The 55,867-nt window shown below is 65.7% G+C and carries 45 protein-coding genes and 2 pseudogenes; 31 read left to right on the forward strand and 16 right to left on the reverse strand.

Annotation, left to right across the window (positions count from 1 at the left end; all coding sequences use genetic code 11):
- The coding region (locus ON19_RS43285; protein ID WP_043690910.1) for an RsbRD N-terminal domain-containing protein at positions 1-181 on the reverse strand (181 nt) is incomplete at its 3' end.
- A gap of 528 nt (positions 182-709) precedes the next feature.
- Entirely contained in the window at positions 710-1,372 is a 663-nt protein-coding gene (locus tag ON19_RS13260) for a TetR/AcrR family transcriptional regulator (protein ID WP_043690963.1), read from the reverse strand.
- Positions 1,373-1,546: 174 nt separating this feature from the next.
- Here ON19_RS13260 and ON19_RS13265 point away from each other — a divergent pair, with 174 nt between their 5' ends.
- Complete coding sequence (locus tag ON19_RS13265; protein WP_043690965.1) at positions 1,547-2,944, forward strand: ABC1 kinase family protein; 1,398 nt, start codon at positions 1,547-1,549, stop codon at positions 2,942-2,944.
- Positions 2,945-3,083: 139 nt separating this feature from the next.
- On the opposite strand, the gene ON19_RS13270 is transcribed toward ON19_RS13265, so the two are convergent.
- Positions 3,084-3,983 (reverse strand): AfsR/SARP family transcriptional regulator, encoded by a 900-nt coding sequence (locus tag ON19_RS13270; protein WP_218006404.1) that lies wholly within the window; start codon positions 3,981-3,983, stop codon positions 3,084-3,086.
- Between the two features lie 236 nt (positions 3,984-4,219).
- Here ON19_RS13270 and ON19_RS13275 point away from each other — a divergent pair, with 236 nt between their 5' ends.
- The 9 genes from ON19_RS13275 to ON19_RS13315 are packed head-to-tail and all read left to right on the forward strand — an operon-like array spanning position 4,220 to position 16,432.
- Entirely contained in the window at positions 4,220-4,465 is a 246-nt protein-coding gene (locus tag ON19_RS13275) for an acyl carrier protein (protein ID WP_043690913.1), read from the forward strand.
- Between the two features lie 10 nt (positions 4,466-4,475).
- A complete protein-coding gene (locus ON19_RS13280) occupies positions 4,476-6,113 on the forward strand; it encodes an aminotransferase class I/II-fold pyridoxal phosphate-dependent enzyme (RefSeq protein WP_083899341.1) in 1,638 nt (545 codons plus the stop codon).
- On the forward strand, positions 6,110-7,651 hold the full coding sequence (locus ON19_RS13285; protein WP_051168825.1) for an amino acid adenylation domain-containing protein: 1,542 nt from the start codon (positions 6,110-6,112) through the stop codon (positions 7,649-7,651). The genes ON19_RS13280 and ON19_RS13285 overlap by 4 nt, the downstream gene beginning before the upstream one ends.
- A 17-nt stretch (positions 7,652-7,668) precedes the next feature.
- Positions 7,669-8,496: a thioesterase II family protein gene (locus tag ON19_RS13290; RefSeq protein ID WP_218006405.1), complete on the forward strand. Its 828-nt coding sequence runs from the start codon at positions 7,669-7,671 to the stop codon at positions 8,494-8,496.
- Positions 8,493-9,545 carry an SAM-dependent methyltransferase gene (locus ON19_RS13295; RefSeq protein ID WP_051168826.1) on the forward strand — a complete coding sequence of 351 codons (1,053 nt, stop codon included), beginning with the start codon at positions 8,493-8,495 and terminating at the stop codon, positions 9,543-9,545. The genes ON19_RS13290 and ON19_RS13295 overlap by 4 nt, the downstream gene beginning before the upstream one ends.
- Positions 9,542-12,205, forward strand: a complete 2,664-nt coding sequence (redH, locus tag ON19_RS13300) for an undecylprodigiosin ligase RedH (protein WP_043690919.1) — start codon at positions 9,542-9,544, stop codon at positions 12,203-12,205. The genes ON19_RS13295 and redH overlap by 4 nt, the downstream gene beginning before the upstream one ends.
- 7 nt (positions 12,206-12,212) lie before the next feature.
- Positions 12,213-14,933 carry a beta-ketoacyl [acyl carrier protein] synthase domain-containing protein gene (locus ON19_RS13305; RefSeq protein ID WP_051168827.1) on the forward strand — a complete coding sequence of 907 codons (2,721 nt, stop codon included), beginning with the start codon at positions 12,213-12,215 and terminating at the stop codon, positions 14,931-14,933.
- 5 nt (positions 14,934-14,938) lie between these two features.
- Entirely contained in the window at positions 14,939-16,099 is a 1,161-nt protein-coding gene (gene redW, locus ON19_RS13310) for an L-prolyl-[peptidyl-carrier protein] dehydrogenase (protein WP_043690923.1), read from the forward strand.
- A gap of 15 nt (positions 16,100-16,114) precedes the next feature.
- A complete protein-coding gene (locus ON19_RS13315; protein WP_043690925.1) occupies positions 16,115-16,432 on the forward strand; it encodes a RedY/HapK family protein in 318 nt (105 codons plus the stop codon).
- Positions 16,433-16,439: 7 nt separating this feature from the next.
- Here ON19_RS13315 and ON19_RS13320 read toward each other — a convergent pair whose 3' ends face one another.
- The 3 genes from ON19_RS13320 to ON19_RS13330 form a co-directional block, all read right to left on the reverse strand.
- Positions 16,440-18,629, reverse strand: coding sequence for an MMPL family transporter (locus ON19_RS13320; protein WP_083899343.1), 2,190 nt, complete (start codon positions 18,627-18,629; stop codon positions 16,440-16,442).
- A gap of 62 nt (positions 18,630-18,691) precedes the next feature.
- Positions 18,692-19,837, reverse strand: coding sequence for a hypothetical protein (locus tag ON19_RS13325; RefSeq protein ID WP_043690982.1), 1,146 nt, complete (start codon positions 19,835-19,837; stop codon positions 18,692-18,694).
- A 15-nt stretch (positions 19,838-19,852) separates the two neighbouring features.
- Positions 19,853-20,482 carry a 4'-phosphopantetheinyl transferase family protein gene (locus ON19_RS13330; protein ID WP_218006406.1) on the reverse strand — a complete coding sequence of 210 codons (630 nt, stop codon included), beginning with the start codon at positions 20,480-20,482 and terminating at the stop codon, positions 19,853-19,855.
- 340 nt (positions 20,483-20,822) lie between these two features.
- Between ON19_RS13330 and ON19_RS13335 the strand changes: the two genes are divergently transcribed.
- The 3 genes from ON19_RS13335 to ON19_RS13345 are packed head-to-tail and all read left to right on the forward strand — an operon-like array spanning position 20,823 to position 26,566.
- Complete coding sequence (locus ON19_RS13335) at positions 20,823-22,877, forward strand: AMP-binding protein (RefSeq protein WP_051168830.1); 2,055 nt, start codon at positions 20,823-20,825, stop codon at positions 22,875-22,877.
- 1 nt (position 22,878) lies between these two features.
- A complete protein-coding gene (locus ON19_RS13340; protein ID WP_043690931.1) occupies positions 22,879-23,919 on the forward strand; it encodes a 3-oxoacyl-[acyl-carrier-protein] synthase III C-terminal domain-containing protein in 1,041 nt (346 codons plus the stop codon).
- Positions 23,920-23,944: 25 nt separating this feature from the next.
- Positions 23,945-26,566 (forward strand): aminotransferase class III-fold pyridoxal phosphate-dependent enzyme, encoded by a 2,622-nt coding sequence (locus ON19_RS13345; protein ID WP_043690932.1) that lies wholly within the window; start codon positions 23,945-23,947, stop codon positions 26,564-26,566.
- A 52-nt stretch (positions 26,567-26,618) separates the two neighbouring features.
- Here ON19_RS13345 and ON19_RS13350 read toward each other — a convergent pair whose 3' ends face one another.
- Entirely contained in the window at positions 26,619-27,242 is a 624-nt protein-coding gene (locus tag ON19_RS13350; RefSeq protein WP_083899344.1) for a MarR family winged helix-turn-helix transcriptional regulator, read from the reverse strand.
- Between the two features lie 85 nt (positions 27,243-27,327).
- Positions 27,328-28,368: an AraC family transcriptional regulator gene (locus ON19_RS13355; protein WP_174377694.1), complete on the reverse strand. Its 1,041-nt coding sequence runs from the start codon at positions 28,366-28,368 to the stop codon at positions 27,328-27,330.
- A gap of 167 nt (positions 28,369-28,535) precedes the next feature.
- On the opposite strand from ON19_RS13355, the gene ON19_RS13360 reads away from it, so the two are divergent.
- From ON19_RS13360 to ON19_RS13410, 11 genes are all read left to right on the forward strand, one after another.
- The gene (locus ON19_RS13360) at positions 28,536-29,309 is read left to right on the forward strand and encodes an MlaE family ABC transporter permease (RefSeq protein WP_043690994.1); all 774 of its coding nucleotides are present in this window, start codon (positions 28,536-28,538) and stop codon (positions 29,307-29,309) included.
- 3 nt (positions 29,310-29,312) lie between these two features.
- Positions 29,313-30,179 (forward strand): MlaE family ABC transporter permease, encoded by an 867-nt coding sequence (locus ON19_RS13365; protein ID WP_051168832.1) that lies wholly within the window; start codon positions 29,313-29,315, stop codon positions 30,177-30,179.
- Between the two features lie 25 nt (positions 30,180-30,204).
- Positions 30,205-31,527: an MCE family protein gene (locus ON19_RS13370; protein WP_043690933.1), complete on the forward strand. Its 1,323-nt coding sequence runs from the start codon at positions 30,205-30,207 to the stop codon at positions 31,525-31,527.
- Positions 31,524-32,597, forward strand: a complete 1,074-nt coding sequence (locus ON19_RS13375; protein ID WP_043690935.1) for an MCE family protein — start codon at positions 31,524-31,526, stop codon at positions 32,595-32,597. The genes ON19_RS13370 and ON19_RS13375 overlap by 4 nt, the downstream gene beginning before the upstream one ends.
- The gene (locus tag ON19_RS13380) at positions 32,597-33,610 is read left to right on the forward strand and encodes an MCE family protein (protein ID WP_043690937.1); all 1,014 of its coding nucleotides are present in this window, start codon (positions 32,597-32,599) and stop codon (positions 33,608-33,610) included. The genes ON19_RS13375 and ON19_RS13380 overlap by 1 nt, the downstream gene beginning before the upstream one ends.
- Position 33,611: 1 nt before the next feature.
- Positions 33,612-34,841 carry an MCE family protein gene (locus tag ON19_RS13385; protein ID WP_043690938.1) on the forward strand — a complete coding sequence of 410 codons (1,230 nt, stop codon included), beginning with the start codon at positions 33,612-33,614 and terminating at the stop codon, positions 34,839-34,841.
- Positions 34,838-36,088, forward strand: a complete 1,251-nt coding sequence (locus ON19_RS13390) for an MCE family protein (protein ID WP_051168833.1) — start codon at positions 34,838-34,840, stop codon at positions 36,086-36,088. The genes ON19_RS13385 and ON19_RS13390 overlap by 4 nt, the downstream gene beginning before the upstream one ends.
- Positions 36,085-37,326: an MCE family protein gene (locus tag ON19_RS13395; protein ID WP_043690940.1), complete on the forward strand. Its 1,242-nt coding sequence runs from the start codon at positions 36,085-36,087 to the stop codon at positions 37,324-37,326. The genes ON19_RS13390 and ON19_RS13395 overlap by 4 nt, the downstream gene beginning before the upstream one ends.
- Positions 37,327-37,354: 28 nt before the next feature.
- Complete coding sequence (locus ON19_RS13400) at positions 37,355-37,984, forward strand: hypothetical protein (RefSeq protein ID WP_169334178.1); 630 nt, start codon at positions 37,355-37,357, stop codon at positions 37,982-37,984.
- A gap of 10 nt (positions 37,985-37,994) precedes the next feature.
- Positions 37,995-38,675 carry a hypothetical protein gene (locus ON19_RS13405; RefSeq protein WP_051168834.1) on the forward strand — a complete coding sequence of 227 codons (681 nt, stop codon included), beginning with the start codon at positions 37,995-37,997 and terminating at the stop codon, positions 38,673-38,675.
- A 212-nt stretch (positions 38,676-38,887) separates the two neighbouring features.
- Positions 38,888-39,127 (forward strand): hypothetical protein, encoded by a 240-nt coding sequence (locus tag ON19_RS13410; protein WP_051168835.1) that lies wholly within the window; start codon positions 38,888-38,890, stop codon positions 39,125-39,127.
- 3 nt (positions 39,128-39,130) lie between these two features.
- Here ON19_RS13410 and ON19_RS13415 read toward each other — a convergent pair whose 3' ends face one another.
- Positions 39,131-41,209 carry an AMP-binding protein gene (locus tag ON19_RS13415; RefSeq protein WP_043690942.1) on the reverse strand — a complete coding sequence of 693 codons (2,079 nt, stop codon included), beginning with the start codon at positions 41,207-41,209 and terminating at the stop codon, positions 39,131-39,133.
- 812 nt (positions 41,210-42,021) lie between these two features.
- Here ON19_RS13415 and ON19_RS13420 point away from each other — a divergent pair.
- From ON19_RS13420 to ON19_RS44960, 3 genes and pseudogenes are all read left to right on the forward strand, one after another.
- A complete protein-coding gene (locus ON19_RS13420) occupies positions 42,022-43,203 on the forward strand; it encodes a PucR family transcriptional regulator (protein ID WP_227954846.1) in 1,182 nt (393 codons plus the stop codon).
- Positions 43,200-43,400 (forward strand): hypothetical protein, encoded by a 201-nt coding sequence (locus tag ON19_RS44955; RefSeq protein WP_043690945.1) that lies wholly within the window; start codon positions 43,200-43,202, stop codon positions 43,398-43,400. Before ON19_RS13420 ends, ON19_RS44955 begins: the two co-directional genes overlap by 4 nt.
- Positions 43,401-43,476: 76 nt before the next feature.
- A pseudogene (locus tag ON19_RS44960) lies at positions 43,477-43,542 on the forward strand (hypothetical protein); the annotation flags it as partial.
- A gap of 86 nt (positions 43,543-43,628) precedes the next feature.
- Here ON19_RS44960 and ON19_RS13430 read toward each other — a convergent pair.
- Complete coding sequence (locus ON19_RS13430; protein ID WP_043691011.1) at positions 43,629-44,855, reverse strand: saccharopine dehydrogenase family protein; 1,227 nt, start codon at positions 44,853-44,855, stop codon at positions 43,629-43,631.
- On the opposite strand from ON19_RS13430, the gene ON19_RS13435 reads away from it, so the two are divergent.
- Positions 44,751-45,479 (forward strand): TetR/AcrR family transcriptional regulator, encoded by a 729-nt coding sequence (locus tag ON19_RS13435; RefSeq protein WP_227954845.1) that lies wholly within the window; start codon positions 44,751-44,753, stop codon positions 45,477-45,479. The genes ON19_RS13430 and ON19_RS13435 overlap by 105 nt on opposite strands.
- Positions 45,480-45,563: 84 nt before the next feature.
- Here the strand turns inward: ON19_RS13435 and ON19_RS40180 are convergent, their stop codons facing one another.
- Positions 45,564-46,379, reverse strand: a complete 816-nt coding sequence (locus ON19_RS40180; protein ID WP_218006407.1) for a response regulator — start codon at positions 46,377-46,379, stop codon at positions 45,564-45,566.
- A gap of 864 nt (positions 46,380-47,243) precedes the next feature.
- Between ON19_RS40180 and ON19_RS13445 the strand changes: the two genes are divergently transcribed.
- The 3 genes and pseudogenes from ON19_RS13445 to ON19_RS43710 all read left to right on the forward strand — a co-directional run.
- On the forward strand, positions 47,244-48,515 hold the full coding sequence (locus ON19_RS13445; protein ID WP_043690951.1) for a PucR family transcriptional regulator: 1,272 nt from the start codon (positions 47,244-47,246) through the stop codon (positions 48,513-48,515).
- A 210-nt stretch (positions 48,516-48,725) separates the two neighbouring features.
- A complete protein-coding gene (locus ON19_RS13450; protein ID WP_043690954.1) occupies positions 48,726-48,980 on the forward strand; it encodes a hypothetical protein in 255 nt (84 codons plus the stop codon).
- 898 nt (positions 48,981-49,878) lie between these two features.
- Positions 49,879-49,998, forward strand: a pseudogene (locus ON19_RS43710) (RNA polymerase subunit sigma-24); the annotation flags it as partial.
- Between the two features lie 195 nt (positions 49,999-50,193).
- Here the strand turns inward: ON19_RS43710 and ON19_RS13455 are convergent.
- Genes ON19_RS13455 through mvaD form a run of 5 tightly spaced genes read right to left on the reverse strand, consistent with a single transcriptional unit; the run spans position 50,194 to position 55,757 of the window.
- Positions 50,194-51,366, reverse strand: coding sequence for a hydroxymethylglutaryl-CoA synthase (locus tag ON19_RS13455; RefSeq protein ID WP_043690956.1), 1,173 nt, complete (start codon positions 51,364-51,366; stop codon positions 50,194-50,196).
- A complete protein-coding gene (locus tag ON19_RS13460; RefSeq protein ID WP_051168837.1) occupies positions 51,363-52,412 on the reverse strand; it encodes a hydroxymethylglutaryl-coenzyme A reductase family protein in 1,050 nt (349 codons plus the stop codon). The genes ON19_RS13455 and ON19_RS13460 overlap by 4 nt, the downstream gene beginning before the upstream one ends.
- Positions 52,413-52,417: 5 nt before the next feature.
- Entirely contained in the window at positions 52,418-53,506 is a 1,089-nt protein-coding gene (gene fni, locus ON19_RS13465) for a type 2 isopentenyl-diphosphate Delta-isomerase (RefSeq protein ID WP_043690958.1), read from the reverse strand.
- Positions 53,503-54,609 carry a phosphomevalonate kinase gene (locus tag ON19_RS13470; RefSeq protein ID WP_043690960.1) on the reverse strand — a complete coding sequence of 369 codons (1,107 nt, stop codon included), beginning with the start codon at positions 54,607-54,609 and terminating at the stop codon, positions 53,503-53,505. The genes fni and ON19_RS13470 overlap by 4 nt, the downstream gene beginning before the upstream one ends.
- The gene (gene mvaD, locus ON19_RS13475) at positions 54,606-55,757 is read right to left on the reverse strand and encodes a diphosphomevalonate decarboxylase (protein ID WP_083899347.1); all 1,152 of its coding nucleotides are present in this window, start codon (positions 55,755-55,757) and stop codon (positions 54,606-54,608) included. Before mvaD ends, ON19_RS13470 begins: the two co-directional genes overlap by 4 nt.
- Positions 55,758-55,867 lie beyond the last annotated feature (110 nt).

The following is a 55,867-nucleotide window of genomic DNA, read 5'->3' on the forward strand; positions in this document are numbered from 1 at the left end:
TTTCATGGATGGAATGCAGGATCGTGTCGATCGGCACGCCCTCCCGGGCCCAATCGGCCGCCGCTTCGGCCAGCCGGCCGGTCTTCGCCGGAATATCCTGCCCGTCCAGCATGCTGACCGACAGCTCGAGACAGACCCGGGTGGTGGCCGTGACATCACCGGCGATGATGTCACCGGGCATTGTGGCGCAGGTTGTCACGTTGTCGATGAAGTGCTCGACTAGCTGCCGAGACACCCCCTGCAGGTCCTGTGTGGGTAATGACATCGGTTTGCCCGAGACGGTCAACGCACTCCGGAGTGCCCCAGTGGTTGTCATCGTCGACTCCCTTCCGCCTAGTTGCTGCGGTTCTTCCGGCCGATGGTCCGGTCCGCAGCCGCGCGAGGCCGCGGATTCCCGCGAGGAACGCGATTGACCTGTGGCCTTGATCGGTCGGGATCCAACGATAAGGTGATTAAGGGCTCAGCTTCTACTCCTCATTGCCCGACCGCTCGATGTCGGTGAATCATGGCGGTGACTTGCGCCGAAAGCCGTTCGTAACAGCGTTCGAAGATATCCCCAATGGTTTTGCGAGACAGTCGCTCACTTTTTGCGGCCGCGCTCACGGGCCCGTTGATCAGTGCTGAATGCCCGATTCAGCCGATCGGCATGCGCTCCTGGGGTACTGGCAGGGCGCGCTGACACGGTCCTGACCGGTCCTGGCTGCGGGGCTCAGGGAGTGTCGGGGAGTTGAGCAGCCCGTACTTCGGCGTCGAGCCATGCGCCGATCATCTGTGCGGTCATCGCGATGGCCTCGCGGCGTTCGTGGTCGTCGACCTCCTGGGCCGTTGTGCGCAGTACCGCCGTGAAGCCGGTATTGATCAGCACGTATGCCATCACGTCATATTTGTGATCGTCTCCCGGGCCGAGGAGCTGGATCAACAGCACCTTGACCAGCGGACGCAGACGCGGTTCGAACTCGGGGATGCCGCTGTTGTAGAACTGAACTCCGCCGACCAGCGCGCGCACCAGATACGCGTTGGCGACCAACTCTTCGGTGAACAGTTCCAGCATCTCGCCGAGCACCTTCGGAGCCGAGGGGAGCAGCTGGGGGATCGGGCGCTGCGACAAGTCCGACACCCAGTGTGTAAAGCGCCGCTCCGCGTTTTCGAGAAGGCGCTCGAGCAGCTCATCGACGATCGCGGTCCGATCGGGGAAGTACCGATAGACCGTACCGATGCTCAACCCGGCCTCCGCCGCGATCCGGTTCGTCGAGGTTTCAGCGATTCCACACTCACCGAACAACCGCGCCGCGGTGTCGAGGATCTGCTCCTTCGTTTCCTTCGCGCGCTGCTGGGTCGGGCGACGGCGCTGTGGGGCGGCCTTCTGCGGCATCACACTTCCCTGTCCTTGGGTGAGAACTGAGCTTTGCTCATTTCACTGTAGTTGTCGAATGTCACTGCGGCTCGGGTAGTTTGTTAGGCCATTGAATTCACGGCCGACAGCGCGGGCACAGCTGACCGCAGCGGCGCGCGATATCAGGTCATGGGCGGGCTCACGGAGGTGTTGATGGCGGCTGGTCAGCTGCCCAGAGGTCGACTGGCGCGGGGCGGTCGGTTGGGCCGACTGGTCGCGGGGCAGGCTGTGCGTGGAGTCGGGTCTCGGTTGTCCATGATCGGTCGGCCTGACGAAGCCCGGCAGATACTTGCCGAGCGGTCCGCTCTGCAAGCCGCGCAGCAAATGGTCACAGTGCTCGGCGGCATGAAGGGCGCGGCGATGAAGCTGGGCCAGATGCTGTCGGTTCTCGATGTCGACCTCGTCCCCGAATCCCACCGTGAACTGTTTCGGGTGAAGCTCGCCGAACTTCGAGATCGCGCACCGGAGGTTCCGTTCAGGTCGATGCGGAAGGTCATCGAAGGTGATCTCGGGCCGATGTCGCGAGTGTTCGCCGATTTCGAGCAGACGCCGGTGGCCGCGGCCTCGATCGGCCAGGTGTATCGGGCGAAGTTGCATGACGGGCGCATGGTCGCGGTAAAGGTGAAATACCCCGGTGTGGATGAGGCCGTCGCGGCGGACATGCGTAACTTGCAGTTGTTCGCCAAGCTGTGCAGATCCGTGCTGCCGAGCGCGGGCGACGCCGCCGTGCTGGAGGAGATCGCACGCAACATCGGCGGTGAACTCGACTACCTGCGCGAAGCGCGGACTCAGCATGCAGTCGCGTCGCGCTTCCACGAACACCCCTTCATCACCGTCCCCGACAGTGTGGGAGAACACTGCACGCACCACGTTCTTGTCACAGAGTTCGTCGAAGGGAGGTCCTTCCAAGAGATTCAGGCTCTGCCCGGGGCCGACCGAGATCGGATCGGTGAGCTGATCTACCGCTTCTACATCAGTTCGCTGTTCTCCGACTACGAGTTCTGCGGTGACCCGCATCCCGGCAACATCCTTCTGGACAGGGACGGTCGCCTCGCCTTCGTGGATTTCGGGCTCTATTACCGGATGAATCCCGCGGACGCCGAGTTCGAGCGTGCGTCCCTGCTCGCCGCCGGGGAACACCGTGCCGGGGATCTGTACCAGGCGTGGGTCGGACGCGGCATCATCGACCCGGACGCGAGCGTCACGCCACAGGAATGCCTGGAATACGTGTGGGCCGCCTCGGGTTGGCAGTTGCTCGACGAGGAGATCACGATCACCCCGGAACTCGCTACCGCGGCAGTGGTGCTCGCCGTGGACCCGAGGGCGGACGAATTCCGGGGTATGCGGCATCAGCTGCTTCCGGCTGAGCACGTGTTCTCCAGGCGGGCGGAGTTGTTCACCTTCGCTGCACTCGGTCAGCTCGAGACGACCAACAATTGGCATCGCCTGGCCCGTGAGTGGCTCTACGGCGAGCCTCCAGCAACCGATATCGGGCGGGCGACGGCACGGTGGCGAGCCGGGCGGCTGTCGGGCCCACCTTCCCACCGCTGACCAGACCATCACCGCACTGCGAAGACGTTGCCCTGCCTCTCGACTCATATTCACCGATGTTCCTGGCGGGCAGTGAGCATTGGCCTGACTGCCGTGGTTGATCAGACGGACTGGCGCTGGACCGCTGACAGCGACCGTGTCAGGCTGTCAGGCGGTTCTTCGTCACCGGACGCGGGTCGACTTCCGCACGTCTCAGTACCGCCGCGGCCGAGTCGAGCGTGCTGTCCTGCGCTAGGATGCTCTCATAGAGGCGCGATAGCGCGCGGCCGGGTTCGACCCCGAGCTCAGTATCCAGGCGCTGTCTGGTCCGATGGAACAGATGCAGGGCCTCGGACTGGCGGCCGGTGCGGTAGAGCGCCAGCATCAGCAGTCCGCACAGGTGCTCGCGCGACGGGTCGGCCGCGACGAGCCGTTGCAGTTCGACGATGGCCTGGCGGTTGTTACCGAGCAACAGGTGTGCGCTGACCAGATCCTCCCAGGCCAGGATGCGCTGCTCCTCGAGGAAGGCGGCGGCGGATCGGCATCGTTCGCCGGCGTGGGTGTTCAGCAGTGCCGGCCCGCGCCACAGCCGCAGTCCCTGCTGCAGTGACTGCAGCGCGCGCACCGGATCGGCGGCCAGGTCGCTGAATCCACGCGTGGTGCAATCGAGGAATCGGTTGGCGTCCACGGCATCGCGTGGGATGTCGAGCACGTAGCCGTTCTGCACCGCGCGCAACTCGATCGGTTCCCCGCTCCCGTCCGTGCATTTCTCCATTGTCTTTCGGATGCGCGTCGCCTGCGCCTGAATTGCGTTTCGTGGATTCTTGAGCAGCTCGCCCGGCCACAATTCTTCGGTGAGCTCGTTGTAGTAGACGGTGTTCCCGGCCTTGAGGGCGAGAACGGCCAGCATCGCTCGGATCTTGCCGGCCCGCAATTCTGTGCGGCTGTCGGCGGCGACGATGGAAATGGACCCGAGTATATCGATGTGGACGGCGCCGGTGTGCCACACATCGTCCCGGGCGGTGGTGGCGGGTGCGTCCCAGGACAGGCTGAGCGCCATTGGCGAACCTCTCTTTACTCGACATTTCCCCTGGTGAGAAAGATTTTAATGACGGGTCACAACTATCACACAGAGGGCATTGTGGTTATTTGTCACCATTGTCGCAGCGTCGGAATGTGGTCACACGACACCGGGCGGTGTGTCAGTAGCCCGTCAGTGGTTTCGTCAGCGTCGTGGGTCAAGGTCGGATTGTTTATGGGACATCCGTAGCCGCTGACTGCGATATTGGAGTAGTTGTGACAGCACAAGGTTTCCTGCTGGAGTGCATCGCCGATTCGTGGCTGGATGGAAAAAGTGAAGGACTGTCCGCGGACACGCCGCTGCTGGAACTGAACATCATCTCTTCTGCCGAAGTATTCGATTTGGTGCATGCCATTCAGGCGGAATTCGGGATTGTCATTCCGCTCCAGGAGGTCAGGCCGGAGAATTTCCGGTCCGTTGCGGTCATCGCGGACCTGATCGAGCGCATTCGCGGGAAGTAGGGGACATTCGATGGCTGAAACGACAGCGGCGGTGGATTCGGTGTCCGAGGTGGTCATCGCGACGGCCATGCGGCATACGCATTACCGGCGCGACCAACTCGATCCAACGGCCGATCTCGAGGGCGAGCTGGGTATCGACTCGGTTGTGCTCATCGCGATCATCGGGGACGCGGCGAAGCAATTGGCCCTGCCCGCCAATCTCACCTCCGATATCTCGGTCACCACCCTGGGCGCGCTGATCGGGGAACTGGAAACCTACGCCGACTGTGCGGCCACCGACGCAGCGCCGCCGGAGCCCCGCACGTTCTCCGAGCCGGAGCCGGAGCCGGAGCCGGAGCCGGAGCCGGAGCTGGCGATCGGCGAGGTGGATCCGATCGGGCCTGCCGGAATCACGGCCTGGGATGGCCGCTCGATGCGCGACTTCCTGGTCAGCGACGAACGTGACCTGTTCGCCAAGGCCGCGGAGTTCGCCGCGCATCGCCGTGATCGCGAAGCCGAGCGCCTCTACTGGTATGGCATGCCGCTGCGGTCGCGGTGCACCAACCGGGCCCGGATCTACGACGAAATCTCCGGTCGAACTCGCGAATTCCTGATGTTCGGCTCGAACAACTATCTCGGCCTGGCCAACCATCCGCAGGTCATCGACGCGATCTGCGCCGCCACCCGGGAATTCGGTGCCACCAATACCGGATGCCGCATCATCGGCGGAACCAACCACCTGCACAAGGAACTCGAGCGCAGGCTCGCGGCCTTCAAAGGGCGCGGGGCCGCCATCGTGTACCCGGGCGGCTACGCCGCCAACCTGGGCGCGATCTCGGCGCTGGTGGGGGCCAAGGATGCGGTCATCGTGGACAAGCTCAATCACATGAGCATCGTCGACGGCTGGAAACTATCCAGCGGGCTGCGCCGGATCTACCGCCACAACGATATGGCACATCTCGAGAGCGTCCTGGATCGGTGCGCCGAGCAGGCCCGGGGGATGCTGATCGTCACCGACGGTGTATTCAGCATGCACGGCGATATCTGCGAGCTGCCGCAGATCGTCCGGTTGGCCCGATCCTACGGTGCGCGGGTGCTGGTCGACGACGCGCACGCCACCGGGGTCCTCGGCGCCCGGGGCACGGGCACCGCCGAGCACTTCGGCCTGAAGGGTGAGGTCGACCTGGAACTCGGCACGATGAGTAAGGCCCTGGCGGGAATGGGCGGCTTCGTCGTCGGCGACGAGGAGGTGATCGATTACCTGCGGTTCTACTCCAACTCGTATGTGTTCGCCGCGACCATCCCGGCCGGTGTCGCGGCGGGACTGATTGCCTCTATCGACGTGATGGAGCGCGAGCCCGAGCGAATCACCTTGCTGTGGAACAATATTCGTAGCCTTACCGGATACCTCACCGATGCCGGATTCGACCTGGAACGTACTCGGAGCGCGATCTTGCCGATCGTCGTTGGCGACGAGCGCCAGGCCATGGAGATGGGCCGTGCGGTCCGGGCGCGCGGATTATTCTGCCAGACAGTCGTTTTCCCCGGCGTCCCGCTCGGCGAGGCCCGGTTGCGGGTCAGCGTCACCTCCGAGCACACGCCGGAGGATCTGGACCTGGCGGCCCAGATCTTCATCGACGCGGGCCGGGAAACCGGGGTACTGCCGTGAGCGACCGCGTCATCTGCCTGCCGGATATCGATTCCGACGAGCACGCGGCTCGTCCGGCGCTGCTCGGGCGGACCACGCTCACCTACGGTGAGCTCGCCACCGCGGTGCACGCGGTAGCGCACCGGCTGCGCGAACTCGGTGCCGTGCGGGGTGATCGCGTGGTCATCTGGATGTACAAACGCCCGGAGTACGTCCAGACGATGCTGGGTGCGCTGCACCGCGGGTGTGCGTATGTCGCCGTCGACGGCGCGCACCCGGTGAGTCGGCTGACGACGATCGTTGAGGAGACCGAACCGATCCTGCTCGTCACTGACGAGCGGCACCTGCCCCAACTCGCGAGCCTAGAACTGCCGGACTCGGTCCGCACCGTGGTGGTCGTCGACCGAGTCGGCGACGCTGTCGCGACGGTGCGGACGGTCAGCTGGTCGAACTTCGTCGCCGGCGCCGAGGCGATCCGGGTGCCGCGCGCGGCGATCACGCCGTCCAGCCTGGCCGCGATTCTCTACACTTCCGGCTCCACAGGGACGCCGAAGGGCGTGCAGATCTCACATCGCAACCTTGGTGCGTTCATCGACTGGGCATGTGCCGAGCTGGCCGTGGGCGCCGCGGACGTTTTCGCCAACCATGCCTCGTTCAACTTCGACCTCAGTACATTCGACCTGTTCGTCGCCATATCGGTCGGCGCGGCGATGTGGATCATCGAGGACGAGCAAGCGCGTGATCCGGCGGCGCTGGCCGCCGGCATCCGCGAACACGGTGTCACCGTGTGGTATTCGGTGCCGTCGATCCTGACTCTACTGACCGCGTGCGGTGCGCTGATGCCCGAGACCGTCCGCGGCCTGCGCTATGTGCTCTTCGCCGGTGAGGTATATCCGAAACCTCGACTGGCCGAACTCGCGCTGCTGCTGCACGAGCACACACACCTCTACAACCTGTACGGCCCCACCGAGACCAACGTGTGCACCTATCACCGGGTGACCGCCCAGGATCTGGCCTGTGAGGAGCCGTTGCCGCTCGGGCTACCGGTCGGCGATGTCAAATTGCTGATCGTCGACGAGCACGGGCTGCTGATCGACGGGCCCGACGCATTCGGCGAGCTGGTGGTCGAAGGCGATTGCGTCACCCCAGGATATTGGCGGCGGGAGCGGGAACCTATGGCAGAGCAGCATCGGCAGCGCCGCCACCCGACCGGCGATCTCGTGAGTTGCGTCGACGGCAACATCATCTATCGCGGACGCAAGGACCGGATGGTGAAACTGTCCGGGTACCGCACCGAACTCGGCGAGATCGAATCGGTGATTGTGCGGCACTCCTCGATCGACGAGGCGGCGGTGATCGTCGCTGCGGAAGGCTCGGCCGCGCGGCTCGTGGTCTTCTACACGATCCGAGCCGGCGCGCCGGAGCCGACGCTCATCGACTTGAAACGTCATTGTGCCGAGCACTTGCCTCGATACATGGTTCCGCGCAAGGCAATCCGCGTACAGGCGTTGCCGCGCAATGCCAACGGCAAGATCGACTATCGGTGTCTCGCCGGGTGAGCAAGACCATGCCGACGGTGCCACTCGAACTCCGCACGCAACGGCCGGCGCTGGACCCGAGCGGTCTGTGGTTCTCCGGCGTCGACTCACGGCCGGCGGCTATCCGGCTGGTGTGCTTCGCCCACGCGGGCGGCGCACCGTCGGTTTTCCGGGAATGGTCGGATCATCTTGGTCCGGAAGTCCATGTCGTTCCGGTATTGCTGCCCGGGCGCGGACTCCGCTTGTGGGAGTCGGTCGCGACCGATATCCGGGCCTTGGCGCGCGAGGTCGCCACGGCGCTGATCGAGCAGGGCTTCCTCGACCGCTACGCGTTCTTCGGACACAGCCTGGGCGCTCTGCTGGCGTACGAGGTGGCTTGCGTGCTGCGCGAGCGAGGTGCGCCCGCGCCCGCGCACCTGTTTTTCTCCGGCAGCCGGGCCCCGCATCTATACGGGACTTCACTCGGCGCCGAACTGTCCGATGACGAGCTCCTGGCTTGGGTGCGCGAGCTGGGTGGACTACTCGGTTCCGGTGCGAGATCACAGTTCGATCGCCGACTTCCAACCCTGCGCGCGGACCTGCGTGCGTGCGAGACCTACCGGCCGCAACCCCGGCCGCCGCTGGATTGTCCGCTGACCGTGTACTCCGCTGAGGGCGATCTCATCGCCGACGAGGAGCAGACCGGCCAGTGGCGTCGGTACACCACGGGCTCGATGCGCCGTGGGCATTTCCTCGGCGGTCATTTCTATCTCGTCGGCCCGCATCGGTTCAGCCTGCTCCGCCGGCTGCGGGATGACCTCGCCTGCTACACCTCCACCCCCGGATCGACGGCCCCCACCGGCGATCGCCAAAGGATGCACCGATGAAATTCTCCACGCTGGCCAAAGCGAACGCCGCAGGCAGCCTGCCGCTGCTGTTGTCGCTGGCCAGGAGCTTTGCCACCCCGCTGTACAGAGCGAGCTTTCTGGTCGCGGCGCTGGACCAGGGTGTGCTGCAACAACTCGCCGGCGGCGCGCGCGATGCCGACGCCCTCGCCGACGCCGTCGGAATCATGGGTGACCGTCGGCTGTTGCGCGCCTGGCTGGATCTGGGCGTGCGGCTCGGCGAGCTCGGGATGTCCGACGGTCGCTATCGGTTGGCGAGCCGCCGGGCCAGAGCGCTGGCCCGGCCCCGCAACGACGCGGTCGCCGCGGCGCTGGAAGAGCTGGTGCGCTTCCATCTTCCGGTCCTGCTGAACGCACCCGGCATGGTGCGCAGCGGTGCCAGGCTGACGATGTCGGATCAGGACGGCTCGATCATCGCCCGTTCCAGCCGGATCGTGCAGCCGTTCCTCGAGGACGCGGTTGAAAGCGTGCTGCCCCGCACCGGTCCGGTAACCTTGTTGGAAATCGGTTGTGGCAGTGGGGTGTACGCGCGCCACGCCGCATCGTTCAATCCCGATCTGACCGCCGTCGCCATCGACTATCAGGCCGAGGTCGCCGCGGCAGCCGCCGCCAATCTGGCGCAGTGGGGATTGGCGGATCGCGTCGAGGTCAGGCGAGCCGATGTGCGGGAATTTGCCTGCTCGGAACTGTTCGACATCGTCACGATGCACAACAACATCTACTACTTCGCGGCGGACGAACGCGCCGAGCTGCTCGCGCGCGTGCGGTCGCTGCTGAAACCCGATGGGCGGCTTCTGCTCACCAGCGCGTGCAAGGGCGGAAATCTCAGCACCGAAGTGCTGGGTCTGTGGTTCGAGTTCGCCGACTTCGGCGGCCCGCTGCCCGATTCCGCCGAACTGGCCCAGCAGTTCGAGGATGCGGGCTTCGTCGATGTCAAGGTGCGCCGTCTGATTCCCGGTGAGCAGTTCTACTCGTTCGTCGGCCGCAACCCGTCCTCATCGAACACCGACGCCGAGGAGCTCCTGTCATGACTGCTACCCGCCAGACCGCGCATGACCTGATCGTCGTCCTCGGCGACCCGGTGGCCGCAGACCCGGATTCGCTGGGCGGCAAAGGAGCTCGCCTCGATGAAATGATGCGGGCCGGGCTGCCGGTACCGCCGGCCTTTTGCCTCACCACCGAATTGTTCGATCGTTTCCGGCGCGAGATCGGCCTCGATGCCCAAGCGCTGGCGGGCGAGCCCGGCGCCGTCAGAGCCCGGGTGCTGACCGCCGAGATTCCCGCGGATATCAGCGACGCCATCCTCGACGCCTATGCGGCACTCGGCGCGCGGCGGGTCGCGGTGCGATCCTCGGCCTGCCGCGAGGATTCGGCCGCTCAGTCCTTCGCCGGACAACATGACACCGTGCTGAATATCTCCAGCGCCGCAGGTGTTCTCGATGCTGTCAAGGCGTGCTGGGCCTCGCTGTGGTCGGACCGGGCGGCCGTCTACCGCGGCGCCGCCGATGCCGGATCAATCGCCGTGGTGATCCAGCAGATGGTCCAGGCAGAGGCTGCCGGTGTGCTGTTCACCCGGGACCCGATCAGCGGGCGAACCGACCGCTTCGTGGTGGACGCGGTCTGGGGGCTCGGCGAGGGACTCGTTTCGGGACGGGTAAGCGCCGACTCGTTCACGGTGGATCCGGCCGGGTCACGCGTGACCGAACAGAACGTCCGCTACAAGGTCGCCAAGACTGTGTCGGTGGCACCGGGCATCGTGGAGCTGGTAAAGGTGCCCGAGGAGCTGCGCGGCGTCGCTTGCCTGTCGCAGGAGCAACTGACCGGGCTCGCCGCGCTGGCGGTGCTCGTGCGCGAGCGGTACGGCGCCGAGCAGGACATCGAATGGGCGGTAGAGGGCGGTGCGCTGTATCTGCTGCAGACCCGTCCCATCACCGTGGCACCACCGCAGCCCATGCGCCGCAGCCCCTACAGGGATCACCAGTCCGAAACCGTGCAGCAGGGCACCCTGTGGTCGCGGATGGACATCGGTGAAATCTTCACCGGAGTCATGACACCGCTGGGCATTTCGTTCGCCGAGTACTACCAGTACAACGTGCACAGCGATTGTGTGCGGGCGACTGGTGTACGCGATACCGGCGACATCGCCGTGCAGATGGGATACCTCCAGGGTTATGTCTACCTGAACATCTCCTACACCAGCTACCTGCTCAGCCAGAGCCTTGGAACCAAGGACGAGAAGCGCATCACCGCACGCTTCGCTAGCGAGGACGTCGACCAGGCCGCCTATCGGAATCCCTTCGGCAGCTACCGGACCGGTGTCCCCACCGCCAAATCGACGGCGTTCTGGGGCAAGGCGACCGTGACCGAGCTGCGAGATATGCGCAAGCGCGCCCGCCGGATGGTTACTGCGCGGGTGCGCGAGTTCGATCGGGCCCGCGGCCTCGACCTGACCGCGCTCGACCGCCGCGCCCTGCACACCGAAATGCAGCACCGCCTGACCTTTTTCCACGATATGCATGTCGGCTACATGCCGTACTTCATCAACGCGTTCACGCTCTACGGTGCGCTCGAGATGATGTGCGGCACCTGGCTCGGCGCGGCGGGGGAGCGGTTGCAGAACCGCTTGAGGACAGACATGTCGAACCTGCGTACTGTCGCGTCCGCGCGCGAAGTGTGGGAGCTCGCCCAAATCGTGCGCCAACGCCCAAGGGTGCACCGGATCATGACGTCCGGTTCGGTCGCGGACGTCGTCGAACGCCTGCGCGCCGACCAGGTGGGCCGGGTGTTCTGGAAGGCGCATATGGAGCCGTTCCTGCGGGAGAACGGCGCGCGGGCGCAGCAGGAGATGGAGCTCACCCATCCGCGCTGGATCGATGACCTGACCTACGTGGTCAAAATGATTCGCCGCTACGCCGAGGATGGGTTCTGCTTCGACGACGCCATCGAATCCACCCCCGACCCCCGCGCCGACGAGATGGACGCGGCCATGAGACGGCTGCCGCGGATCAAACGCCGCGCGCTGAAATCCGTGATCTCGCTTTATGAGAAGTGCAGCTCCCTGCGCGAGATCGCCCGGATGTCGATGATCACGTCGGTGTGGCTGGTTCGCGAGGTCGTCTACGAAGTGGGCGTCCGGTTGGTCGCAGCGGGGGTGTTGCGCTCGCTCGACGAGGTCGCCTACCTCAACTTCAACGATGTCCTGCGCTACCTGGCCGGCGAGGACGATCCGCACGAGATCTTCCCCCGCACAGCGATCGACGAGGCCCGCCGCCTCTTTCAGAACTACGCCCGGTTGCCTGCGCCGCCAATGAGTTTCGTCGGTGAATGCGACCCCGGCCAGGCCGTGCGGCCTACCCAGGATGGCGTCGGCCTCGAAGGTCTCGGCACCAGCCCCGGCACCGCCATCGGGCGCGCCCGCGTCGTGGAGGACCTCGCCTGGCAGGCCGACGAATTACAGGTCGGCGAGATCCTGGTAACGCAGTACACCGACTCCTCGTGGACCCCGCTGTTCGCCATCGCGGGCGGCATCGTCACCGATGTCGGTTCGATGCTGTCGCACTCCGCGATCGTGTCGCGCGAATTCCGGCTGCCGTCGGTCGTCAACACCAAACATGCCACCGCCGTGATCAAAACCGGCGACCTGATCATGGTCGACGGCGACCGCGGTGTGGTCGAAATCGTCGAGGAGTGAGACGGCCATGCGGAACGAGCCCATAGCGATTGTCGCAATGGCGGGCCTCTACCCGGGGGCCCGGGGCATGGAGGCGCTCTGGCAGCTGCTCGTCACCGCCGAACCGGCGACAGCGCCTCCGGGTTTGGACGACCTGGACATCGACATCGCAGCATTCCGCATCCCGCCCGTCCAGCGCGGCTCGATGAGCAGGATGCAAATACTCATGGTGGAGGCGGCTGGGCAGTGCCTCGCCGATGCCGGATATCCGGACCGTCCGTTGCCGAGCGAACGCACTGACGTCGTGGTGGGCACATGTTTCGGGCTCGACCGCCAGTACAAGAACGCGCTGCGAATCGAAAGCGCCCGCTACGCCCGGGAACTAGAGCGGGCAGCGGCGGCTGACCACGACGATCGGGTTCGCCGCATCGCCGGTCGGTTCACCGGCGAGTTGAACACCCGCCTCGCACATCGCCTCGGCGCCTCGCGCCACGATCGGGTCGGCGAGATGGCGAGCACGATCCCGGCGCGCATCGCGGCGACCTTCCAGCTGCTCGGCCGCACGATCGCACTCGAATCCGCCGACGCGACCTCGTTCGTTGCACTGGACACCGCGATGACGAACCTGCGCGCGGGCGCCTCCGACGCGGTGCTGGTGGTGACGGGTCAGCGCAGGGAAGGCTCGCTGATCGAAGAAGCCCTGGCCGCAAAGGGTCTCACTACGAGCCAGGATGGGAGCTTCACGCTGTCCGACGGGGTCGGCGCGCTGCTGCTCAAACGGCAATCGACCGCCGTCGCCGATGGCGACCGCATCTACGCCTCGATTCTCGAGTGCGTCCTGCGCCATGAACCCCACCGTGGCGCATTCCGATACTCGACGACGGCGGATGAGCGGTACCTGCTTGCCCAGCAGTGCCATCTGGCCAGCTCGGTGGACCCGGCGGCGGTGCGTTATGTCGAAAACGTAGGACCGGGGATCGCGGCCGTCGGGGCGGCCGACGTCAAGGGGTTGGGTCAGTTGCTCGGTGACGCCGCGTCGGCTTCGGTGGTCTTCGGTAGTGCCATCGATCGGCTTGGCCACACCTTCGCGAATGCGGGACTTGCCGGTGTCACCAAAGCCGCGCTGGCGCTGCATCACCGCACAATGCCGCCTCAGCGCGCGGGGCTCGCAGACTCGCCGGGTGCGCAGTTCCGCATCGCCTCCAGCCACGAAAGCTGGCCTGCCGAGACGGAATCCGGGTCCAGGTACGCGGCCGTGTGTGGGTCCGCCTTGGGCGGCATGCTCAGCTATCTGCTGCTCGAAGGCCACCCAGCACCCAGATTCGTGACTGCTGCGCGCTCCCGCCCGGCAATGAGCGCCGAACCGATCGCGATCGTCGGGTTCGGCGGAGCTTTCGCCGGGTCCGCGGACGCGGCGAGCTTCTGGTCCAACAGCCGGTCCGGCCGCGGAGGAATCGGCCCGGTACCCGGAACCGTGCTCGATCGTGACCTCTATTTCGCGCCTGGCAAAATTACGCTCACGCACAGCTATTCCGAGATCGGCGCGGCCATGAGGATACCGGATCGGCCACCGGCCGCGCTGCGAATCCCCCCGCGCCGCTACGCGGCGATGGACCCCGCACATCGCATCGCCCTGTCGGTGGCCGGCGAAACGCTCACCCGGTACGGGCGGACGGCGGCGCTGCGCGATCGCACCGGTGTCGTGGCAATCGGGAGCACGCTGTGCCTGGCGACGGAGCGCAGGCGGGCCGGCGATCGGTCGTTCCACGAACTGGAGTCCGCTACCGCCGATGTCGAGGCCTTCGCAGATCTGCCCGCAGCCGCTCGCGCCCGGATTCTCGAGCGTGCCCGCCGCGGCTACGCCCCTGGTGCGGAGCCGCTCGTGCCCGCGGACCTGGACGGATGGCTCGCCAGCGGCGTGGCGGGTGTCATCGCGAGCGAGTACCAACTGCGCGCCGTCCCCATGGCCGTCGAGGCCGCCTGCGCGTCGGCGCTGGCGGCGCTCGACCTATCGGTCATTGCCCTGCGGACGGGCCGCGTCGATTTCGCCCTGGCGGGGGGTGTCGAATTGGCCTGCACAGCACGCGATCTGGTGCTCTGCTCGGCGCTCGGCCTGCTGTCGCCTACCAGGATCACGCCGTTCGACAGCGAGGCCGACGGGTTCAGCCCCGGCGACGGCTGTGCGCTGTTCCTACTCAAACGCCACTCCGACGCGCAGCGCGACGGTGACGAGATCTTCGGCCTGATCCGCGGCGTGGGCGCCGCCAACGACGCGAGATCGCTGATCGCGCCCTCTGTCGATGGCCAGATCAGAGCCATGCGTGCAGCTTTCGAGCAGGTGGACTACGAGCCTGCCGCAGTGGACTATCTCGAGGCGCACGGAACCGGAACCCGCGTGGGAGATCGGGTCGAAATCGCCGCCGCGGCAGCTGTTTACGCCGCACCGCAGCGTGCTCGCCCGCTTGTGATCGGCTCGGGGAAGGCATTGATCGGCCACACTTTCGCGGCAGCGGGCGGAGCTGGATTACTGCACGCGCTACAGGCCATGCGCGCGGGCGTGTTTCCGCACAACACACACCTGAACACGATCAACCCTGATTTGCCATTGCATGACATCCCCGCGGTGCTGCCTCGGGCGTCGGCTCCGTGGCAGGCGGAACCGGGCAGGCCACGCCGGGCGGGTGTGAGCTCCTTCGGCACCGGCGGCATCAACTATCACCTTCTCCTCCAAGAAGACGGGCAGGACTGAGCCAGATGAACTTCGATCTCCCCGCGGACACCGAGGCGATGTGCGCGGCGCTGACCGCCTTCGCCCGCCGCGAACTGGCCGGCGCCGGAACCTTCGCCCCACAGGACTTCCGGCGCCGATGGCAGCTCGCCGGCAAACAGGGGATCCTCGGCGCGACCGTGCCCGAGGAGCACGGTGGTAGCGGCCTGGACGCCGTGACGGCGGTCGCGCTGATGGAAGCCCTCGGGGTCGGCACCGCCGATACTGGATTCGGCTTCTCGGTGGCGGCACACCTGTTCGCCTGCCTGATGCCGATCGTCGAATTCGGCACGCCCGAGCAGCAGTCCCACTGGCTGCCGCGGTTGTGTTCCGGGGAACTGATCGCGGCCCACGCCATCACCGAACCCGAAGCCGGTTCCGATATCTTCGCCATGCGCACCACCGCCGAGCGGCGCGGTGAGGAGTATGTCCTGACCGGCGTCAAGGCATTCACTACGAACGCACCCGTCGCCGATGTGTTCATCGTGCAGGCCGTCACCACCCCCGGCGGCGGATACTTCGGATTGACCACCTTCATCATCGAAGCCGGGACGCCGGGACTGCACACGGGCCCGGCCTATGACAAGGTCGGCCTGCGCGGCTCGCCCACGGGGGAGGTGCACCTGGACCACGTCCAAGTGCCTCTGGATTGCGTGCTCGGCAGCCCAGGTGCGGGCGCCGCGGTGTTCTCCGATTCCATGCAGTGGGAGCGCACCTGCCTGTTCGGCGTCTATCTCGGCGCTATGCGGCGGGTCCTCGAAAGCACCATTGAATTTGCCGGTCAGCGTGTGCAATTCGGTGTGCCCATCGGCGAGTTCCAGGCGGTGAGCCATCGCATCGTCGACATGGTCATGCGGGTAGAGTCCGCGCGGTTGTTGCTGTTCAAGGCGGCCGCGGACCTGACCCGGGGCGGTAGCGGCGAGGTGTGGCCGGCGCTGGCGAAGATCGCGGTCAGCGAGGCGGCGGTGCAAGTCGGCCTGGACGCCATCGGGGTGCACGGCGGCCTCGGGATCACCGATGGCGCAGCCGAAACGCTGCTCCGCGACGCGCTGCCATCGCGAATCTTCTCTGGCACCAATGATATTCAGAAGAACAATATCGCGCGCGCACTGGGACTCGGACGGCGCGGGCCGGTCCGGCGGCGCTGAAAGGCGAGACCAGCCATGCAGGTCATCATTCATCTCATTCAGCTTCATCCCGGTGTCGACCCAGCTACCTTCGAATCATGGGTGCGAACAACCGATTACGCCACCTGTCCCCAACTGCCCAGTGTCCGTGCCTTCAGCGTGCAGCGCGCGGCCCAGTCCGCGGGCGAACCCTGGCACTATTTCGAGATCATCCAGGTGACCAGCCGCGCCGACTTCGAAGCCGATATGCGCACTCCGGCCTTCGCTGGCCTGGTGAGTGCCTTCGACACGATGGCGTCGGTGGTGCAGGAGTTCGCCGGGGTACGGCTGGACCCCGGCTACACGGCTACCTGATTCTTTCTCAGCGTTTTTCAACTCGCATCGACGGGGCATCCTGCGTCCGCTTCGCGACACGGGGGAGCACGCGGTCCAGACCGGCGGGCAGCCACCAGTTCCAGTCACCGAACAGCTTGATAAGCGCGGGCACCAGCACGAGGCGCACCAGGGTCGCATCTATGGTGATGGCGATGGCGAGCGAGAAACCGAACTGCTTCAGCTCCGGGACCGGGGCGATGAGAAAGCTACCGAAGACCGCGACCATGATCGCCGCCGCCGCGGTGATAGGGCGTGCGGTGTGCTCGATGCCGACGGCTATGGCCGAATCGGTGTCGTGACTGTCCTCCCAGGCTTCCTGAATGCGGCGGATGAGGAAGACCTCGTAGTCCATCGACAATCCGAACAGCAGCACGAACACCGTGATGGGAATGTAGACCTGCAAGAACCCGGGGCTGGTGAAACCGAGCAGTCCGGCGCCGTAGCCCCATTGGAAGACCGCGACGGTGAGCCCGGTGGCCGCGGCGGTCGCGAGCAGATTCATCAGGACAGCTTTCACGGGCACGGCGATGCTGCGGAAAATCACCAGCAGGAACAGCAGCGACATGCCGAGGACCAGCATGATGACCCAGGGCAGCTTCTGCGTGGTCTCGTCGGACAGATCGACGAAAGCCGCTGTCGCCCCGCCGACCAGAACCTGTGTATTCGGCATATCCTCGGCCAGGTCATCGCGAATGTGGCGGACCAGGGCGATAGCTTCGCCCGAGTCGATGGCTACCTTCGGCACCACGTTGAGCAGAATCCGGCCATCATTGGTCAGGGTTTCGATATCACCGACGCGGTGATCCCCGGACAAGGTGGTCGCGAGGAGATCGGCCTGCTGCCGGCCCGCGTTGTCCAGCGCGTCGTCGCCGGGCCCGGTGATGACAACCTGAACCGGGGACACCGCGCCGGGGGAGAACGAACGGTCGAGAACAAGCTGCGCCCGGGCCGTCGGCTGGTCGCCCATGGACGTGGTACCGAGATCGATGCCGTAGCGCAGGCTCCCGATCGGGAGCGCGGCGACCACCAGAACGGCCACCGCCGCCGTCGCGAACAGGACCGGACGACGCATCACCAGATGCGCCCAGCGTGCCCACAGACCATGCGCGGCAGCGGAGTCCCAGCGCACATCGGCGGGACGCCATTTCGGGGGCAACTGCCACTTGTTCACCCGAGGGCCGAGAACGGCCAAGACGGCGGGCAACAGCGTCAGCGCGGCGATCAGCGTGCAGATCACCGACACGAGGACGCCGGTGCCGACCTCCCGGAAGATCGGTGACTCCATGATGAAGAAAGAACACACCGAAATGCCCACCACTACACCGGAAAACGCGATGGTGCGTCCCGAGGTGGCGATAGCGACCCCGGTGGCCTCGGCGATCGCCGCCGGGTCGGGTTCGGTGATCGCGCGCCGGGCGAGCTCTTCGCGGAACCGGCTGACGATGAACATCGCGTAGTCGATGCCGATTCCGGTGCCGATCATCGTGACGATGGTGATCAGGAAGGCGTCGAAGGTCAGCCCGAAGCTGAGCAGGTAGAGCACACCGAAGGTGAGGGTGAGCCCGGCGATGGCGAGCAGCAGCGGCAATGCGGCGGCCAGCGCGGCGCCGAAGGCCAGCACCAGGATCACCAGCGCGAGTGGCAGGCCGATCGACTCGGCCTCGGTTGTCGCTGCGGTCTCTACCGCGGTGAGATCGTTCGTAATCGGCGAGAAACCGGTCACATTCGCCGTCACTCCCGCCCCGGCGGCCCCGGCGACTGCCCGCTGTAAGGCGGCCGCGCGCGCGGGCAGCGAGCTCGCGTCACCCTCCAAGCCGACCAGCGCCAAGGCCGCGTGCCCATCCTCGGATACCTGATTCTTCGCGATCGGATCGAACGGCCCGACCACGGTGACCACTCCGGTTTCGGCGCGGGCCGCCGCCAGCACACGATCGACGACGGCCCGCCGGCCGGCATCGGCGACAGCGCCGTCCGGACTGTCGAACACAATGACGTCCTGCTCGTTACCCAGGCCGGAGAAATGCCGTTGGACCAGTGTCGAGGCTCGCGTCGACGCCGCTTGGTCCACCCCGTAGTTCGGGGCCTTCAGCTGGCCGGTCACGAGCGGGAAAACTGCGCCGCACGCGATCATCAGTACGACCCAGGCCGTGATGACCAAGCGGCGGTGGCGTGCCATGAGGGCACCCCAGTGGTGGCGTCTCATCCTGTGTCTCTCGCTAGTCGGGATGCGCATGCTCGTCAGAGCGCACGCAACGATGCGGCCGGATCCCGGCGGGGTGCCCGGGGAAAACGTTGCGCTGAATAGCCCAGGCGCGCAACGAAAAACACCTGCCCGCTCAGCGCGAACTCCGTTTGGAACCGGGCGCGCAGGTCCTCGTGCTGGATGACAATGCTGATCGGGTGCAGCACCAGGCCCGCGTCGGTGGCCCGCAGCCATACATCGGTGAGCATCTCCCCGGCGGTGAGCAGCTCGTCATCGTCGGCGGTCGAATCCGGCAGGCTCAGCGCGACCACCGCCGGGGAACGTCGGACGACAGCGGCGAGCTGTCCGGCGAGAATCCGCGGGAACCCGGTCGCACTCAGCGCCCGCATGGTGACGGGGGCCAGCACGATGCGCCGCAGCAGAATCTGTGGGCGGGAGAGCGGGCCGAACAGGTGCGTGTAGGTGAAGCCGTCGCCGCGATCCCGTGCTTCGGTCTCGGTGCGGCGGATGAAGGAGTGTGTCTCCCGCCACGCCGCGGAGTGCGTGAAATCCCGGCCGGCGTGGCGAGCGACGAAGCGCACAAACCGGTTTCGATCGTCTTCGGACGTCAGATACCGGACATGAATTCGTTGCCTACCCTCCGCGTCGCAGCGGACCAGCATGTCCAGAACGTCCGCCGGGACTGGCTTGTCCAGGTACGGCCCCCGATCGGTCTGCCGCGCCACGGCGAGACGCCGTAACTGCGTGAGGGGTTCGGCCGTCTCGCCGGTGCGCTGGAGTCGGATCAGTCGCAGCGGACGCCAGTGGGCGGGGAGGCCGAACATGCCGAGGTCAGCGGCTGCCGAGGTCACGACAGCGCGCACCATCCAGCCCTGGGCGGCCAACGCCCGCTGCGCGAGTCCCCAGAACAGCCCGCAGCTGAGCTGCATTTCCGCGTGATGGGCGGGCAATGCCTCGAGCTCACGGGCACGATCGGCTGCGAGCAGCAGGAACTCGTCACCGGTGTCGGAGTCGGCGCACAATGCCGCGGCGCGACGGCGGGCCAGGTCGCTGACGACCTGTGCCAAACCCCACGGCTGGCTGTTGTGCGAGGATGGTGATCGTGCCGCGATGTCCGCAGCCGTCGCCAGCGCGGCGCTGAACGAGAGTTCCGCCTGCCGACGTGATCTCGGGATTGCCATGGTCACCTCCGTGCTCTACCAGATCAGGGCCAGGGAGTAGCCGGTGCGCTCGACCGCCCAGGCACGCTGCGGCCATCGGTCGGCGGCGGCCGCGGTCCGCAAGTGCGGGCCCGCGGCCCACTGGAATTCGCCGTCCGGGTGCCACCGGGTGAGCCGCACCTCGCGGGGATCCACGCGCAGGCCGAACCCGAAATACTTGAGTACCGCCTCCCGGCACGCCCACCGCAGCGGCGTCCCCATCGTGTCGAGCCGCGAGTGCCCGCCGCCGGTCTCCGCGGGGGTCGCGGTCCCAAGCCCGGCCACCAGCAGCGGCGAGAACACCCGGTTTCGCTCCAGGTCGATCCCGACCGGACCGGACATGCACGCCGCGATGGCGAGATCGCCGGAGTGCGAGATGCTGATCCCGACAGCGGCGTCCACCACCGGCATACCCGCGCGGGGCCCGGCGCCGATGGTCCGCACCACGATGTCATTGGTGGCGTCGAGGATGTCGAAGTGTCGCTGCCGGTACGCCTGGACGGCATGCTTGGCTGCCAGCCGTCCGGCCAGCCACTCGGCGCGCCGCTTGGGAGTCGGCAAGGCCGCCGCGTGGGCCGCCTCCGCGGCGGACATGTGCTGTGCCGTGGTCACCGAATTTGTCGACACGACGGCAATAGTCGGCCCTGCGGCCGTGTGTGAAATGTGCAGCGGCCGCGCAGGATCCAGTATGCAGTTCTCGCGTGGCGGCATTTCCGATATCTCCAGTATGTGAATGGTGTCATTCTCGATGCGGCCGTTGACGATTCCGCTGACCGATTGCTGACGTATTGTGCCGGGTCACCGCAGGTAGGCTCGATCCTCGTCAGGATTGCGGAAACTATTGACCTGCTGTTGATTCCGTGGGTAGCTTGGCCGGAGTTCGTCCGAATCGATTATCAAGTACGACCCCGATTCCGCGAGTGTTCGATTCGCCGAATGCATATCGGGTCGTTACGTAGGGGCTGGCATGAAGACCTCGTCCATGGATACTGTCGTCGCCGCGCGCAACTGGGTCGATCTCGTCGCCACGCGAGCTCGGCAATTCGGTGATCGCAGTGCATATATTTTCCTCGATGAGAACGGTCGGGAATCCGACGTTCTCACCTACCGCGAGCTGGATCGGCGCGCCCGGGCGATAGCGGACCGATTGGCCACCCGGCTCGACCGCGGCGACCGTGCGCTACTGCTGTACCCGGCCGGACTGGACTATGTCACCGCGTTCTTCGGATGCCTCTACGCCGGCGTGATCGCCGTGCCGCTGTACGAGCCGACGCGCAACCGGGCCGAACAGATCGACGCGGTCGCACGGGATTGCGCCGCCGCCGCTGTGTTGACCACGCACGACATCGTCCTGCATCCATCCGCGTACGGAACGCAGCACTCGTTCGCCGCCCTGCCGCGGGTCGCCACCGATGCGTTGGTGAGTATCGATGACCCGGAACCGGCGGCGACGACAGTCGACGGCTCCACCGTCGCCTACCTGCAATACACCTCTGGCTCCACGGCCACGCCCAAGGGCGTGATCATCGACCACGCCATGGCGCTGCACCAGAGCGCGGACATGGCCCACTGCTGGCAGGTCGTGCAGGACGACACCATCGTGTCGTGGCTGCCACACTTCCATGACTTCGGACAGGTCACCGGTATCCTGCTGCCTGTTTACGCCGGGTGCAGCGCTGTACTCATGGCACCGTCCACCTTCGTCAAGAACCCCGTCCGCTGGCTCGACGCCATTACCGCCTACCACGGAACCCATAGTGGCGCACCAAATTTCGCACTCGACCTGTGCGTGGACAAAACCACACCGCAGCAGCGCGCTGCACTGGACCTCAGCAGTTGGCGGGCGTTGAGCAATGGCGCCGAGACTGTGCGCCGGGCCTCGCTCGACCGCTTCGAGGCCACGTTCGCGCAGTGTGGGCTCAGCGCAACCGCGCTTACGCCCGGGTACGGCCTTGCCGAGGCCACCCTCAAAGTGACGTGCGCCGATGTGCGCGGCAGGCGCCTGGCGGTGCGATTCGATCGACAGGCACTCGGTCTCGGCAAGGCCGAACCGACCGCCGCCGCGGATGGCGTCGACTGTGTCGGCCTCGGCGTCACCGCCTTGTCCACCGAGCTCGCCATCGTCGACTCGGCAACCGCGTTTCCCCTGCCCGACGGCCGGGTCGGCGAGATCTGGGTTGCCGGGCCTGCCGTGTCGCCCGGCTACTGGCAGCGGCCGGAGGACACCGCACGGACCTTCGGCGCCCGGATCGAGGGCGACGACCGCGGCTGGCTGCGGACCGGCGATCTCGGGTTCGTGTACGCGGGCGAGATGTTCATCTGCGGCCGCGTGAAAAACATGATGATCGTCAACGGTGTCAACTACTACCTCGAAGACATCGAGGGCACGTTGGCCGACGGGCACGATGCACTGCGGGCGGGCAGTGTCCTGGCTTTCGGCATCGAGAGAGGGGGGCAGGAGGGCCTGGTTCTCGTGGCTGAGTACCGGCCGGAAAGCGGGACCGAGCCGGCGCCGCTGGCCGTCGCGATGGTGGAGCTCGTCGCCCGGCGGCACGGCGTCCATCCGGCGGCGGTCGTCCTGATCGCCCACGGCACGATACCGCGTACTACCAGCGGAAAACTGCGCCGCCAGGAGTGCCGCAACGACTTTCAAGCCGGCCGACTATCCGAGATACACCGCTGGGAAGGCGTGACCACCACAATGACGGAAACCACCACTGAGCACAGTGCCCCTGATTCATCCGGCGTGCGGAGCATGAGCGAGCTGATGCGGCTCGGTTTGATCGAGCAGGTGCGGACCTGGATGTCGGACCGCCCAGGCACCGACGGATCCGCCCTGGATCTGAGCCGATCGCTCATCGACCACGGCCTCGGCTCGATCGACCAGATCGATCTGCACGAAAGCCTCGAGACCTGGGCGGGTAAGCGGTTCCCCGCGGAACTGATCTGGGATTCGAGAACCGTCGAGGACATGGTGGAAGCTATTGCAGACGCCTTGAGCCCCGCGACCGCGAGGATGTGAGATGCGACTTCGTTCTGTAGCGGCCGGTCTGCCGTCGCGCACGGTGACCAACGCGGATATCCTTCGGATGATCGCCGAACACAGCTCGGGCGGCTTCGATGGCAACCTCGACGACACGTTGCGCGCGATTGATTCCATGCTGCGTTTCACCGGTTCGGACGAGCGGCGCTGGCTCGACGCCGGCGAGCGGCCGATCGAGTTGCTCCGAAACGCCACGAAAACCGCGCTGGACCAGGCGCAGGTGCGCGCCTCCGAGGTCGATCTGCTGATCTACACCGGTATCGGGCGCGGATTCATCGAACCCGGTGGTGCCTACCATTGCGCCACCGCACTCGGGTTCGGCGAACTGGACTGCTTCGACATCATCGACGCCTGCATGAGCTGGACGCGCGCCGTACAGGTGGCGGAATCGATGATGCGGACGGGTCGCTACCGCACCGCGGTGATCGTCAATGCGGAGTTCAGTCTACGGATGGGCGGGATGGTATTCCCCCACCTGTTCACCTTGCCCAACCGGGAAGCGCTCGCCTCGATCTTCCCGGCCTACACCCTCGGGGAGGCCGCGACGGCGACCGTACTGAGCGCGGAGGATGATCCGTGGGATTTCCGGTTCGTCTCCCGTCCGGATCTGGCACCGCTGTGCAATGTGACGTTGCCGGGCTATGAGGGTTTCTGCGAACCGTCGGACAAGCTGGCCGCCAACGGCGTCGGGTACTTCAGCTCGTTCGGGGCGGAGATGCACGAAGTCGGCGTGGCCGACACGCTGGATGTCTTCCAACGTCTCGCAGTGAATCCCGAGAAAGTCTCCGCACTGTTCACCCATGCCTCCAGTAAGCGCCAGTGGCAGCTGATGGCCGACAGCGTCGGGCTCGGCGAGGCGATCCATCACATCTTCCCCACGACCGGCAACATCGTGTCGGCGTCGGTGCCCGCCGCGATGGCCTCGGCGATCGCGGCCGGTGCACTGCAGCGGGGTGAGCGCGCGGTCGGTTGGGTCGGCAGTGCCGGAATGTCTTTCGGCGCATTCACTTTCGTCTATTGACGAGCATCGGAAACGGGGTAGTCACATGCTCACACATCTCGCCAAGGCCGTTGGCTGCGCGGCGCTCGGCGCTGCCGAGTACTCGATCGGTTCGATGCGTCTGCGTAAGCAGGACAACCGGGAGGAGCGGCGTGCCCGCGCGATCGTCGACTTTCTGCTGCGGATGGGGCCGATCTACATCAAGATCGGCCAGATCGCGGCGACCAGATCGGATCTGCTGCCCGAAGCCTGGGTGAACAACCTACGTGTGTTGCAGGACAACACCCCGCACATGAGCGAGGACCGGACCCGGCGGGCCATTGAGCGTGAGATCGGCGCCCCATTGGCATCGAGGTTTCGGTCGTTCGACCTGGTGCCGATCGCCAGTGCCTCGGTCGCCCAGGTACACATCGCCGAACTGATCGACGGCCGCAAGGTCGCGGTGAAGTTGGTCAAGGATTCGGTGCCCGCCCAGATCGAAAACAGCTTGAGGTCACTGAGGACCGCGGTGCGGGTGGCCCACGCCGTGGCGTGGCCGGTGCGGTACCTGGACCTGCCCACACGGTTCGACGAAGTCGCCAGGCTGCTGCGGCCACAGGCCGACATGACCCACGAAGCTACCCAACAGCGGCGCATCCACGCCAACTTCGCGGCGCACCCATTCGTGAAAGTACCCGCGGTGATCGACGAATTCATCACCGCGCGGATGCTGGTGATGGAGTACATGGCGGGCATTCCGGGCAAGGACGCCGCCACGGTGGGGGTCCCCCCCGAGCGCCTCGCGCAGCGGCTGCAGGACGCGATCTACACGATGCTGTATATGCACGGCATCTGCCACGGGGACCCGCATCCGGGCAACGTCATGTTCACCACCGACGGTGAAGTGATCCTGGTGGACTACGGCGTCACCGCCGAGCTCAGCGAGGACGAGAAGTGGGGTCTGTCCTCATTCTACTACGCGTGCAGCCGCAAAGAATGGGGCATTGCCGTCGAGCGGTTCACTCGGCACTTTGTGCTCGCCGCGCCGACCCTGGCCGAGCGCCGCGAAGCCTACGACGCGGAAATGGCGCAGGTATTGCGCCAGCATTTCGACATCTCCTACAACAGGTGGTCGACTGTTGCCTACTTCAACGACGTCAATGCGGTGCTGCGCCGCTATGATGCGCGGTACACCACCACGTTCACCAAGGTGGAGTTGGTCTTCCTGTCGGGTGAAGGTTTCGCGACCCAGATCGACCCCGACATCAATATCTGGTCGAATGCACGAAAATTCACCGATCGCTACGCGCCGTACATGAGCGCCGAGGTGGAGCAGCGGTTCGAAGCCGAATTCCAGGAGCAGATGCCCGGGTCGCTGGCCATGCGCGATCGCGCTCAAACGACGCTCGTTGCGCCAACGCACATCGACCGCTACTTCTTCCCCAGTAACTTTCCGGTGTTCGTCGAGGAAGCCGTCGGCGGCAGCGTGACCGATTGTGATGGAAACACTTTCATCGACCTGTCCGGCGGCTACGGGCCGCACTTGCTCGGGTATGCGCATCCGGCGATCAACGCCGCGATCGCGGGCGGTTTGGCCAAGGGGCTGGTGAACGGGATCGGCAACACACCGGAGTTGGAGCTGGCCGAGAAGCTGGTCGCCGCCTTTCCAGCCGCAGAGAAGGCAGTGCTGTGCAATTCAGGTACCGAATCGGTGCTGTTCGCCATTCGGATGGCGCGCGGATATCGGCGGCGGACCTTGGTGGCGAAGTTCGAGGGGCACTACCACGGCTTTTCCGACCAGGCGATGGTGAGTTCGTGGTTCCGGTTCGCCGGCACCAAGGAACGTCCCGAACCGGTGGCCGGCTCGCTCGGCACCGATCCGGCCGCGGTCGCGGGCACCCTCGTGATGCAGTACGGCGATATCGCCGGTCTGGCCCGGCTGCGCGAACACGCCGACGAGCTGGCATGCGTTGTCCTGGAACCTATGCCGACCTCGGTGGTCACACTGAACGTGGACTTCCTGCGCGAACTGCGCGGCCTGTGCACCGAACTCGATATCCCGTTGATCTTCGATGAGGTGGTTTCCGGTTTCCGGGTCGCTTACGGCGGCGCGCAGGTGCTCGCCGACGTGCCCCCCGATCTCACCTGCCTCGGCAAAGTGATCGGCGGCGGGCTGCCGTGCGGGGCGGTGATCGGCAAGGGATATCTGATCGATATGGCCAAGAGTTCGCAGGATCCGTTCTACGACTACGAGAACAAGGTATTCGCAGGTGGCACGCTGAGCGGCAATTCGCTCACCTGCACAGCGGGTCTCGCGGTGTTGGACCACCTCGACAGCCACCCCGAGATCTATCCCCAGCTCGAAGCCAATACTCAGCATCTCGCGCAGCTGATGCGAGAGGCGACGCAGTCTCGGGGGATCGCCTGCCGGATCAATGCTCAGCACTCGATCTTCTCGCTGAATTTCAGCCACCGCGCCGCAGGGCTGTATCGGGAACGGATGGCGGGCAGCAACTTCAAAGCTACAATCGCGCTGGCGTATTACATGCGCAAGCACTACGTCTACCTGCCCGAAATGCACAGCTTCTTGATCAGCGCTGCGCACGGTGTCGAGGACCTCGACCAGATCGCGCACGCCTTCGAGAAGAGCCTCGACGAAATGCTGGCCGACCAGTTGTTCGTCACCTAGGAGTGATGGGCGGACGGCAGCCTGCGGTGCCGTCAGATCCATCGCGAACCACTCACCGCGGTACTCCTTCCAACCCCGAGGAGGTACCGCGGTGAGTGCTGTGCGGGTCGGTCGGTGCGAAGGCGACCCGTTCCAGCAGTTCCAATGCCTCGGCGAGAGTCGCCATTTCGGTTGGGGCGAGCTGCTCGGCCAGGGCGCGGGTGAGGAAGTTATCCGTGGCTGTGGTCCGTACCCCCCGCACCCAGCCGCGCCCTTCCTCGGTGAGCGCGAGCCGGATTCGGCGGGCGTCCACGCTGTCCCGCTCGCTGACGACCAGGCCACGGTCCCGGAGACCATCGACGACATTGCGGATGGTCTGGGGTCTGAGTCGCTCGATCTGAGCCAGGTCCGCCGAGGACATCGGGCCGCCGCGCTCGAGGCGGCCGAGAACCGAAATCTGGGTCAGCGTCAAACCCGCGAGCGCGCTGTCGTTGCGGGTGTGTCGCAGGATCAGACCAGAGACGATCCGCAGCCGCGCCGCCAGCGCTGTCACGTCGATGTGCTGCCGCTCCCGGTCCGGGTCGTCCCGTTCGGCGATCGTCGGTCGCCGGTCCGATACAGCTTGCGGCCAGGCGGTCTCGGCGATCGGTGGGTAGGCCATGCGGTAGCGGTGGATACGGGTGTGTCGATACGTCATTGCGTCCCTTCACGGCGGACATGTGGACCGCCAACCAGTCTCGATGACAGCCGCCGTCGAATTCTGTACCGAGTGCGACAAACTCTTACCCCGATGCGACACCGGGTACGCCGAGTGCGGCCGCACGGACGGCACTGGGGGGTCGTCCCCACCAGCGGTGACTGCACCGGGTGAATGCGGATTGACTCGACAGGCTGAGCAATCCGGCGATCTGGTTCAGCGACAGAGTGGTCCCGGTCAGATAACGGTGCGATACCCGCTTGCGCACGTCGTCGACGATGGCGGTCAGGCTGGTGCCCTCCCGCTCGAGCCTGCGCTGCAAGGTGCGCCGGTGCAGGTGCAGTGCGTCTGCCACCCTATCGAGGTCGGGGGCCGTGCTACCGAGCAATCGCGAGACCACGGCGGCGACCTGTGGCGCCAGCTCGGTGCGTTCCTCCGGGAGCTGGCGGGCCAGCATGGCGAGCGCGAGTTCGCGTACCTGCCGGTCGCCGGTCCCGGCGACCGGCCAGGTCAGCACGGCGTGTGGGATGCGCAACAGGGCCGCGGGCCGGCGATCCCGCACCGGCGCCTCGAAGAAGTTCTCGTACACCGACAGTGGCGCCGGCGCCGGATAGGGCAGCTCGACGCTGCGCAGTCCGTAACTGCGGCCCGCCAGCGTCGCGATGATGCGGTGCATGCAGCCCAGGCCGAAGTCATTGGCCTGCCAGGTCCCGTGATCGTAGGTCGGCGGACCGTACCGGAGCGCGACAACGCCGGTGGCCTGATAGGGATCCGGGGCGACGGTGATGCGCAGCGACCGGCTGTGCACGGAGAGGTATTGCGACGCAGCGTTCAGCGCGCCCGCGAGTGTCGAAGAGTTGTGCAGCGCCATCGCCAGGGCGCCGAGCATTCCGGTACCGGTGCGTTGGGCGAGGCGCAGTCCGATGTCCGGGCAACCCAGCTCGGTCGCCGCCAGCCGCAATGCTTCGGCTACCGCCAGTTCCGGTATCGGCAAGTCGTCTTCGTCCAATGCCCGAATCGGCAGCCCCGCCCGGGTGGCGTATCGCTCGGGATCACCTCCCAGCTCATTGATGATCGGGCGGAATGCTCGCAGCGACGCGGATCTGGCAACGGATATATCGGACATGCCGGATAGCGTATGTCGCGCAGGGTGAAGTATCGGTCGCGAAGGCGGGGTGATTTCTCACAGCGGTGTCCGATCCATATGCCAATGTGGCACAGCAAGTGCAACTGCACGGTGCCGTATCGCAATTCGCTGATAACCTTCGCCAGGTGAGTTTGAACCCGGCGCATATGCGGACATCTTTAGATACCGCCTTTAGCCAGGTCGGCAACATCTTTGCGCTATCTAATGATCTGCTGCGCAAGACGTTCAAGCGGCCTTTTCAATTCAGAGAGTTCATCGAACAGTCGTGGTTCGTCGCGAGTGTTTCGATTCTGCCCAGTGCATTGGTTGCCATCCCGTTCGGCGCCGTCGTGGCATTGCAGACGGGATCGCTGATCAAACAACTCGGCGCCGAATCGTTTACCGGCGCGACCAGCGTGCTGGCCACCGTGCAGCAGGCCGCGCCCGTGGTGACGGCGTTGATCATCGCCGGCGCCGCGGGTTCCGCCGTCGCCGCCGATCTCGGCTCCCGGACCATCCGCGAGGAGATCGACGCCATGGAGGTTCTCGGCATCGATCCCGTGCAGCGGTTGGTCGTCCCGCGAGTCCTCGCGATGATGCTGGTGGCGGCGCTGCTCAACGGCCTGGTCTCGGTGGTCGGCATCGCGGGCGGCTATTTCTACAATGTGCTCCTGCAAGGCGGCACACCTGGTGCGTACCTGGCCTCGTTCTCCGCGCTGGCCCAGCTGCCCGACCTGTGGGTGGGGGAAATCAAGGCGCTGCTGTTCGGATTCATCGCAGGGGTGATCGCCGCCTACAAGGGTCTGCATCCCGGCCGCGGCCCGAAGGGTGTCGGCGAGGCGGTGAATCAGTCGGTGGTCATCACCTTCATGATTCTCTTCTTCGTGAATTTGATTGTGACGCTCGTGTATCTGCAGGTCATCCCCGCCAAGGGGGCGTGATCGATGGCGACGAAGTACCACCCTCCGCGTATTGCCAAGACGAACCGCAGACTAGGTGGAATCGTCCGTGCGCCAATGGATGTCATCGACCGTGCGGGCGAGCAGATGGTGTTCTACTCGCGCACCGTCGCCTGGATTCCGCGCACGGTCGTGCACTATCGCAAGGAGGTCATGCGACTGCTGGCCGAAGTGACCTTCGGGAGCGGCGCGCTCGCGGTGATCGGCGGCACCATCGGCGTCATCGTCTTCATGTCCGGCTCGGTCGGCGTGGTTGTCGGCCTGCAGGGCTTCAAGGCTCTCGACGCGCTCGGCAGCTCGACCTTGACCGGCTTCCTCACCGGCTACATCAATACTCGCGAGATCGCGCCTCTGGTTGCGGCGCTGGCACTTTCGGCGACGGTGGGCTGCGGTTTCACGGCGCAGCTGGGCGCCATGCGAATCTCCGAGGAGATCGACGCGCTCGAGGTGATGGCGGTACCCGGTGTGCCGTTTCTGGTGTCCACCAGAGTGATTGCCGGTTTCGTCGCGGTGATCCCGCTCTACGTCGTCGGGCTGCTCGGCACCTTCGTCGCCTCTCGGCTGATCAGCATCTGGTTCAACGGGCAGTCCAGCGGGTCCTACGACCACTACTTCGGGCTGTTCCTGCCACCGGAGGACGTGCTCTATTCGTTCCTCAAGGTGCTTGTCTTCGCGTTCGTCATCATCCTGGTGCATTGCTACTACGGCTTCCACGCAACGGGCGGGCCGGCCGGGGTCGGCGTCGCGGTCGGCCGGGCGGTGCGCGCGGCCATCGTGCTGGTCAATGTGCTGGATCTGTTTCTCGGCCTGGCCCTGTGGGGCACGACAACCACCGTCCGGATCGCCGGATGAGCAGGGAGCTAGAGCATTGAATAGGATGCGGAAGACGCGTGTCCGGATGGCGGGTATGGCGTTCTTCATCATGGCCGGTCTTTTCCTGTGGACCACCATCGCGATCTACAACAAGGACTTCGTCCGAACCGTACAGGTCACGCTCGTCACCGACAGCGCAGGAAACGCCTTGGCCCGCCACGCGGATGTGAAGGTGCGCGGAGTCACCGTGGGCGAGGTGCGGTCCAGTCGCAGCGACCGCGGCCAGGTAACACTGGACCTGGCGATCGACCCGGGCAACGCCGGCCTGATCCCGGCGAACGCGACCGCCCGGCTGCTGCCCAAAACGCTGTTCGGGGAACGGTATGTTTCACTGGTCATCCCGGCCGATCCCAGCCCGGCGCGGCTGACCTCGGGCATGACCCTGCACCAGGACCGTAGCGGCAATGCGATCGAGGTCGGCAAGCTGCTCGACGACCTGATGCCATTGCTGGACGCCATTCCACCGCAGGATCTCGCCGCGGTTCTCGGCGCGCTCTCCCAGGCTCTGTCGGGGCAAGGTGAGGCGCTCGGTTCGACTGTGGACAAGCTGGACACCATTCTCGGCGACGTCAACGCGGTGATGCCGGAACTGCAGCAGGGGCTGCAACGCTTCGCCACGGTGGCGGCAACCTACTCCGATGCCGCGCCGCATTTGATCGAGGCGCTGAACAACTTCCGCACCACCAACGCGACGATCATCGACCGGCGCACCGATATCGAAAACCTATACGCAACAGTATCTCCGAGCTCGTCGAAACTGGCCGACTTTCTGATCGCGAACCGCGACAACATCATCGACGTGGCCGCCGACTCGCGCCCTGCGATGGAGTTGCTGGCCAAGCACTCTCCGGCCTATGCCTGCACGCTGGCGAACTTCGCCCAGATCAAGCCGCGCATCGATGAACTCTTCGGCAAGGGGACGGACATGCCGGGTACCAGGGTGACGATCGAACTTGTCAACAACCGCGGCCGGTATTTGCCCAACCAGGACGAGCCGCGCTGGTTCGACCCCCGTGGCCCGTGGTGCCTGCCCGAGATGCCTCTCGGTGTCGACCCGGGCCAGTACCCGAGCGGGCCCCCGAACGACGGCGGCTACCAGCCGCCCAGCCGTAACCCCGGTGATCAGACCAGCGGGCATCTGCCGGAGCCGCAGCTGCGGGTGTTCCCCGCCGCGCAGCCACCGACACTGGCCGGATCACCCGGTGAACAAGATTCGCTCGGAGCAATCTACGGTGCGGCACAAGGTGTTTCGCCAGAGTCTGTGCCCGGCTGGCTGACCAGGGCCGCTGCGCCCGCTTTCCGTGGCAGTGAGGTGAGTGTCCGATGAGCGGACGTCGGCGTGGCCTGGTCGGCCCCCTCGTCAAATTGGCCGCATTCGTGGTGGTGACGGTGTTCGTGACCACGATGCTGGCACTGTCGATCGCCAACTACTCCGGCGGCGGCACCGTGTTCAAAGCTCGGTTCACCGACGTGACCTCCCTCGCGCCGGGTGACGAGGTGCGTATCGCCGGAGTGCGGGTCGGTACGGTCACCGCGGTCGGGATCGTGGACCGGCGCGAGGCCGAGGTGGAATTCGAACTACACGACCGGGATTGGCTGCCGGCATCTGTTACGGCCACCATCCGGTACCGCAACCTTGTCGGGCAACGCTACATCGCGCTCGAGCAGGGCGCCGGCGAGCAGGGTCGCAAGCTGAATGCGGGTGCCACTCTCGGGCTGGACCGTACCCGGCCCGCCCTCAATCTGACCACGTTGTTCAACGGGTTCCGGCCGCTGTTCCGCACGCTCACCGCGGAAGATGTGAACAAACTGTCCTACGAGATCATTCAGGTCTTTCAGGGCGAGCAGGGCACCATCCACGATCTGGTCGCCTCGACGGCGGCGCTGACCAACAAGATCGCCGACAAGGATGTGGTGATCGGGAACCTGGTGCGTGACCTCACCGCCGTGCTCACCACCGTCAGCGACCACGACGACCAGTTCGACCAGCTGATCGTGAACACCGAGGCGCTGGTGAGCGGCCTGTCCGCCGAGCGCGACATGGTCGCACGGTCGGTGACCTCGATGGGCAATCTGGCCGCGGCCACCGCGGATCTGCTGGTTCCGGTGCGCCCGACCCTGCAGGGCTCGATCGCGGGTTTGAGTGAGCTGACCGCCACCCTCAACGAGCGTTCCGACGAGGTGAACACCGCACTGGCGAACCTGCCGGTGAAGTTGGAAAAGCTCGGCCGCGTCGGCAGTTACGGCGGCTGGTTCCAGTTCTATCTGTGCGGCCTCGACATTCAGCTCGGCACCGGCGCCAAGGACGCGCCGCAGCTCAATCTACCCACCATGCCGACGATCAATCAGCCCTTGTACACCAACACGGCCACGCGCTGCCACGGAAAGGCCCGCTGATGGAATACCGGACATTGCACCGCGGCAAACGCAGTCCCGCCGCGCTGGGCCGCCTCGGCATTGCCCTGGTGCTGCTGGCCACGATCGGCGTCTTCTTTCTGGACCGGGTCCCGTTTCTCGGAGGGAGCACAAGCTATACTGCGGAGTTCACCGAAGCCGCCGGTCTGAAGACGGGCAACGAGGTCCGCATCGCTGGGGTGAAGGTCGGTCAGGTGTCCGATGTCCGCCTCGACGGTGACAAGGTGCTCGTCGAGTTCCGCACCTCCGGCGCCTGGATCGGTAACGAGACAACGGCCTCGATCCAGATCAAGACGGTGCTCGGCCAGAAGTATCTGGCCCTGGACCCGAAGGGGTCGGCGCCTGCCGATCCCGACTCGCCGATTCCGTTGTCGCGCACCCTGTCTCCCTACGACGTGGTCGACGCGTTTACCGACGCTGCCGACAATATCGACCGGATCGACACCGCGCAGCTGGCCACCAGTATGCAGGTGCTCTCCGAGGCGTTCGCGACCACACCGGCCGAGATCCGCGGCTCCATCGACGGCATGGCCCGGCTCTCGGCAACAATCGCCACCCGAGACGAACAGCTGCGGAAGATGTTCGACGCCACCGGCGCCACCACGGCCGTGCTGGCCGAACGCAATGCCGAGTTCGAGCGGCTGCTCGGTTCCGGCGGGGCATTACTCGCCGAGCTGAACATTCGCCAGCAGGCCATCCACCAATTGCTCACCGGCGCGGAGTCATTGGCCGTGGAATTGAGTGCGCTGGTGAAGGACAACAAGGACCAGATGGGGACCGCCCTGACCAATCTGCGCACCGCTATCGGAACGTTGAACGACAACCAGGCCAACATTGCCAAGACTCTCGAGCTCGCCGGCCCGTTTTACCAGCTCTTCTCCAACGTGATGGGCAACGGCCGCTGGTTCGAGGCCGTCATTGTGAATCTGGCCCCTCCTGCCCTGCCGGAGATTCCCGGTATCCGGCCACCGATCCGCACCATCGGAGGTAACTGACGTGGCATTCAGGATTCGCTCCTTGCCCAGCATCGCGATCGCCGTGGTGGTGGCGTTGGTCGCGACCTTCGCCCTGTGGTGGGGATACGACCGCGTCACCAGCACCCGGATCGCCGCCTACTTCGAACGCACCGTCGGCATCTACGAGGGTTCGGATGTGCGGATCCTCGGTGTGCCGGTGGGTTCGGTGGAGTCGGTGGAGCCGATCGGCGACCAGGTGAAAGTAGTGCTGCGAGTGGAGCACCGCTTCGACGTGCCAGCCGACGCCAGGGCCGCACTGGTGACCCCCTCGGTGGTCTCGGATCGCTACATCCAGCTCAGCCCGGTCTACCGTGGCGGCCCGAAAATGGAAAGCGATGCGGTCATTCCACGCGCACGCACCGTCACTCCGGTAGAAGTCGACCAGCTCTACCAGAGCATCACCGAACTCTCCGATGCTCTCGGCCCCAACGGTGCCAATAAGGAGGGCGCGGTAAATCAGTTGGTCCGCACCGGCGCGGCGAATCTGGCGGGAAATGGCGAGGCGATGGCCGACTCCATCACCCAGCTCTCCCGCGCGGCGCGCACCCTGTCGGATTCGCGCGGCGACATCGTCGAGACGGTTCGCAACCTGCAGACTTTCGTGTCCATGCTGACCACCAACGATCAGCAGGTGCGCGAATTCAACACGCAGCTCGCGGATCTGGCGGGATTCCTAGCCGGCGAACGTGAGAATCTCGGTAGTGCACTGAATCTGCTTTCGGTCGCCCTCGGTGATGTCGCCGATTTCATCGCCGACAACCGAGACCTGGTCGCGGACAACGCGGATGCGCTGACAACACTCACCCAGACCCTCGCCGACCACCGCGACGACATCGCGGCGGCACTGCCGGTGCTCGCGGTGGCGATGAGCAATGTGATCGGCATGCACAACGGTGAAGCGGGCACCCTGGACATGCGCTCGAACTTCTTCGACCAGCTTCAGGACCCGTTCGGGACCATCTGCAAATTTATGGATTTGGGCAAGCTGATGCCGGGCAATCCGACCTTCGACGAGGTCAGCCGGCAACTGCGGCCGCTGCTGGACCATTGCTCGACCATCGCCGCCTCGCTGGCGGCCGCGGTGAAATCCCCGATGATCCTGCCGTTCGGCATTCTCAGCGCCGAGAACATGCAGCGCGACCCGGTGCCGGGGACCGTTCCCGGCACACCTTCCAACCAACTGCCACCCTCGGAACAGGGAGATCGATGATGAGCGGAGTTCGCTGCACCGCGCGCGGTTTCGGTGCCGCAGTGGTGATCGCGGCGACCGCCGCGCTGGTGAGTTCGTGCGCCTCCGACGGCATCTACAGCGTCGCGCTGCCCGGCGGGGCCGATATCGGTGCGCGTCCGATGACCATCGACATCGAGTTCGATGATGTGCTCGACCTGGTGCCGCAGTCCGCGGTGAAGGTCGATGGCGTCCCGGTGGGCCGGGTCGAGGAGATCACCCTCGCGAGGGATATGTGGACCGCCAGCGTGCGTACCGTGGTGAACTCCTCGGTCGAGCTGCCGGTCAACGCGCGGGCCGAGGTGCGGCAGTCGAACCTGTTGGGCGAGAAGTACATTGAACTTACCCGACCCGGTGACGGCGCGGATCCGGCCCGGCTCACCGATGGTTCGGTGATCCCGGTCGCCAATACCCGCCACGCGACCGAGGTCGAGCAAGTGCTCGGCGCGATGTCCCTGCTGGTCAACGGCGGCGGCGTGGCGCAGTTGCAGCCGATCGTCAGCGAGTTGAACAAAACCCTCGACGGCCGCGAGGACAAGGCCCGCTCGCTGCTGGAGCAGGCCACTACCCTCATCGAGGGGCTGAACACTCAGGTGAACGACATCACGGCGGCGATCGACGGCCTCGCCACCCTGAGCGGGCGCGTGAGTACACAGACCGAGCAGATCGGCGCCATCCTCGACGAACTGCCCGAGGGCATCAGGATTCTCGAGGAGCAGCGGCCCCAGCTGATGGCGCTGTTGATCCAGCTCGACCGGGTCGGGCAGGCCGGCTTCGACGTGCTGAACACCGCCAAAGCCGATCTGATCAAGGATCTGACCGCGCTGCGGCCCGTCCTGCAGGAATTGGGCAAGGGCTCCGATGATCTGGTGACCGCGCTGCCGCTGATGCCCACCTATCCATTCCCGGATGCGGTGCTGGAGAGCACCTTCGGCGGTTCGGTCAACACCTGGCTCTCGGTCGATATGGAGATAGGCGTTCTGATGAACAATTTCGGTGTGGGTAAACCCGATCCGGTCTACACCCCCCCGCCGTTCGGGCCCTCGGTTCCGGTGAACCCGGACAACCCGTACCACAACGGCAACGGCCCGCGTCCGGGCTGGCCGACCATCACATTGCTGCCGACACTGCCCATACCGCAACTGCCGACGCTGCCGGGTGTGCTGACACCGATGCTGGAACAACTCGGGTTGACTCCCGCTCCTGATGGGGAAGGTGGTCCGCGATGACCCGTCTGGTTCGGTATCAGCTGATCGCCTTCGTGCTGATCGCCGTGATCGGTGTCAGCTATGTCGGTGCCACCTATGTCCGGCTCGACGAAATGTTCGGTTTCGGCGTCTATCACGTGCGGGTCGAGTCGGCGGAGACCGGCGGCCTTTACCAGGGTGCGGAGGTGACTTACCGCGGCGTCCCTGTGGGCCGGGTCGGTGAGCTCGAACTCACCGAGGCGGGTGTGACGATGCGGCTGGATATCAGCTCGGACTCGCCGAAGATCCCGGCATCGGCGACCGCGGTGGTCGCCAACCGCTCCGCCATCGGGGAGCAATACCTCGATCTGCAGCCGGACAGTCCGAGCGGGGCTTTCCTGCAGGATGATTCAGTGATTCGCGGCGCGGTGACACCGGTCGCGGTCGAGCAGCTGCTCGCCGGAGTGGACCACTTCACGAATTCGGTGGACCTGGCCGCGCTACACACCAGCATCACCGAACTCGGAAGAGCGTTCCACGGGAAGGGCGATGACCTGCAGGTACTCGTCCAGTCGCTGAACAACATCACCGCCGACTTCCACACGTCCCTCCCGCAGACCATCAAGTTGATCCGCGACGGCCGGATCGCCTTGGGCACCCAGGCCGAACAGTCCGGTGCCATTCGCGAATTCAGTGATGGTCTCGACCAACTCACCGCGCAATTGCGCGCGAGCGATCCGGATGTGCGTCGCATGATCGGCACCGGGACGGATGCGGGCGAGCAGATCGACGGACTGCTGGTCGAGAGCGGGGCGGCGATCACGCAGAATCTCGCCTCGTTGCGCACCATGCTGAAGACGGTTTCGCCGAAATTCTATGCACTGCAACCGATTCTGATGATGATGCCGCCGATATCCTTCGGTGGTTCGGCCGCTGCACCTGGTGACGGAACGACCCACTTCGGCTACGTCTTCGAGCTGAACTACCCGCCGGCCTGTTCGGCCGGATACGAGGGTACCCGGAAGATCCTGGCGGATATGAAGGCCGCGAATCCGGACTTCGACGACACTCGCGACGACTTCCCGTTCAACACCGAAGCGCGGTGCACGGTGCCCTTCGGTAACCCGACCGCGGTGCGCGGTGGCGCGCGCGCCGAATTCGCCGACCCGAGCATCCCGCAGCCGTGGGACGGCACTCCGAAGTCCGACCCGGACAAGCTCGATGTGAGCCCGATCGCCATCCAGGTGGCGACTCTGCTCGGGGTCACGCCCAAGCGGTGACCGACAACAATGAGGTGAGGTACATATGGTGAGTGAGTCGAGCGAATCGCCGGAAGCGGCGGCCCCTGTCGCCCACCCGCCGACCGCGGTCACCGCGGTCGCGGTCGGTGCGCTGGTCGTGGCGCTGATCGGGGCACTCTGGTTCGGTGGAGGCTGGGTGCGCGCGGCCTACTTCACCGACGGCCCGCGCGCCGAAGCCCGTGACGCCGCACTTACCGCCGCGTCGCAGGCCGCCATCAACATGACCACGGTCAAGGTCGAGGACATTCCCGGGTCCCTGGCACTGGCCCGATCCTCGATGACCGGCGCGATCCTGGATTCGGCGAACCAGAACCGACAGAAGTCCGAGGAGATGGCGCAGCAAGCCGCCGTCGGTATGCAGTCGCAGGTTCTGAACGCCGCGCTCATCTCGCTGAACAGTGAACTGGACAAGGCCGCGGCACTGGTGGTGCTGAAGGTGACCGAGGTCAAGCAGGACAAGTCGGCGTCGAACTACCGCTACTCCTGGAGCCTGGACATGACCAAAGAGGGGGATGTCTGGAAGACCGAACGGGTGGCGTCTCTGACCCAGCCGGTGCTGCTGGACAACCCTGCCGCCACCGCCGCCGTGCCGCCGGTACCGGCACCGGCCGCTCCCGCCCCACGGCCCGGATCGTAGGAGAGTTCTGATGGCAAACCGTCGACCGGTCAACCGGGTCACCACCACACGCCAGTCCGTGGAAGCGGAAGTAATGACGCCGGAGCCTGCCGACTCGGGCGAGGACGTGGCGGTCAGCTCGGCACCCGCCGAAGACTCGGTGAAGGAATCCACTCCGAAGTCCCGCGGCCGGTACACCTTTCCACGCCTCGCTCCCGGCCGGGCCGGCTCGTGGCGTCAGGTCGCGGCCGCTGCCGCGGGCGCTTTGGTGCTCGGTGGATTCGCGGTGTTCGCGGCCGCGCATCCCGGCGTGAACGACGCCAACACGGCGATGATCGACTCGGCGTCCACCGAGGAAGTGAAGGCCGCGGGCGTGCACGCCTTGCGCACCATCTACGGCTATGACGCGAAGACCATCGATGGCTACGACGCCGCGGTGCGCGGAGTGGTCACCGGCCAGATGCTGACCGATCTGAACAAATTCTCGGCCACCACCGTCGACGCCATCAGGCAGGCGCAGACGAGTGTGGAGGCCGCCGCCGACCCCGTCGGGGTAGCCATGCTCACCGCCGACCACGCCGAACTGCTGGTCAATCTCACCGTCGCCGCCACCAAGGACGGGGTTGCCCAGCAGAGTGTCTCTGGGACAGTTGTGCTGCGCATGCGGAAGGTGAACGGGGCCTGGCTGGCGGGCGAGATACTCGACCGGTAAGGGGCGGTGGGGAGTTGCGAAGGTGGCTGGAGGTTCGCCCGACGCAGTTGCTCCTCACATCGCGCCGCCGCTCGGGGTGTGAATCATCCAAAGCGCCGGGCATATCCCGCACGCGCCGACGGGTGAGTATTTAGCGTCTGAGTTGCGGCCGTTGCCCTGATTCCGTCGATCGGATCGGGCAACTGACACAGCTGTCGAAGGAATGCAACGCAATGGCGCGCTACACGGATACCGCGATCTCCAACGGTGTGGATGACACTCTGAATTGCCGAGTGACTGTCTATTTCTATCGGCCGGATCCCCAGCCGATGATGGTTCTCGAATATCTTGCGACGTGGCCGGAGGCCACCGAGTTCGCCGTGGCGGCTCGGCAATTCGGATTGCTGGTAACTTTTGACGGCGATGTGCGACCAGGACTGCGGCAGCTGCCCTGCCGCAGTCTCTGGCATTGAATTTCACACTGTCTGCTCGATTGCCAGCAGCCGTTTGACGATCTTGCCGCTGGCCCCGCGAGGCAACTCCGTCAGGAACGCCACATCGCGTGGAACTGCGATCCGGCCGAGTCGGCTCCGGATGTAGTTGCGCACCATCGTCGAATCCAGTCCGGAGTCGTGGCTTTTTACGACGAACGCGGCCAGGCGCTGACCGAACTCGGAATCTGGTACGCCGACCACCGCGACGTCGGTCACGTGTGGCAGAAACGACAGCGCCTCCTCGACCGGCCGCGGAAAGACGTTCTCGCCTCCGGAAATAATCATCTCGTCATCTCGGCCCGCGATGAACAACCGGCCCGCCACGTCCACGTAGCCGAGGTCGCCGGTATCGAGCATGCCGTCGGCCTCGGCTGGCGGCATGGAGTTGACGTAGCCGTCGAAGAGCATATGATTGCCCACGAAAATCCGGCCTACCGCACCCTTCGGAACCGGGCGTCCGTCCGGGCCGAGCACCGCTACTTTGGTGCCCAGCGGTGGGCGACCCGCGGTGGTAGGGGAGATACGAAGATCCTCGGGATCGGCGATCGTCGCCCACGATACCTCGGTGGAGCCGTAGACGTTGTAAAGGACATCGCCGAAGGAGTCCAGAAACTGCAGTACGGACGCCGTCGGAAGTGGCGCGCCGCAACTGGCTACGACTCGCAGGCTGCTGGTGTCGTAGCGGGCTCGGACCGCGGGCGGCAGGCAGAGGATGCGATGCACCATGGTCGGCACGACGATCAGGGATGTGACCCGATGCTCGGCGATCAGCCGCAGGCAGTCCTCGGCGTCGAACTGTTCCGGTAGCACGACGGTGGCGCGCAATGCCGTACTGAGTTGGAGGGCGGCCAGGCCCCAGGTGTGGAACAGCGGTGCCGGGATGAGCATCGTCTCGTGCATCCGCAGCGGGATACGTGAGAGCAGCGCCGCGATCGTGCCGAACCCTTTGGCGTGCGGCCGCCGCGCGCATTTCGGTGCGCCGCTGGTTCCGGAGGTCAACACCAGCAGTCGGCCGGGATGGGCCGGTCTGGGGGCCTTCGTGCGCCCCAGCGCAATCAGGTCATCGATGGTCGACCGGTCGGGCTGCGAACTCCGAATCGCGGTGATGTAGCGCGGGATACCGTCATGCAGGTACTGCACCAGCGGTTCCAGTTCGGCGTCGACGAACAGGGCTGCGAGGCGTTCGCGCTGGGCGATCTCCTCGAGTTGGCCGCCGGAGAGCCCGGCATTGAGCAGCACCAGATCAGCGCCGAGTTTTCCGGCGGCAACCATGGTTTCGACCATGTCGGCGTGGTTGTGTGCCAGCACGCCGATCGACTGATGGGCGTCGATGCCGAGATCGGCCATGGCGGTCGCCAGCGCATTGGTGCGCCGGTGCAATTCGGCGAAGGTGCGGCTGCCGCGGTCGTCGATGATGGCGGGCCGGTCGGGTTCGAGCGCGGCGCCGGCCGCGTAGCCGCCGGGCAGGGTGAAGCGCCACTTGGCCAGTTCGGCCAGCTGCCGCACGCCGCGGTCCGGCCGGCTCGGGGCCAGGACACCGGTGCGGATCATCTGGCCGACCACACCCGCGCGTCGGCGAATCGGCAGGTTCTCGCCGTTGATCAGCACGGAATTCGGAGCCTGTTGGGCGAATTCCAGCACTCGACGCAGGCCGGTCCGGGTCCAGGCGAGCACCGCGGCCTTGGATACCCGCGTCAGGCTCGGATGCACTCGAGCGGCCGCGAAGTAGGTCACCCGGACTATTGTCCGCTCGGCCTGGTGGTGGCCGCTGAACTTGCGCTTGAGTCGAATTGCCGCGAGAGCGCTCACATTTGGCGCGGACAGCTCGAGGCGTTGGTACCACTGGTGGACGGTCAGCCGGACTTCGACGGTTTCGATTCCGATCGCGGGTGAACCGGCACGAAACGCTGCGCGCCAGTAGCTTTCGTCCTGTTCCAGCTGTTCCATTCCGCCGACACCGCTGAACAGCCGCGCGTAGTTCTCCGGTTGGATGAGGATGTTCCACACCACTTGCCGCGCCAGCGGCAGCTCATGAACCACTTCGACGATTTCGGCAACCATTTCGCAACTCCTAATGCGCCCGTGATCTGACGGCGCGAAGCGGAGGCTACCGCCAGCGAAGGCCCACCCCGGCGGCGTTCGCCGCAGGTCGGTGGAACGCACAGTGGCAGGTGGCCTCGCACTGGGATGTCGTCACGATGCCCCCTCCCGCCCTGAGTAGATCATTGAGCTCGTGCCGCCGGAATCCGTCGCACATACTCCGGTCCGGGGTACGGCAAACCGCTGGCCCGGCTCGGCCGACCCAGTGGCGGGACGAGGGACCCACCGCCGATGAGCGCGGACTATCACAGGTGCGGGGCCTGCGGCGAACACTCACCGGCGGTGGAATGCGCCCGCCGGGATCGGGGATTCGGGCAGGTATCCCGGCGGGCGCGTGAGGGGAGAACAACGCTGTTCACCGCCCGCCGTTGGCAGCGGCGAGTACGGCCACTCTATGGGCGCGTCGATGCCGGGTGGGTCCAGGCGGTCCGGTCTGGGCGGTATCACAGCGGATAGGGGCCTGCGTTGGGACCTGATCACGATCCATCCGGGATCGTGATCGGCGCTTCCGGGTCGTGAATTCCGGACAAAGGTGAGCGACCACGTTTGAACCTTGGCTGTCGAATTGCGTCGGAGCGCCGCCATTGCGGAATATCCACTGGTCACCGACATGATCGGCCGCGACCGCACCGCAGGTCAAAGAGGAGTGGAATATGAGCGCTCGACCATCTTAAGGTTCCATCACGCAGGAACCGCAGCAACTGGGCGGAAGGGAGTCGATGATGACAACCAATGGGACGCTTCGGCCGGGGCTCACTGTCTCGGGCAAACCGATGTCCACACCTTTGAAGGATGTGCAGAGGGTATCGCGGCAGCTGGTCGGGCACTTCGTCGACAATGTGATCACCTGCGGCACCCTGCCCGGTGACATCATCTCCGGTGACGTCACCGCGGTCACCCGGATCTGTCTGGAGCTGTCGGTCAGCATGCTCGACGGCCGCGATATTCCGGCGAAGACCGACCGGCTGGCCGCGGCCGCCGCCGGATGGGCGCGCGAAGGCGTGCCGATCGATACGATCCTGCATGCCATCCACGAAGGCTTCAAGGTCGGCATGGATCTCATCGTCTCCGACGCGACGGCGCAGGATTACGCCAATCTGATGGACGGCGCTAAACGGGTGGTGGAGCTGCTCGACACTATGAGCGGGACGGTCGCCCGCGCCTATGTCCGCGAGCACAAGGCGGTGGTGAGCGAACACCACACCGCAGTGCACACACTCACCTCCGCACTGCTGGGCGGCTATCCGACCTCGACCATGGCACGCGAATGCGGAATCACCGTCGCGCAAGCGTATTTCGTGCTGGCACTAGATATTCCGAATCACCCGGACGAGCGGGGTCCGAAGCTCGACGGCAAGGTCGTCGCGCGCCGCAAACTGCGCCGCCTACAAGCCGAACTCGCCGCCCGGTGCGGTGCGAGCGCCCTCGCTCTGCTCAGCGTGGACGGTGGGACGATCCTCATCCCGACCCAGACGTGCGCCGATGAGCAGCTCGATGACCTCATCGCCCAGCTGTCGGCCGCCGCGCACGTGCCCGTGACCGCGGCCGTTGTCACCGCCTCGGTGGCCGAAGTGCCCGGCGCCGCCGACCGCGCGCACGAATTGCTCGATATGGTGCAGCGTTTGCGGTGTGTCCCCGGCGTGTACCGATTCGCCGATATGGCGTTGGAATACCAGCTGACCCGACCGGGCCCGGCCCGGGAAACGCTCGGCTCACTGCTCGATCCCCTCGACGCCCATCCGGAACTGCTGAAAACTCTGCACAGCCATATCAGCAACAACCTGAACCGCCAGCGCACGGCACGGGTACTGCACATCCATACCAATACTGTCGACCACCGGCTCCGGCGCATCCGCCAGCTCACCGGCCTGGACCCAACCGCCACCTTGGGTCTGTGGCAGTTGCGTTCGGCATTCATCGCCCGTTCGTTCCGGGAGCGCACCGATTTCAAGTGACGACTCACGGTGGCAGGGGGTGGCTGGTCACTGTGCTCGCAGGATTGAAGGGCGCCGCCATGAAGCTGGGGCAGATGCTGTCGGTGCCCGACGTCGAGCTGGTTCCGGAAAACCATCGGGCGCTGTTCCGGCTCGAGCTCGCCGAACTGCGCGCCGAGCGCCGGAGGTGCCGTTCCCGGCGATGCGGAAAGTCTTAGAGAACGGTCTCGGCCCGCTATTGGGGGTTTCGCCGATTCCGACGAGGCGCCGATCGCCGCGGCCTCGATCGGCCAGGTGTACCGGGCGCGCTCGCGGGACGGGCGGAGCGTCGCGGTGAACGTGCAGTATCCGGGCGTGACGAGGCGGGTCCTGGCCGATATGCGCACGAAACCGTCTACGTCTACCTACGCGCCGCGACAGCTACCGGGATGCTCGGGGCGCCGGCGTCACGGTGTGGCTGGTTGCGGCGCGAGGAACGCGGTCAGCAGCGCGGCGGAAAGGTTCTCGACGTTGGCCTCGGATGTTGTCCACGAACGGGTCGTCACGGTCATCGCAGTCGCAGTGGGGTTTCCGATGCAGTAGGGCGCGAATGCGGCGAAAAACCTTTCCGGGTCGATCAGTGTTTCCGGCGGATGCACTCCGGGACGGCGGATCGAGGGGAGGAGCAGGGTGGTGACAGCCAGGGGGACGCCGGTGTTCTCACCCATTGTCAAGCCGGGAAGTTGAGCCAGTGCGGTCGCCGCTGTGGCGTGCCTGCCGTTGCGGGTACCGCGGACAAGAGCGAACAGTGGCGGCGGGCCGCCGGGTTTGATGATGTCGGCTGGGTTGGTAGGCAACACGCGTTCGGCGAAGGACGCGATACGCGCCGCGCGGTGCTGGGTCAGAATTCGGTGATCCATACCGACTCGCAACGCAGACAGCGTCGCGAGGGTAATTCTGTCCCCCACAGCGATATTGATGTTGTCACGCAGGCCGGGGAATGCTCGGTGCAGAGTTACCGCCTCTGGATGCCCGAAACTGCGGCCCTGGATCGGGCCGATGCCCGGATAGTCCAGGTCGACCTTCTCCAGCGCGGGGCAATCCACGAGCCGGCCGTTGCGGGTAATCCGAATCGTCCCACTGATTTGCCGCATCCCGTGCTCCACGGCCGCACTGGGCCGGTTGGTGTGTGGCGAGCCCGGCTGTGCGGCGTCGGCGATGTTCCATCCCGTGACCACGCTCTCGACGGTATCGAGTTCACGCCCGGCGGTGATGGCGAGTAGATTCGCGAGGCCCGGACTCGCGCCCATGCCGACCAGGGCGGTGACACCTGCGGCGCGGGCGCGATCGTCCAGCGCCAGCATCTCCAGAGTCGGCTCCCAGTCGTCGCAGATATCGACGTAGTCGCGGCCCGCCTCGACAGCCGCCGACAAGACCTGCATTCCGAATCGGAAGAACGGACCGACGGTGTTCACCACGACGTCGCATTCACGCAGCATCGCGTCCAATGCCTGCCGATCGGTCACATCCACAGGCCGACCGAATGCCTTGGGCCCCAGGCTCTGGGCGACCGACTCGGCCCGTTGGCCATGGAGATCGGCGACGACCAGCTCCGTCACCGTCGCAGCGGCGCTCAGGACGCGCGCCGCAACCCGGCCTATCACACCCGCTCCGCCCAGTACCAGCACTCGCATGACGAACGCTCCTCGCATAGATTTACTGTTGTGATAGTAAATAAAGTAGGTCGGCCCAGCAAGGCACGGGAACGAAAAGTCGAAATCCTGCGGGCGATGGCGGGCGTGGTCGCCCGGGACGGGCTGGCCAACGCGACTCTGTCACGGGTGGCAGAAGCGGCGGGAATGCAGCGCACGCTGGTGTTGCACTATTTCGGTAGTCGCGACGGGTTGACGCGCGCCTTCGTCGCCGAGGCCGTCGCCGCCTACGGGTCGGCCATGCTGCGGACCACCGCGACCGAACCTGTGGCGGTGCGGATCGACGCGATGTTCGAGCCAGGCGCCTATCGCAGTCGAGAAGACCTGATTGTCTGGATCGAGCTGGTAGCTTTGAGTGCCCGCGACCCGCAGGTCCGAGCGCAGTTGCGTGAGTTGTGGATGCATCGTTGGCTACCGGAGTTGGAACACCAACTCCACGAGGACTTTCCGCACGCCAATGACGACCGGATCGCCATCGCAGCGTATGCGCTAGCCTGCCTCTTCGAGGCGCACTGGGCGTTCGACCTGCAGGACGTCGCCGGACCCCAGCGTCATTGTCAGGCCAAACGCGCCGCGCACGCCGTACTCGCGACCCTGGCCTCCTAGCCCAGATCCGGGGCCATTCCAAGCCGTTGCTCAATGGCGTCTCTGGTGCTGGTACCTGCAACGAGACCTCCGGCGCCTATTGATTCAGCGTGCCCAACATGTTCCGCGCTGATCTGCCTGGATCTCACTCGAGAGAAGCCGTGGTCGCCCAAGCCTTCGAGGATCTGTCCGACGCGTTGCGCGCAGCGCTCGATCCGAGTACCTTCCCGATGATCCGGCTGCGCGACCAGGGTATGGCTTGTATCCGCTTCGCTCTGGCACATCAGGAGCAACACCGACTGGCCACCGCGCCGACGAGCCGGGACGGTCGATCAGGTGCTCACCAGCGGCGCGTTCCAACTCTTCGCGGTGACTGTGCGCGAATGCATGGACGAGGGCACGCTCGTCGTGGGTGACCCGCTGCCTGTCGTGCTGCGGATGTGGGCGCTCGCTCGCGGCATCGCGTCGTTGCTGATCGCAGCCTTTCGATCCTGGGGCGAGGTCGAGCGGACGCTGACGGGTGATGAGCGCCGCCTGTGTCGCAGCGCGGCCGATCCACGCGGACGCCCGACGAAACCTCGTCCACATCCGACTGCGCGGCCCGCGACAGCACACCGAGCTCGGCGTGTAGTGCGGCGAAATGCCGCAAGTGGTCGTAGAGCGCGCCATCGCTGAACGGCTGATCAGGTAGTGCAGCACGCCACCGCGCACCGCGGCGCGGACGGTGTCCACATCGTCTGCAGCGCTGATCACCATGACGTCGGTCGCTTCGGCTGATTCTCGGATGCCTCGCAGTGCAGTCAGGCCATCGATATCGGGCATATAGATGTCGAGCAGCATCGGATCCGGGCGCAGTTCGTCGATCATGCGCAGCGCGTCGGCACCTGTGTGCGCCACGCTCACAAGGGCGAAACCCGACATATGCGGAGTGCACCCTGGCAACCATGAAGTCGTCGTCGACGAGCACCCGGATCACTGCGGCATCTCCGGAACGATCGGCAGTGTTGCGGTGAATACCGCACCCTCGGCGTTGTGGCCGAGACCGAACCACCTCGGCGAACACACGCCTGCTTGGTGAGCGCCAATCCGAGACCGCGCTGCCCGCTTGTCTTCGACATGCGCAGCTCGATGCCCTGTTTCGCGGCGAGGCTGGCCTTGGCGATCGGCAGCGCAGCGACTGCGGGATAACCGATCCGGCCGGTTACCTCGGCCTGCCACTGATCGTTGCTGGCACTGACTTGGCTGACGTAGCGGCGGACCTCGTCGTACTCGCCGAGTCTGATCAGCCCGGCGATGGTGTGCAGCCGATTGCGGAACACGCCGGTTCGTCGCCGGGGTGGCCCGCGAACACTAGGTCTGAAATGGTTCCCCTGAGTCGGCGTCAGAGGAATGCGGATACCTTTGCGCCTCCGGGCTCGAGAGCCTGATCCAGATGAAACCGGTTACTATGGAGCCAGCAGACCAACTGGTCCTTGGTTAGGGAAGCGAACCTCCGTGGATCGTATGGTCGGCCGAGGTGCGTGCACAGCCCAAGCCCGAACTGTAAGGCGGGACCGGATGCGCACCCGAGGGTGAGGGTCCACGCCGTAGATCTCGCCGGTTCGCTCACTTCGGCATCTCGGCACATCGGTCGCAGTTCAGCCGATCGTCATTGTGAACTATCACTATCGCTTGCGGACCGCTCTCCCGAAATTCACGTTACTCGGAGTAAGCCGTTCTCATGAATCTTGTTCTGGTTACTCTGGTGCAATAGCGCAGTTAACGGGGATGGAAGGAAGTTCGACTATGTCTGTTACCTCTCCCCGCAGGGAAGGGCTCACTGTATCCGGCCAGCCGATGTCGTTGCCGTTGAAAGACGTGCGGGCGTTGTCACGGCAGATGGTTGGGCATTTTGTCGAAACCGTCGCCCCCTGCGGCACCTTGCCCGGTGACGCGATCCATGGCGACATCACCATCATCACCCGCGTGTGCCTGGAACTGGCCGTCAGCATGCTGGACGGCAGCAATATTCCGGAGAAGACCGAACGGCTCGAAAACGCCGCGGCCCAATGGGCTCGCGAGGGCGTGCCTATCGATACCATTCACCACGCCATCCATGAGGGTTTCAAGATCGGCTTCGACCTGGTGGTGTCCACCGCCTTGGCCCAGCGGCGTGCCTCCGGCTCGGCCGACACCGAGCCGATGCTCACCCCCAGCATGGCCGACTACGAAAGTATTCTCGACGGCGCCAAACTGGTCGTCGAAATGCTCGATACCATGACCACGGCGGTCTCGGTGGCCTATGTGCGAGAACTGCGCGCGGTCGTGTCGGAGCACCACACCGCGGTGCACACGCTCACCTCGGCGCTGCTCGGGGGTCATCCCACCTCCACCATGGCCCGCGAATGCGGCATCGAAATCTCCGACCGCTATCGCGTCATTGCCCTCGCCATTCCGTCGCACCCGGACGAATCCAACCCGATACTGGACGCGCAAGTCGTCGCTCGCCGCAAACTCCGGCGCGTGCAGGCGGAGCTGGCCACCCGCTGCGACCACACCGTGCTGTCACTGCTGTCGATCGACGGCGGCACCCTGCTGATCCCCGCCGATCACATCACCGAGGTTGCTCTGGAGGAACTGATCGCCCACCTGTCGCAGGCGGCCCGCGTGCCCGTCACCGCCGCGGTGGTCACCGCCCCCACCGACATCGTGCCCACCGCTGCCGATCAAGCCCATCAACTACTCGACATGGTCACCCGGTTGAGGTCGGTGCCAGGCCTGTATCACTTCGACGATCTGGCTCTGGAATACCAGCTCACCCGCCCCGGCCCCGCCCGCGACTGTGTCGGGTCGCTGCTCGATCCACTGGACGAACACCCGGAACTGCTGGCGACCCTGGAAATCCATATCGCGCACAACCTCAACCGCCAGCGCACAGCGCGGCTACTGCACGTACACGCCAACACCGTGGACCACCGGCTCAAGCGGATCGGTCAGCTCACAGGGTTCGATCCCACCCAGGCCAGCGGGCTGTGGCACCTGCGTTCGGCGTTGGTTGCCCGCACTTACCGCAAGTGAGCGGCGTGCGGTCGTGCGGGTGCCGGAATTACTCCAGTCGATCAGCGTCTGCTGTTCCCGCCGGGGAACCCGTGCTCGAGAGCGCCACCAGGTGCTTCCAATCGCAGATTTCACACGACCCGGTACGCCCATAAGCAGGAGGTCGACATTGACAACGGTCGAAAACGCTCTGACACAAAGCCGACGAGTTGGAAGCAAAACATGGATGATATGCGACGAACCGAAGCCGACGGATTGCGCGCCACATGGCGGTTGTTTCATGACCACCTGATCACCATCGTCGCCGTCCACGAGGCATCCGGCGCCGCGCCGATCGTATCCTTCGGTCCCGACGATTTTCCGGATCTCGCACAAGCACGAGAACTCCTTCCGGACCTGAACACGTTGTGGGACGCAGTACGCCACGACTTCTGGACCAAACTCATTCCGCCGCGACCACAGTGTCGACAATGGCGATGGAAGTGATCTTGAAACCCCGCGCTCACTGCTGCGTGCGCATCGGGCTGTCAATCAACGACCACCGCCATGTGATTCGACGTGACGCAGCCGGAAAGGCCCAGGGCTCTCAGCAACCCGCCGCTGAAAGAACTGGTCAGAAAAGCTCGCCGATTCCGTCGGCGTAGATACCGAAGTATGTTTCAAGGCTGGCTGCTCCGGGACTCGTTCACCTGACACGGCGAACCAGCCCTGCAGCCTTGCCGGCTGTATTCGGCCTGCGCACTGAGCAGGTCGATTGGAAACTCGGCGCTGCACTTGCGGTCTCCCGCAGGCCGCGCGCGACAGACCGATCAGAATTGCATGCCGCTCCAGTTCTACCGGAATGCCCGTTTCAGGTGTGGGTGCTCGACGCCCCGCCGTCCGGCAACGACGCCGATGACGGTCCACAATGGCGTGGACCTCGGAACAGGCCCTAGTCATAGTTCCCTGAGTCGACGTCAGGGGCCCGCAGTATCGATACCCGTTGCGCATCCGCGCTCAAGAGCCTGACCAGATGAAACCGGTTACCTAATGGATTACATTCATTGCCGTCCATGCGGGAGAGAGTTGCCATCCACAATGGAACGATGCCAACGCCTGCACGCCTCCTGCGCCGGGGAGGGTGCTCGGACAGGAATGACTTCTGCTGATTGGAGAGCTGTCGCTTGTTGGCTGAACCCGGGCAGGAATCACCCGATAGGACAGATGGGATCGGAATAGTGGATCCGCGCAGCGCAATGAATAGAGATCCGCCAGCTACGTCGGTTGCATCAGGCGCGGGCATTCGGGGATACGGATCTGTACTGGCAGGTAAGGGTTTTCGCCTGATCGCCCGCTGGCGTAACCACACCGGACTGGGCGCGGATCACGCCGGGTGTGGGGCTCCGCCGTCGCTGTCGGTGAGGCGGAAGGACCGCAGGCGGGACTCGCCGCGCTCACCGAACTCGACTCGATGCTCCCGCGGTACACCGCTTCCGCCGCCCACCTCCACGCGCGGGCCCGCGATTGCTTTCAAACTGATCGAGGTCGCTCATAACCGCTGGCGCGCTCAACGCACCAAACCTGGTCGCTCTCGTGCACGCCGGATCATGTTCGGACGCGGCGAACGAGTCACCGTAGCATGATCCATTGCGCTACTCCCGCTGCTGTTTCTCGAGAGAAGTTGTAATAGTGAACGACTTTGCTCGAGGGGGTGTTTGTGTCATCGGGATTCATAGATGCGTTTGTGGCCGGAGATCGCCGCCAACCGGAACGGGCGGGTGGTCTCCTCGGGAATGGCGTGGTACCTGCCGTCGGTGGGGGTTCGGGCTTCGTGGAGTTCGCGGTAGCGGTCGTAGCCGACAGGTACGCGAGTGGTGACGGCGGACCGGTTGGCGTCGGTTCTGAGGTGATCGTGGTAGCCGGGTTCCAAGGTGCCGCTGAAGAATTCGGCGACGCTGCCCGATCCGTAGCTGATGAAGGCGATGGGTTGGTCGGTGAGGTCGTCGGCGTGGTCGAGCAAGGACACCAGACCGAGGTAGAGCGAGGCGGTGTAGCTGTTGCCGACGGTGCGGTTGTAGCTGGTGGTATGGCGAATCGCGGCGTCGATCGCGGCCGTGTCCGCCGTGTGGCCTTGACTTTCGAGAAGGTGGCGATGCGCTTTGAAAGCCATTCTGGTGAACGGTTGGTGATAGCAGAACGCGGCGAACTCGCCGAGGTCGCGGCCGCCGTGGCGCCGGTAGTCGGTCCAGGCTTCCTGGGTGGCCTTCTGATAGGCGTTGACCGAGGTCTTGCCGTCGACAAGCGCGGCGGTGCGGTAGTTCGGGCGCCAGAAGTCCATGATGTCGGCGCTGTAGAGCCCGGAGTGGGGTTCCAGTCGCAGGATCGCCGGATTCGCGCTGACGAGCATCGCCACCGCGGCGGCGCCCTGGGTCGGTTCACCGGGGGTGTCGAGCTCGTACTTGGCGATATCGGTGGCGATGACCAGTACGCGTTGGGACGGGTCGCGGGCGATCAGTCCGGCGGCGAACTGAAGTCCGGCCGTCCCGCCGTAGCAGGCTTGTTTCAGTTCGACCACGCGGGCGGTGTTGGGCAGTCCGATCAGAGGGTGGAGATAGAGGCCCGCTGATTTCGACTGGTCGACACCGCTTTCGGTGGCCAGCAGCACCGTGCGGATGTGGTCGATGCCGTGGCGGTCGATGATGGGCTGGGCGGCGGCCGCGGCGATGGTGACGATGTCCTCGTCGGCGGCGGCGACGCTCATCGTCTCCTGACCGATGCCGAGGTAGAACTTGTTGGGGTCCACGCCGAGGCGATCGGCGAGCAGGGCGTGATCCAGCGCGTAATGGGTGGTGGTGAAGGAAAGGTCGTGGATTCCGACCGGTGGGGTGGTCATGGCAGTACTCCGTTGCTTGTGGTCGACCGTTCGAATCGGGTGTGGGAGCGCATCAATTCACCGCGGTTGGTCTGCGCCGCCATCAGCGACAGCTCGCCGCACAGCACGGTGGCCGCCGCGATCACCGCGAGACGGCGGGCGTTGTCGCCGTCCTGCCGCGCCGACCGGCAGCCGAGGCGGGTGAGATTCTCGTCGACGAAACTCTGGTGCTTGCCGTTCCCGACGGTCCCGACGATGAGATTGGGCAGCGTGCACGAGAAGTAGAGATCCCCGGCGCGGTCCTCGGTATGCGTGACGCCTTGGGACCCCTCGACGATGTTCGCGGCGTCCTGCCCGGTGGCCAGGTAGAACGCCAACAGCATGTTGGCGTAGTGCGCGTTTGCGGAGCGGATTCCACCGGCGAGCAGCGTGCCGATGAGGTTCTTGCGGATGTTCAGCTCGACCACCTGTCGAGCGGTGGTGTGCAGTCTCCTTTCGACCACGTCGCGGGGTATGAGGATTTCGGTGACGACGTTCTTGCCGCGGCCGAGGATCCCGTTGACCGCGGTGGCTTTCTTGTCCGTGCAGTAGTTTCCGGAGACCGAGACGTATCGCAGCCCGGGAATCGTCGCCACGATGTGGTTCATCAGATGATCGGAGGCGAGCGTGACCATGTTGTGGCCCGCGGCGTCACCGGTGGTGAACGCGAATCGCAGGAACAGCAGATTCCCGGTGATCTGATGGTGCAGGTCGATGAGGCGGGCGTACCGGCTGCTGCCCGCGGCCACCTCCTGCAGTTCGCCGAATCGGCTTCCGAGCCGCTGCACGGCGGTGTGCGCGGTGTGCGCGTCGTCGGCTTCGAGCAGGATCGAACGGGTCATGCGGTCGTCGACCAAGGTCGCCACCACACCGTTGTCGGTCAGCGTGGAGATCCGCGCGCCGCGCCCGACCGACGGCCACAGCGGCGATTCGTAGGTGGCCAGGGGGACCTCGACGGCGTCGTCGACGGTATTGCCGGTGATGCGCACGGGTCCCACCCACTGCAGCGGGACAGCCGCATACGACATGTCGTTCACGGGTGGCTCCTTCTTTCCGATTCGTTCCACCACCGGCTCCGGTGGGCGTACGAGGCTGCGTCGATGCCGTGAAGCCGGCAGAACGTCGCCACGTCGCCGGTGATCAGCAGATCGCAACCGGCCAGATCAGCGGGCGTGGCAGCGCCGAGCACAGTCGAGATCAGGCGCAGTTGGACGAGCCACTCACGGATCATCTCGACCAACGCGGCGGCGCCGCGGCCGACGAGCGTCTCGAGGAAGCGTCCCGCGACACCGGTCGCGCAGGCTCCCAGCGCCAGTGACCTGGCGATGTCGAGGGGCGAGCGGATACCGCCCGAGGCGAACAGATCGATCCCGGTGACGCCCGCGCAGTCCAGCAGGCAGCTGGGCGTCGACTGGCCCCAGTTCTCGATGAAGGAGAAATTCGCGGCCGTGCGTCGATCGTTCTCGATACGCGCGAAGTTGGTACCGCCGCGGCCGCCGACATCGGCCACGGTGACTCCGGCATCGCGCAACCAGGCAACGGTGGGCCTGCTGAGTCCGAACCCGACTTCTTTGACGATCACCGGCACGGGCGCGTGGGCGGTGATGTGCTCGATCCGGCGGGGCCAGGACCCGAAAGCCCGGTCACCTTCGGGCATCACGATCTCCTGGACCGAGTTGAGGTGGATCTGAATGGCGTCCGCCTCCAGCAGGTCGATGGCCCGGTGTACCTGGTCCAGGGTCGCCGTCGCGTTGACGTTGGCCATGACGAAGCCGTGCGGGTTCTCCTGTCGCAGCACGCGGTAGCTGTCGGCGACCGAGGAGTCGCGGAAGTAGGCGCTCATCGAGCCGGACGCGATAGGGATTCCGGTTTCGCGGGCGGCGATCGCCAGCTGGCGATTGATCTCCCCGGTGTGCAGGCTGCCTCCGGTCATCGCGTTGACGAATAACGGTGTGTCCCAGCGTTTTCCGGCGACTTCGACGGCCAAAGACACGTCCGCGCTGTCGATGCCGGCGAGGGCGTGGTGCAGAAAGGTGACCGAGTCGAAGTCGTTGGCGCCGGTGTTATCGCGGTGCTGGTCCACGGCGTGCCGGACGTGGTCGTCCTTGCGGTTGCCGGTCATCCGCGGTCATCCGCGTGCGGGTGGGTGCGCAGCGACAGCGGCCGGATGCCCGCGGCGACCCAACGGGTGGTGAGTTCGGTGATCGCCGCGCTACGGGTGCGGTCGATGAGCGCGATGCCGCAATCGCCGCCCCCGGCGCCCGAAGGCTTCGCTGCGGCGCCGACCGCTTCGCCCGCCTCGCACAGCGCGTGCAGCCGCGGTGTCATGATGCCCACCCCCGCTTTCTCGTCGAGTCCCATCAGAATTGATCTGGCGTAGTGGATCTCGCCTTGGATACCGAAGGAATCGCCGGATTCGAGTGCCGTGCCGAGCCGTCGGACGCACTGCTCGCTCTTGGCCAGGAAGGCGCCGTGGTCGGGCAATTGCCGGCGGTGGCCGTGGCGGAGTCCCGCGACCAGCGCCGGTGTCGACGCGGGTTCCCCGGTCCACCCGACCTTCATCGCGAGTCGCGTCGGCGGGGGCAGACGATGCACCGACAACCCGGGCCACGGCGCGCGCAGTGCCGCGTCGACCCCTTTGTCCGCGATCGATTCGGATATGCGCTGCCGGTCGGGGGAACTGTAGGCGATCCAGCCGCCCCAGGTGCTCGCCGCTACATCCCCACCGGAGGCGGCCGGGTTGACCGACAGGGTGGCCACCATCGCCAGTCGGTACCGGTCCATCGGGCTCAGGCCGAGCCGGAAGAAGATGCCGAGGGCCGCGACGGCCGCGGCCGTGACCGCTGCGCTGGCACCGAGACCGAGTTTCTTGCCGTCGGAGTCGGCGAAATCACCGGTGAGGCGCAAACGATAGGGACGCGCCCGGATGCCTCGCTCGACGAGCAACCGATCGATGACCGCGGCCGCGGCGAAGACGTATGCGAACGCGGTCGGCACCCGGGCATCGGCGGTCGACGGGATCAATCGGTCACCGCCGCGCCGGCACGACAGCTTCCCGGCACCGTTGAGGTCCGTCCGCAGCGTGGTGTCCTCGTCGGCGGATGCCTCGACCACTGTGGCGGTCGCGTAGCGGTCGACCGCCGTGAGTATCGCGCGATGGCCCGGCTCCACGACGGCGTACTCTCCAGCGATGAACAGCTTGCCCGGGGCACGGTAGCTGATCATCGGTCGCCGCCCCGGACAACGGCAGCGCCGGGGCCGAGATGGGCCGTGTGGGTTTCGGCGAAGTCGCCGACCTCGCGTAGGGCGGCGTCCACCCGCTGCGCGTCGGCGCGGGCACAGAGCACCGTGACGTTGGGTCCGGCATCGATCGTGGCGTAGGCGGCGACGCCGTCGTCGCGCAGCGCGAGTACCCGGTCCAGAATCGTCACCGAGCCCGGCGAGAGGTACCGGATCGACGGTTTCGCCGCCAGCATGGTGGCGTGCATCCCCAAGGCGTTGCGCTCGGCGATCTCGCCGACCGCTGGAAGGTCCCGGCGCGCGATGGCTTTGCGCATCTCGTGGAGGTCGGAGGCCGACGATTCGGCCCATGACCGGTAGAGCGGCGAGGTGGCGCAGGTTCGGCGCATGGCCTCCCTGCTCGACACCGCCTTCGACGCGGTGTCGACCACGGCGACAACCAGAGCCGGGTCCAGCGCGTCGCCGTCGATTTGTTCCGCGTAGGAACTCAGGTCACCCGCCTCGCCGAAGCCGTCTCCGGCGTGCCACACCACGAACCCGCCGAAGACGGATCGGCAGGCCGACCCGGAGCCCCGCCGCGCCAGTCTCGACAGCCCGCGGGCGCCTTCGTCCAGCCCGTAGCATGCGGACGCCGCAGCGGCCAGTGCGGCGAATCCGCTCGCCGAGGAGGCCAGGCCAGCGCCGGTCGGCCCGGTATTGGTCGAGATGACCAGCGCGTGTTCGGCGCGGCGGGCACGGGCACGAACCAGGTCCAGAAACCGCTCGACCCTGGCGTGCGCCGGACCGGCGGCACGGCAGCCATTGAGCACGACGACGTCGGCCGGGCCGTCGATCAACCGCACCGTCGTCGTGGTGGGATAGATGTCCAGCGTCATCGACAAACTACCTGTGACGGGCAGGAAGAACGATTCGTCGCGCTTGCCCCAGTACTTCACCAGCGCGATGTTCGGATGGGCGACGGCGACCGCTTCTTCGCCGATTTCGTTGGCACGGAAGAGACTCGCTTCGGCATCGTCGACTCCGAGAACGTCGATGCCGTCGGCGGCGGGCGGGGAGACCGCTGTCGCGTCGGGGGCGAAAGTCGTCGGTGTGTATCGCGTTCCGGTTTCCGGCGGAGTCGTGGCATCGGTCATGGCAGCACGCTCCGGGTCGGGACGGTCCAGGTCTGCACAGCGCCGGCTCGGCGTAGCGCCGCACTCACCGTCGAGGCGCCGCGGCCCGGCTCGGTGAGGGCGAGGACGCA

It is taken from the genome of Nocardia abscessus NBRC 100374, from assembly GCF_000308455.1.
Classification (GTDB): domain Bacteria; phylum Actinomycetota; class Actinomycetes; order Mycobacteriales; family Mycobacteriaceae; genus Nocardia; species Nocardia abscessus.

Bases quoted from the DNA above. Each gene is read 5' to 3' on its own strand.
- ON19_RS13260 (WP_043690963.1), bottom strand. From the start codon at position 1,372: ATGCCGCAGAAGGCCGCCCCACAGCGCCGTCGCCCGACCCAGCAGCGC.
- ON19_RS13265 (WP_043690965.1), top strand. From the start codon at position 1,547: ATGGCGGCTGGTCAGCTGCCCAGAGGTCGACTGGCGCGGGGCGGTCGG.
- ON19_RS13270 (WP_218006404.1), bottom strand. From the start codon at position 3,983: ATGGCGCTCAGCCTGTCCTGGGACGCACCCGCCACCACCGCCCGGGAC.
- ON19_RS13280 (WP_083899341.1), top strand. From the start codon at position 4,476: ATGGCTGAAACGACAGCGGCGGTGGATTCGGTGTCCGAGGTGGTCATC.
- ON19_RS13295 (WP_051168826.1), top strand. From the start codon at position 8,493: ATGAAATTCTCCACGCTGGCCAAAGCGAACGCCGCAGGCAGCCTGCCG.
- redH (WP_043690919.1), top strand. From the start codon at position 9,542: ATGACTGCTACCCGCCAGACCGCGCATGACCTGATCGTCGTCCTCGGC.
- ON19_RS13305 (WP_051168827.1), top strand. From the start codon at position 12,213: ATGCGGAACGAGCCCATAGCGATTGTCGCAATGGCGGGCCTCTACCCG.
- redW (WP_043690923.1), top strand. From the start codon at position 14,939: ATGAACTTCGATCTCCCCGCGGACACCGAGGCGATGTGCGCGGCGCTG.
- ON19_RS13315 (WP_043690925.1), top strand. From the start codon at position 16,115: ATGCAGGTCATCATTCATCTCATTCAGCTTCATCCCGGTGTCGACCCA.
- ON19_RS13320 (WP_083899343.1), bottom strand. From the start codon at position 18,629: ATGGCACGCCACCGCCGCTTGGTCATCACGGCCTGGGTCGTACTGATG.
- ON19_RS13325 (WP_043690982.1), bottom strand. From the start codon at position 19,837: ATGGCAATCCCGAGATCACGTCGGCAGGCGGAACTCTCGTTCAGCGCC.
- ON19_RS13335 (WP_051168830.1), top strand. From the start codon at position 20,823: ATGAAGACCTCGTCCATGGATACTGTCGTCGCCGCGCGCAACTGGGTC.
- ON19_RS13340 (WP_043690931.1), top strand. From the start codon at position 22,879: ATGCGACTTCGTTCTGTAGCGGCCGGTCTGCCGTCGCGCACGGTGACC.
- ON19_RS13345 (WP_043690932.1), top strand. From the start codon at position 23,945: ATGCTCACACATCTCGCCAAGGCCGTTGGCTGCGCGGCGCTCGGCGCT.
- ON19_RS13350 (WP_083899344.1), bottom strand. From the start codon at position 27,242: ATGACGTATCGACACACCCGTATCCACCGCTACCGCATGGCCTACCCA.
- ON19_RS13355 (WP_174377694.1), bottom strand. From the start codon at position 28,368: ATGTCCGATATATCCGTTGCCAGATCCGCGTCGCTGCGAGCATTCCGC.
- ON19_RS13360 (WP_043690994.1), top strand. From the start codon at position 28,536: ATGCGGACATCTTTAGATACCGCCTTTAGCCAGGTCGGCAACATCTTT.
- ON19_RS13365 (WP_051168832.1), top strand. From the start codon at position 29,313: ATGGCGACGAAGTACCACCCTCCGCGTATTGCCAAGACGAACCGCAGA.
- ON19_RS13370 (WP_043690933.1), top strand. From the start codon at position 30,205: ATGCGGAAGACGCGTGTCCGGATGGCGGGTATGGCGTTCTTCATCATG.
- ON19_RS13375 (WP_043690935.1), top strand. From the start codon at position 31,524: ATGAGCGGACGTCGGCGTGGCCTGGTCGGCCCCCTCGTCAAATTGGCC.
- ON19_RS13380 (WP_043690937.1), top strand. From the start codon at position 32,597: ATGGAATACCGGACATTGCACCGCGGCAAACGCAGTCCCGCCGCGCTG.
- ON19_RS13390 (WP_051168833.1), top strand. From the start codon at position 34,838: ATGATGAGCGGAGTTCGCTGCACCGCGCGCGGTTTCGGTGCCGCAGTG.
- ON19_RS13395 (WP_043690940.1), top strand. From the start codon at position 36,085: ATGACCCGTCTGGTTCGGTATCAGCTGATCGCCTTCGTGCTGATCGCC.
- ON19_RS13405 (WP_051168834.1), top strand. From the start codon at position 37,995: ATGGCAAACCGTCGACCGGTCAACCGGGTCACCACCACACGCCAGTCC.
- ON19_RS13410 (WP_051168835.1), top strand. From the start codon at position 38,888: ATGGCGCGCTACACGGATACCGCGATCTCCAACGGTGTGGATGACACT.
- ON19_RS13415 (WP_043690942.1), bottom strand. From the start codon at position 41,209: ATGGTTGCCGAAATCGTCGAAGTGGTTCATGAGCTGCCGCTGGCGCGG.
- ON19_RS13420 (WP_227954846.1), top strand. From the start codon at position 42,022: ATGTCCACACCTTTGAAGGATGTGCAGAGGGTATCGCGGCAGCTGGTC.
- ON19_RS13435 (WP_227954845.1), top strand. From the start codon at position 44,751: ATGGAGATCGGCGACGACCAGCTCCGTCACCGTCGCAGCGGCGCTCAG.
- ON19_RS13430 (WP_043691011.1), bottom strand. From the start codon at position 44,855: ATGCGAGTGCTGGTACTGGGCGGAGCGGGTGTGATAGGCCGGGTTGCG.
- ON19_RS40180 (WP_218006407.1), bottom strand. From the start codon at position 46,379: ATGTCGGGTTTCGCCCTTGTGAGCGTGGCGCACACAGGTGCCGACGCG.
- ON19_RS13445 (WP_043690951.1), top strand. From the start codon at position 47,244: ATGTCTGTTACCTCTCCCCGCAGGGAAGGGCTCACTGTATCCGGCCAG.
- ON19_RS13450 (WP_043690954.1), top strand. From the start codon at position 48,726: ATGCGACGAACCGAAGCCGACGGATTGCGCGCCACATGGCGGTTGTTT.
- ON19_RS13455 (WP_043690956.1), bottom strand. From the start codon at position 51,366: ATGACCACCCCACCGGTCGGAATCCACGACCTTTCCTTCACCACCACC.
- ON19_RS13460 (WP_051168837.1), bottom strand. From the start codon at position 52,412: ATGTCGTATGCGGCTGTCCCGCTGCAGTGGGTGGGACCCGTGCGCATC.
- fni (WP_043690958.1), bottom strand. From the start codon at position 53,506: ATGACCGGCAACCGCAAGGACGACCACGTCCGGCACGCCGTGGACCAG.
- ON19_RS13470 (WP_043690960.1), bottom strand. From the start codon at position 54,609: ATGATCAGCTACCGTGCCCCGGGCAAGCTGTTCATCGCTGGAGAGTAC.
- mvaD (WP_083899347.1), bottom strand. From the start codon at position 55,757: ATGACCGATGCCACGACTCCGCCGGAAACCGGAACGCGATACACACCG.